This window comes from Neohoeflea coraliihabitans, assembly GCF_019334345.1.
Classification (GTDB): Bacteria; Pseudomonadota; Alphaproteobacteria; order Rhizobiales; family Rhizobiaceae; genus Pseudohoeflea; species Pseudohoeflea coraliihabitans.
The window spans coordinates 169365-225677 of the sequence record NZ_JAHWQX010000002.1; the positions used below are offsets into that span (position 1 = coordinate 169365).

A 56313-nucleotide genomic window follows, 5' to 3' on the forward strand; every position below is an offset into this window, starting at 1 on the left:
CAATCTGGCACTGCAGGGCGGGGGCGCACACGGCGCCTTCACCTGGGGGGTCCTCGACCGCCTGCTTGATGAGGAAAAACTGGCCTTCGAAGGCCTGTCGGGCACGAGCGCGGGCGCCGTCAACGCGGTCCTGCTGGCGCATGGCTGGCTGGAGGGCGGCCGCTCGGGGGCGCAGCGGGCGCTGGCCGATTTCTGGCAAAGCTCCAGCCAGGCCGGTACGGTGTGGTCGCCGCTGCCGACGCTGCCGCAAGCCCTGGTGCCGGGCGGCGAGATGATCGCGGCAGCGAGCTATCGCGCCTTCGATGCGCTGTCGCGCACCTTTTCGCCCTACGAGTTCAACTGGTTCAATCTCAATCCACTGCGCGACATCGTCGCGCAATGCGTCGACTTCGACCGCCTGTCCCGGCACGGCGAGATGAAACTGTTCATCAGCGCCACAAATGTGCGCAGCGGCCGCGTGCGGGTGTTCGATACCGAGGAACTCAGTCTCGACGTGGTGATGGCTTCGGCCTGTCTGCCGTTCCTGTTCAAGGCGGTGGAGATCGATGGCGAGCACTTCTGGGATGGCGGCTATATGGGCAATCCGTCGCTGTTTCCGTTTTTCTACCAGTGCGACAGCCGGGACGTGCTGATCGTGCACATCAATCCGATGGAGCGCGATGAAGTGCCGATGTCGGCGCCGGACATCATGAACCGCATCAACGAGATTTCCTTCAATTCCTCGCTGATCGCCGAATTGCGGTCGATCAATTTTGTCTCGCGGATGATCGAGGAAGGCTGGCTGAAGGACAGCCACAAGGACCGGCTGCGCAACGTGCTGGTGCACTCGGTCGGCGCCGATGACGTGCTGAGCGATCTGTCGGTGGCGACCAAATTCGACGTGTCGTGGAACTTCCTCACAGACCTCAGGGATCGTGGACGGCAGGCCGCCGATGACTGGCTGTCGGAGAATCGAGAGGCAATCGGCGTGCGTTCGACCGCCGACCTGGCGAACCGCTATCTGCGGCTGCCCGGGGCGCCCGGCACACCTGCCGTCGACGGCGACCGGATGCGGTAGATCATCGCCGGAGAATAGGCTTTCGCCGCACCGAAAGCTGCGTTAGGCTTGCCTGTTAACGTAACGCCGGGGGGTCACATGCAGCCTTTAATACGCAGATCGGTTCGTCTGCTTCTCAACGACGAGGCGGTCACGCTGGACCGGTTCCCGCCCGATCTGACCTTGCTCGACTGGCTGCGCAACGAGCGCCGGCTGACCGGAACCAAGGAAGGCTGCGCCGAAGGGGATTGCGGGGCCTGCACGGTGCTGGTCGGCCGGCTGATCGATGGCATGCTGGCCTATGAGAGCGTCAATGCCTGCATCTGTTTCGTCGGCGCGCTCGATGCGACGCACGTGGTGACGGTCGAGCATCTGAGCCAACCGGACGGACAGCTCAGCCCGGTGCAGCAGGCCATGGTCGACCATCATGGGTCGCAATGCGGTTTCTGCACACCGGGCTTTGTCGCCTCGATGCATGCCTTGTGGCTGAATGACCCGGCGCCGGATGGCGACGATGTCGATCGCGCGCTGCAGGGCAATCTGTGCCGCTGTACGGGCTACGAGCCGATCGTCAAGGCCGCGCTCGCAGCGGCGAAGGTCGAACCGAGCGAAGCCAATGACCGCCTGACCGCCGAAGTCGGAACGACAACGGCGCGGCTTTCAGCGCTGGTCGACGGGGCGCGCATCGAGATCAACCATTCGGAGGGCATGAGCTTCGTGCCGGCCGATGTCGACGATCTGGCGCAGATTTACGCCGAGCATCCAGAGGCGACGCTGGTCGCCGGTGCCACCGATGTCGGCCTGTGGGTGACGAAGCAAATGCGAAGCATTGCGCCGTGCATCCACATCTCTCACCTTCCCGACCTGAAGTCGATCGAGAGCGAGGATGGCGGATTGCGCATCGGGGCCGGTGCCAGCTACACCGCGACGCGCGCTGCGCTGGCGCAACTGGCGGCGCCGCTCGGCGAATTGTGGGATCGCATCGGTGGTGCGCAGGTGCGCAATATGGGCACCGTGGGCGGCAACATCGCCAATGGCTCGCCGATCGGCGACACGCCGCCGCCGCTGATCGCGCTTGGCGCGGTGGTGACCCTGCGCATGGGGGAGGAGCGGCGAACGCTGCCGCTCGAGGCTTTTTACATCGAGTATGGCAAGCAGGACCGCCGGCCCGGTGAATTCGTCGAAAGCGTGTTCGTCCCGGCCCCGCCCGAGGGCGCGCATTTTGCCGTCTACAAGATCTCCAAGCGGCGCGACGAGGATATCTCGGCGCTGTGCGGGGCTTTCCTGATCACGCTCGACGGCGCGAACCGGGTCAGTGCGGCACGCATTGCCTTCGGCGGCATGGCCGGCACACCGAAACGGGCGGCGAAGACGGAGGAGAGCCTGATCGGCCAGAATTGGTCGTGGTCGAGCATCCAGGCAGCGCAGGGGGCGATGGAGGCCGATTATCAGCCGCTTTCGGACTGGCGGGCATCGAGCGCCTACCGGATGCGCGCGGCGCAGAACCTTCTGACCCGGCTGTTTCTGGAGACCAGCGGCGCGCCGGCACGGCTTGTATCCGACGGAGAAAGAATGGTGCTGGAGGCAGGCGAATGAACAAGTCATTTCAACCCGACAGCACGGCAGAGAAGATTATCGGCGGGGCGCATACGAATCGCGAGCATGATTCGGCCAGCAAGCACGTTACCGGCGCAGCGATCTATATCGATGACATGCCGGAGGCTGCCGGCACGCTGCACGGCTATCTCGGGCTCAGCGCCCGGGCGCATGCGAGGATCACGGCCCTTGAGCTGTCGCGGGTGCGCGATGCGCCGGGTGTCGTCGCGGTGCTGACGGCCGATGATGTTCCGGGCGTCAATGATATCTCGCCGGCCGGGCTGAATGACGAGCCGATCCTGGCGTCGGGCGAGGTGAAGTTCTACGGCCAGCCGGTGTTTGCGGTGATCGCCAAGACCCGCAACGCGGCACGGCGGGCGGCGCAACTGGCCGATATCAGCTATGAGGACCTGCCCTTTGCCACCGATGTCAAAGCGGCGATGGAGGCCGGGCATCCCGATGTGTGCCCGCCGCTCACCCTGCAGCGCGGCGATGTCGAGGCCGGACTTGAGAAGGCGCCGCGGCGGCTGAGCGGCGAGATGCATATCGGCGGCCAGGATCATTTCTATCTCGAGGGCCAGATCGCCATGGCGGTGCCCGGCGAGGATGATGAGATCACCGTGTGGTCGTCGACGCAGCATCCGAGCGAGATCCAGCACATGGTCGGGCATGCGCTCGGCGTTCCGTCAAACGCGGTGACGGTGCAGGTGCGGCGCATGGGCGGCGGGTTCGGTGGCAAGGAAACCCAGGCCAATCAGTTTGCCTGCCTGGCGGCGATCGCCGCCAAGCGCACCGGCTTTCCGGTGAAAATCCGCCCGGACCGCGACGACGACATGACGATCACCGGCAAGCGGCATGATTTCCACGTCGCCTACGATGTCGGCTATGATGACGACGGGCGCATCGGGGCGGTCGATGCGACATTCTCGGCGCGCTGCGGCTACTCGTCGGACCTTTCGGGCCCGGTGACTGACCGGGCGCTGTTTCATGCCGACAATTGCTATTTCTACGAGGATGTGCGGCTGCGCTCGCGGCCGTTGATGACGCACACGGTTTCGAATACCGCGTTTCGCGGCTTTGGCGGTCCGCAAGGCCTGCTTGGCGCCGAGCGGATCATCGAAGAGATCGCCTATCAGCTGGGCCGCGATCCGCTGGATATTCGCAAGGCCAATTTCTACGGTGAGGCCGGACGCAACGTCACGCCCTATCACCAGACGGTCGAAGACAACATCATCGAGCGGATCATTTCCGAGCTGGAGGAGAGTTCGGACTACCAGGCGCGGCGCAAGGCGATCATCGCCTTCAACAAGAACAGCCCGGTTATCCGCAAGGGCATCGCGCTGACGCCGGTGAAATTCGGCATTTCCTTCACGGCGACCTGGTACAATCAGGCCGGAGCGCTGGTGCATGTCTACCGCGATGGCTCGATCCATCTGAACCACGGCGGCACGGAAATGGGCCAGGGGCTGAACACCAAGGTGGCGCAGGCGCTGGCGGAGGAATTCCAGGTCGATTTCGCGACCATCAAGATCACCGCCACATCGACCGGCAAGGTGCCGAACACCTCGGCGACAGCGGCCTCGTCGGGCACCGATCTGAACGCCATGGCTGCGGCCGACGCGGCCAACCAGATCAAGGACCGGCTGATCGACTTCGCCGCAGAGAAATATTCGGTGGCCAAGGACATGGTCGTGTTCGAGCCGAACCGGGTGCGGATCGGCAACCAGACCTTTACGTTCGCCGAGTTCATCGAGCAGGCCTATATCGGCCGCGTGCAGCTGTCGGCGGCGGGTTTCTACAAGACGCCGGAGATCCACTGGGACAGGCAAACCGGCCGCGGTCAACCGTTCTATTATTTCGCCTATGGCGCCGCGGTGTCGGAAGTGTCGATCGACACGCTGACCGGCGAATATCGCGTTGACCGCGTCGACGTGCTCCACGATGTCGGCCGCTCGCTCAACCCGGCGATCGACAAGGGCCAGATCGAGGGTGCCTTCATTCAGGGCATGGGCTGGCTGACCACCGAGGAACTCTGGTGGGATGACAAGGGGCGGCTGCGCACGCACGCGCCATCGACCTACAAGATTCCGCTCGCCTCGGACCGCCCGCGCATCTTCAATGTCAAGCTTGCCGAGTGGTCGGAAAACAGGAAACGCGCCATCCGCCGTTCGAAGGCGGTTGGCGAGCCGCCCTTCATGCTGCCGGTCTCGGTGCTTGAAGCGCTGTCGATGGCGGTGGCGTCGATCGGCGACTACCGAGTATGCCCGCGGCTGGACGCGCCGGCCACCCCGGAGCGCGTCCTGATGGCGGTCGAGCGGCTGAAAGCGGGCGGTTGAGAGCATGAGCCCGCGGCTTGCGGCATTTCGCGCCTTTGCGGAAACAGCGGGGGATGCAGGCCTGATCGTCGTCAAGGTCGAGACGGCCGAGGGCTCGACGCCGCGCGAGGCCGGGGCCTTCATGGCCGTGTCGCAGGATGCCTTTTTCGGGACGATCGGTGGTGGCCGGCTGGAGATGGAGGCGATCGCGCGGGCGCGCGCCCTGCTGAAGGGAGAAGCGACGGAGACCAATATGACGCTGCCGCTCGGACCGGAAATCGGTCAGTGTTGCGGCGGCCGGGTGGCCCTGTCCTTCCGCCATCACCGCAGCGATCTGGCAGCGGTGGAACGGCTGGTGGCAGACGAGGCGGCGCGCGATCCGCAAGTGTGGATCTTCGGCGGCGGGCATGTTGGCCGGGCGCTGGTGGCCACTCTTTCGCTGCTGCCGGTGCAGCCGCATCTGGTGGAAACCCGCAGCGACGAACTGGCCCTGGCCCCCGAGGGCGCCGAACGTCATCTGGTGGCGATGCCCGAAAGCCTCGTGCCGGCGATCGCGCCGGGCGGCGCGGTGATCGTTCTGACACATGATCATGCCCTGGATTTCCTGATCGTCGAAGCCGCATTGGCGCGGCCTGATCTCGCCTATGTCGGGATGATCGGCTCGAAGACCAAGCGGGCGACATTTGCCAGCCAGTACCGGCGCGCCGGACATGATGCGGCGGGGCTCGCGCGGCTGACATGCCCGATCGGCAGCAAGATCGAGGACAAGCGGCCGGAAGTCATCGCCGTGACGGTGGCCGCCGAACTGATGGCGCTTCTGAGCGCCCCCGGCTGAGCATTGCCGCCTGAGCATTGCAGGTTCGGGCGCGTCGGGCGTCAGTGTTGCGGGTGTCTCTTTCCATTCGCAGCGCGCTCAAGCATTATGCGTCGCGCGGCGGGACGGCCGTTCTTGAGGGGGATCTGAGATATGTATGAATACGCGATCGCGTGGGAATGGATGGCCTTCGGGGTGCGATGGCTACACGTCATCACGGCTATCGCCTGGATTGGCTCTTCGTTCTATTTCATCGCGCTGGACCTGGGGCTGACGCAGCGTCCGGGACTGCCGGAAGGCGCCTTCGGCGAGGAATGGCAGGTGCATGGCGGCGGCTTCTACCACATCCAGAAATATCTCGTGGCGCCGAAACAGATGCCCGAGCATCTGACCTGGTTCAAATGGGAATCCTACATGACCTGGATTTCCGGCTTTGCGCTGTTGTGGGTCGTCTACTACGCCGGCGCCGATCTGTATCTGATCGACCCGGAAAAGCTGGACATGCCGGTGTGGATGGCGGTGGCGATCTCGATCGCCTCGATCGTCGGCGGCTGGATCATCTACGATCTCTTGTGCAAGTCGCCACTCGGTAACCACGCCACCGGGCTGATGGTGCTGTTGTTCGGCGTGCTTGTGGCGATGTCCTATTTCTACGTGCAGGTGTTCACCGGCCGCGCGGCGCTTTTGCATCTCGGCGCTTTCACGGCGACGATCATGACCGCCAATGTGGCGCATATCATCATTCCCAATCAGCGCATCGTCGTTGCCGACCTGATCGCCGGGCGCACACCGGACCCGAAATACGGCAAGATCGCCAAGCAGCGCTCGACCCACAACAATTACCTGACGCTGCCGGTGATCTTCCTGATGCTGTCGAACCACTATCCGCTGGCGTTCGCCTCGCAGTACAACTGGATCATCGCCTCGCTGGTCTTTCTGATGGGGGTGACCATCCGGCACTGGTTCAACACCCGGCATGCGCGCGCCGGCAAACCGCTCTGGACCTGGCCGGCGACGGCCATCCTCTTCATCGTCATCATGTGGCTGTCGACGGTGCCGCGCCCGGTTGCCGACGATGCCGGCGCCGCCCTGCCCGAGCGCTTTCAGCGCTTTGCCGAGAACGCGCATTTCGAGGCGGTGAGCGAAACGGTGACCGGGCGCTGCTCGATGTGTCATGCGGCGGAACCGGTGTGGGAAGGGATTGCCCGGGCGCCGAAGGGTGTGCGGCTTGAAACCGCTGACGAGATCGCCCTGCAGGCGCGCGACATCTATCTGCAGGCGGGGCGCAGCCACGCCATGCCGCCCGGCAACATCACCGCTATCAGCCCGGAGGAACGCGGCCTGATCGTCTCCTGGTACGAGACGTCTGTCGCAGGCACGGGACAATGATCGCGACCATCCTGCGCGGGCGCACGCTGACATTCACGGCCCGTCCGCAGGGGCGTGACGATGCCGGCAGCTATCGCTACGAGGAACAGGGCGCCATTCTGATCGTCGATGGACGGATCGCGGCAAGCGGCCGCCATGACCAGGTCAGCGAAAAGGCGCCCGCCGATGCGCGCGTCATCGACCATGGCGACAAGCTGCTGCTGCCCGGATTCATCGACCCGCATATTCACTTTCCGCAGGTTGGCATTGTCGCATCCTACGCCGCCAATCTTCTGGAATGGCTGAATACGTTCACCTTTGTCGAGGAACAGCGGTTCAGCGATGCGGCATATGGAGCGCGGATTGCCGAACAGTTCTTCGACCATCTGTTGCGGCATGGCACCACAACCGCCAGTGCCTTCTGCTCGGTGCATCCGGCCTCGGTCGACGCCTATTTCACGGAAGCGGCAAAGCGCAACCTGTTGATGATCGGCGGCAAGGTGATGATGGATCGCAATGCGCCGGAGGCTCTCACCGATACGCCTGAAAAGGCCTATTCGGAAACGCGCGATGCGATCGAACGCTGGCACGGCAAGGGGCGTGCGCTGGTGGCGATCACGCCGCGGTTCGCAATCACCTCGACGCCTCAGCAGATGGAAGTGGCCGGCACGCTGGCGCGCGAATATCCCGATCTGCACATCCAGACGCATCTGTCGGAGAATGATGCCGAGATCGCGCTGACGATGGATCTTTATCCGGAAGCGCGTGACTACACGGATGTCTATGGCCGCTATGGTCTGCTCGGGCCAAAAACCCTTCTCGGGCACGCCATTCATCTGTCAGATCGCGAGATCGGCGCGATTGTCGAGGCAGGCGCGATCGCCGTGCATTGCCCGACATCCAATCTCTTTCTCGGCTCGGGCCTGTTTGATCTCGCCCGGCTCGACCGGCAACAGGTGCGTGTGGCCATCGCCACGGATATTGGCGGTGGCACCAGCTATTCCATGCTGCGCACGCTCGATGAAGCCTACAAGATCCAGCAGTTGCAGAAGAACCGCCTGTCGCCGATCGAAAGTTTCTGGTGGGCGACGCGCGGCAATGCCGAGGCGCTCGGTCTGGTCGAGCGGATCGGGACGCTCGAGCCGGGCTCGGATGCGGATATCATCGTCCTCGACCGCAGTGCCACGCCGGCCATGGCTTCCCGCGACCGGGATGATCTGTCGCTCGAGGAGGAACTGTTTCTGCTGCAGACCATGGGCGATGACCGCGCCGTGGCGGAGGTTTATGTTGCCGGCGAGGCAAGCCATCCGGACCGCGCGCCATAGGCCTCACCGTCACATCACTGTCTTAACTTGTTGTTAACCATTCGGGCGCAAGCTGTTTAACAGCAACGGCCTTTGAGCCGTGAAGGTCGCGTGAGCACGGATGTACTGCCACGCGGCTTTTTGCTTTTTTTAAGGCATGCTTCAGCTGCCGCGATAGGTTGAATAGCCGTAGGGCGAGAGCAGCAGCGGCACATGATAATGGCTGTTGCGATCCGCGATCCCGAAGCGGATCGGGATGACATCGAGAAAGGCCGGGTCCGGCAAATCATCGCCATTGTCGCGCAGGTAGTCGCCGGCATGGAACACCAGCCGATAGGTGCCGATGCGCATTTCCGTCCCCAAAAGCAGGGCGCCGTCGACCCGCCCATCATAATTGGTCGTGACGGTGCGTATCGAGACCCACTCGCCATCTTCCAGACGAAACAACTCGATCTGGATACCGGCGGCCGGGCAGCCGCGTGCGGTATCAAGCACATGCGTCGTCAGACGCCCCTCGCTCTGCTTTTCGTTGCTCATGGTCAGATCCCCTCCCGGCGCATCACGGCGCCAATCTAATGCTCCTCGAGCGAGGAGGCCGGCAGCCGGAATGGCTCGGCATAAGTCGCCTCTTCGAGATTGTCGCCCGGACCTTCGCGATCGACAACCAGAAAATCGCTGGCCGCGCCGACCGCGATCAGCGGATGATGCCAGACATTGCGGCCATATTGCAGGCCAGTTGCGCCAGACACGTAAAAAGCCCGCGGGGCGCCGGGACGGCCATCGCGATCGGGCGCCACGACAGCAATCCACGGCCGAGGCGACAGGGGCACGAACGCCTGGCTGCCGAGAGGGTGACGCTCCATCATCGTGACCGCATAGGGAAATTGCCGCGGCTGGCCGCGGAAAATCGACAAGATCGTGCGCCCGCCCTGCATCTCGGTGTCGGCCATGGCCAGCGCATGGAAGCGCTCGGTGGTGCCGTTGTTGATCAGCCGCCGCTCGGCGCCCTCAACGCTGATCACCGTGCCGAAAGGCGCAAAGGCGTCGGCGGTCAGCGGCTCGAGCACAAGGTCGCTCATCCGCTTGCTCCCTGTCCGGCCAGCAGATCGAAGATGCGAAAACCGGCGATTTTCTCGACCTCACCACAGGCCACCGCAAACTCCGTGTCGACAGGGTTGGTGATGCGGCGTTCAAATTCCGCCAGGATGGAGTGCTTGTCATGCCCCTTGACGGCGATGATGAAGGGAAAGCCGAACTCCGTCACATAGCGTTCATTGAGCTCCGTGAAGCGGGCATGTTCGCTGGCGGTGAGACGGTCGAGCCCCGCTCCCGCCTGCTCGGATTTCGATTCCTCGGTCAGGCCACCGGCCATGGCCAGACGTCCGGCGAGATCGGGGTGGGCGCGCAGCACCTTCAGGCGTTGCTCGGCATCGGCATCGCGAAACACGGCGCAGAGTGCCTTGTGGACCGCCTCGGCCTGCAGGGGCTGATCGATCAAACCCTGATCCCAGGCCCGCTCGGCGATGAAGGGGGAATGTTCGAACACACCGCCGAAACGGCGGATGAAATCATCTCGGGTCATCAGGCGGCATCCTTTGTCGGCGGGTGGCGGCGGCGCCAATGCTCGGCGATGTCGATGCGGCGGGTGACCCAGGCCTTGTCGTGAGAGGCGACATAATCGAGAAAGCGCGCCAGGGCCTGTGCCCGCCCCGGTCGGCCGACAATCCGGCAATGCAGGCCGATCGACATCATTTTCGGACTGCCGGCGGCGCCCTCGGCCATCAGGCAGTCAAAACTGTCCTTGAGATAGGTGAAGAACTGATCGCCGGTATTGAAGCCTTGCGGCGTGGCAAAACGCATGTCGTTGGCATCGAGGGTGTAAGGCACGATCAGATGCGGGCCGTTCGGGCCGGACAGCCAATAGGGCAGATCATCGGCGTAGGAATCAGCGGAATAGGTGAAGCCGCCCTCCTCCATGATCAGGTCCAGGGTGTTTTCCGAGGGCTTGCCCTGGTAGATCCCGAGGGGCCGCGAGCCGGTGATCTCGGTGTGGATGCGGACGCAGTCGGCAATATGCTGACGCTCGATCTCCCTGGGAAAATCCTTGTATTCAAGCCAGCGCAAACCGTGGCTGGCGATTTCCCAGTCGGCCTCCTTCATCGCCGCGACGGCTTCCGGGTTGCGCGCCAGGGCCAGGGCGACGCCGTAGACGGTCAGCGGCATCTTGCGTTCGGTGAACAGGCGCCACAGGCGCCAGAAACCGGCGCGGGCGCCATATTCATACAGCGATTCCATATTGAGATTGCGCTGGCCCGGCCAGGGCTGGGCGCCGACGATCTCGGAGAGCAGGCTTTCGGACGCCGGATCGCCGTCAAGAATGCAGCTTTCGCCCCCCTCCTCGTAATTGAGCACGAATTGCACGGCGAGATGCGCGCCATCCGGCCAATCGGCATCGGGCAGGCGGCGGCCGTAGCCGACGAGGTCGCGCGGATAGTGTGGCTCGCTCATGAAACGCTCCGGAACAGGATGGCGAAAAGCCTAGCAGCGGAAAAACGATTGTCGAGTGCCCTCGCCATGTTTGCACTTGTTTGGACGGCCGTCGCGGCGGGAGCGAAGCCCGCCCTGCGGGCTGCTCAGCCGCCCAGACGGCTGCGCGCCTTTTCGTAATGCGCGACCGGCAGAAAGGAGGACGGGATATCCGGTCCGTCGGCAACGCCGATCGCGGCCAGCACGGCATCGGCCATGCGATGGGCGATGCCGAATGTGATCTTGTAGCCCCCGGCACACATCAAGAGCCGTTCGGTTCCGGGCAGCGGTCCGAGCATCGGATCGCGCCCTGCGGGACGCGGCCGGACGCCGGCCCAGCGCGCGAGGATCTCCGCGCCGCGCAGTGGCGGACACAATTCGGCAGCGCTGGCGAGCACCAGCTCAAGCTTCTCGTCTGTCCGGTCGGGATGCGCAAAGGCGGTTTCGGAGGTGGAACCGACCGCCAGCGTGCCGTCGGCATGCGCGATGACATAGATCCCGTCGCGATACAGAAGCGGCAAAGTGCAGGCCGAGGCCGGAAGCGCTGTCGGGCGCAGCAGGGCGGCCTGGCCCTTGACCCCTCCCCCCATCGCGCCAAGCGGCAAGCCGAGGACGCGGGCGGCAAGAGGAAACGCGTCGATGCCGTTGGCGCAAACCAGGTGCGAGGCGGACAGATGCGTACCGTCGGCTAGCTCAACTGTGGCTTGCGCGCTCTGAGCGATCCTGAGCCCTTCGGCGCGCACCAGGCTGAACCGGGGATGCGCGGCAAGGGCGGCAGCCAGCGCCGAAAGCAGGCGGGACGGCATCAGGCGGGCGGACAGATCATCAAAGGCCAGACCTTCAGGCGCTGCAGCCGGGTCGAGCCAGCCGGCGTGGTCTTCGGCATCGCGGATGCGGTAGGAGAAGGCCCAGCCCCACGAGGTTTCCGCCGCCTGGCTCCGCGCCCTGGCGGCTTCCCGCTGGCGCGGCGTTGCCAGCGGCACCAGCCGGCCGGTCCGGGCATAACCGGTGCCCTTGCCGGTGCGCGCCGAAAGGCTATCGGTTTCTTCGGACAGAGCTGCAAGCGCTGCGAACTGGAAAGCCTTCTTATCATCCCAGCGTTCGGGCATATGCGGCATCAACGCCCCGAGAAATCCGCCGGACGCCCCGGCGCCGATCGCATCGCGCTCGACCATCGTGACCGAGAGACCGGCATCGAGCGCCTTGAGCGCGACCCAGCAGCCGGCGACGCCGCCGCCGAGGATGATCAGGTCGGCGGTCAGTTGACCGGCAGAGCCAAGCTGGTTAACGGCTGTCGGCATGAGTGTTGACAGCACCGACAGGGACAAAAGCGCAAAGCGCGAGGGCGAAGACGGCGATCACGCTGCGCCGGGGATCATCTGGCATTCGGGTGATATGCCCTATTCGCCGCAGTTTGGCGATCATTTTTACGCTCGCGCCGATGGCCGGGCTGAGTGCGAACATGTGTTCATCAACGGCAATGACCTGCCGCAGCGCTGGGGCGATCCGGCGCGCGACGGCCAGCGCTTCACCGTCGCCGAGACCGGCTTCGGCACCGGATTGAACTTCATCGAGACCTGGCGGCACTGGCGCGGCGTCGCCCCGGGCGGAGCGCAGCTGCAGTTCGTCAGCTTCGAGCAATATCCCTTGCGGGGTGACGAGATCGTCCGGGCGCTGTCGGCGTGGCCGGAGCTGACCGAAGATGCCAGGACCTTGGTACAGCACTGGGACGACCGGGTGGCGGGCGACGTGGCGCTGACATTCGGGCCGGTGCGGCTCGAGGTGAAGATCGGCGCCGCGCTGGAGCGGCTGGCCGGCTGGGAGGGGATGGCGGATGCCTGGTATCTCGACGGGTTCGCACCGGCGCGCAATCCCGAGATGTGGTCGCTGCCGCTGATGCAGCAGGTGGCGCAGCATACGCAACCGGGCGGCAGCTTTGCCACCTACACGGCGGCTGGCTGGGTGCGGCGCAATCTCCAGGAAGCCGGCTTTAGCGTCGAGAAGCGACCGGGCTTTGGCAGCAAGCGCGATATGAGTGCCGGCCGGCTGATCGCCTGAAGCGCTATCCGGCAGTACCATTGCCGTGTGCGGTCTCGTGCAGCGTCCCGGAAGGCAGCCATTCGGCGATCTTTTCCTCCAGTTTCTCCGGGCTGATCGGCTTGGGCAGATAATCATCCATACCGGCGGCGATGCAGCGTTCGCGGTCGCCGTCCAGCGCATGGGCCGTCACGCCGATGATCGGCGTGCGTCGGGCGACGTTATTTTCCGCCTCGATCTCGCGGATGGCCGCGGTGGCTTCGTGCCCGTTCATCACCGGCATGGAGACGTCCATCAAAATCATCTGCGGGTTATCCTCGCGCCAGCAGGCGATGGCCTCCCGGCCATTCGCCACGATGCGGAACGGGATGTTCATTTCCTCCAGGATGCGGCTGAAGACGATCTGATTGACCTCATTGTCCTCGGCTACAAGAATGGTCAGCGCACCGTTCTGCCGGGATGCGTTGGCGAATTGCGGATCGCCGGGCCGCGGGGTTGCCGGCTCCGTGGCGCGCATCTGCGCCATCTCGTCGCCCTCTGGCATTGCTGCCGGCTCAACGGATTCCGGGCGGGCATGATCGTTTTCGGACTTCGAAATCTGGCGGAGGGGAGCGCCGGCGCGAAAACGCACGGAGTTCTGCAGGACGTTGACAACCGTTTCACGCAGCAACGACGACCGCGCCGGCTTCATCAGCGTCGCCTGGATCGACAGGCGCGCAAAATCGGGCTCGACCGTCTTTGGATCCATCGATGTCAGCATGATGACCGGCAGATCATCGGCTCCATCGAATTGCCTGATCCCCCGCACCACATCAGCACCATTGAGCTGTGGCATGTGATAATCAACGATTACCGCATCGACGGTAATGCCGCGCTGCGCCGCCGCATCGATGACCCGCGCGCCTTCGTCGCCGGAACTGGCGGCGCAGGCATCAAAACCCCAGGCGTAGAGTTGTTCCGACAGGATCTGCCTGTTGACCGCATTGTCGTCGATCACCAGGATTCTTGCCCCTTTGACATCAACGGGCAGCGGCTTGGGTAAGGGTTGAGCCGGATCGACCGGCAAGTCGAGGCAAATCGTGAAGGTCGAGCCTTCGCCAGGACTGCTCTCCACTTCAATCGAGCCGCCCATCATGGCGACGAGGCGCGAGGTGATCGCAAGGCCGAGGCCGGTTCCCTCGTGGCGCCGCGTCGAGGTGCCGTCAACCTGCGAAAACTTTTCAAAGATCGTGGCGAGTTTGGACTTCGGGATGCCGATCCCGGTATCGCGAACAGCCAGCCTGACCGCCAGGTGGTCGCCGGTTCTCTCACCGGTCATTTCGATCACCACATGGCCAACCTCGGTGAACTTGACGGCGTTTCCGACAAGGTTGGTGAGAATCTGGTGCAGGCGACCCTGATCGCCGACGACCAGGCAATCGAGACCCGGATGGATGCTGACGATCAGTTCGACGTCCTTCTCGGCAGCGCGCGCCGCGGTCATGGCAGCGACATCCTCGATGGCCTCGCGCAGGTCGAAGCTTTGATTTTCCAGCACCAGCTGACCGGCTTCGATGCGCGAGAAATCGAGAATGTCATTGATGATGGCAAGCAACGTCGCACCGGATTTGACAATGACATTCGTGAATGTCTTCTGGCGCTGGTCCAGCGGCGTGCGGGACAGAAGTTCCGCCATTCCGATGACTCCGTTCATCGGTGTTCTGATCTCATGGCTCATCGTGGCAAGAAATTCCGACTTCGCCCGATCGGCCGCTTCGGCTTTCTCGAGCAACCGGTTGAGTTCGCGCTGTCGCTCCATGTGGTCCGTGATGTCGGTGTAGGTCAGGATCATCGTGTCATTGCCGGCCGGCTGGGCATCGATCCGCAGCCACTGTCCATCAGCCGTCTGACGCTCGAGCGTGTAGCTGCTGCCCTCCTCGACGCTGGCGACGATCTGGCGGACCGTTTCCTCGCCGACGGCGCCCTGGAAGTCGCCGCGCTCAACGCAGTGGTCAAGAAAATCGCGCCAGCTGCGGCCGGACATCATCAGCTCCGGCGGCACATTCAGCAGATCGAGAAATTTCTGGTTGACCAGCTGCGTCTTGCCAGCGGCGATGACAAACAGGCCCTGAGCCATGGCATCGGCCGCTCCTGCGAGGATCGCATTGGCATTTTCGCCTGCCTCGCGCGCCAGCATCAGTTCCTGCTCGCGCTCGCGCAGCCGGGTGATGTCCATCGTCGAGCCGACGAGGAAGGTGCGTCCATCGGGGGTGCGGCAGCGGCTCTTGTGACCAGTGAAAGCCAGCGTCCCGCCTTCCGGCGCATTGATCTCGAACTCGATCGAGCTCGGCTTGCCGGTCTGCATCACGCGGCGGTCGGATTGGCGGATGGATTCGGCCGGTCCGCCAAACAGCTCGAAGTCGTCCTTGCCGATCAATTCGTCGGCGTCGTAACCGACCAAGGTGCAGAAGGCGTTGTTGCCGAACAAGTAGCGGAAGTTCTCGTCCTTGATCAGGGTCGGGGTCGGAAGCGCTTCAAGCACGGCGCGGAGCAGGTTGTTGGCCAGGGGATCACTCTTGCCCAGGGGAGAACTGTCCTGTCGTTCGGGCGAAATGTCGACCGTCTCGTCGGTGACCAGTGCCGGCACATCGGTCGCTTCAACACTATCGGCTGACAGGGAGGCTTGATCGAACGTGCGATGCAGGGCCGCGAGAGGCCTAAATTCCCCGGCGATATAGGGTTGACCATCGTTGGAGCAGTGGCGGCGGATTGCGATGCGAAAACGCTGGTCTTTCAAAGGATGCGCGAAGAAGGCGACCTGATCCATGCGAAAGACGAGGCAGCGCCGCTCCTTCTCATCGCGGTCATTGTGTTCCACGGCTTCAAAATGGTGGTGACTCTGGGTTCCGACCAGCGTGTCCGGCGTCAGATCCCACAGGGCCGCATAGCTGTCATTGACGGCGATGTAGCGCAGCTCGGAATCCTTGACATAGGCCGGCTGCGAGCTGGCATGGACCGCGGCGCAGACCGCCTCAAGTTCTTCAGGCTTGGAAATTTTGTGCACGTTGCATCCACCGGATTGTAAAGTCGAAGCCCCATCAAACTAGCCAGCAGATTTCAAAAAAGTGTTAACCATAAGTGGTAATCCGGCGAGATGCGTCACCAAGGTTGCCGAGCACTGAAATGTGGGGTCGCAAGCAGGCAGACCGAGCGCGCCATGCGCTGCCTTCATGCCCGCAACGGGGGACGCCGATTGGTCAGCCAGACGCCGAACACGACGATCACCGTCCCGGCCAGCATTGGCGGGGTCAGCGGGTCACCGAAATACAGCCAGCTTTGCACGGCGACAGCCGGAGGAACGAGATAGACGAGCGAAGCGGCGCGCGAGACCTGGCCGCGCCGGATCAGGTAAAGCAGAAGCGCAACTGACACCAGGGACAGGCCCAGCACCGACCAGAGCAGCGCCAGGATCGACTGGATGTTGACATCAAAGCGCATGTCCTCGAGCCAGAAGGCAATCGGCAAGGTGACGGCGAGCGCCCCGACATATTGCAGGAGCGCGATGGAGCGCAGATCACCCTGTTGCAGATGCCGCTTCTGGTAAATCGTGCCGGCCGTCACCGCCATCATGCCGAGTATGTTAACGAGCAACGGCACGAGCTGGCCGCGCAGGGCGACCGGATCCAGCGCCAGCAAGCCGGGCAGGATGGCCAGTGCGAGACCCAGAAAGCCGAGGACCACGCCAGCGGTCTGCGAGGGGCGCAGCCGTTCGCCGACGATGAACGGCGCAATGGCGGCGGTCAGAAGGGGTTGTAGCGCGGCAATCAGGCCGGAAATGGACGCCGGCACGCCCTCGGCGATCGCCCACCACACGCCGCCGAGATACAGGCCGTGCAGAAAAACGCCTGAGAAAATGGCATGTTTCCAGGCAAGGCGCGGTTGCGGCTGCGGCTGCCGCTGCCTGAGCCGCACGATGGCAATGACGATGGCGAAGGCGACGATGGCGGCAGCATAGCGCGCCGAGAGGAAGGTCAGGGGGTCGGCGTGCGGAGCGGCAAATTTCGCGACGACCCAGCCGGTCGACCACAGAAGAACAAAGATGGCCGGTGTCAGTGGATCGATCTTCATGAAAACTTTCAGCGGGACGGAACGCGGGCTGCGCGCTTGTCGTTAGTCTCTTGCGTCTGGCAAGGCAAGCCGCGGCAATTTGCGGGAGTTGCGTTGTGTACCGCTGGACACTTGCATTCTCGGCAATGCTGCGTTCAAATGCTTTTTAATCAGGGGATTGCCATTGCCGTTCGATGAAATGCTCACTGCGGAGAATGAGCCGCGCCAGCCCTACAAGAACTACCACGACTGGTATTCCAATCAGAAAATATCGGATCTTTTCCGCAAATCCCGGGAAGCCGAAAGCGTGTTCCGCAAGACGGGCATCACCTTTGCTGTCTATGGCAAGGAGGACGCGTCGGAACGGCTGATCCCGTTCGACATCGTGCCGCGCATCATCTCGGGACCGGAATGGCGGCGGTTGTCGCAGGGGATCGAGCAGCGGGTGGCAGCGCTCAATGCGTTTCTCGACGACATCTATCACAAGCAGGAAATCATCAAGGCCGGCCGTGTGCCGCGCCAGCTGATCGAAAAGAATGACGCCTTCCTGCCGCAAATGATCGGAGTGCGCCCGCCCGGCGGCGTTTACACGCACATCATCGGCACCGACATCGTCCGGACCGGCGAGAACCAGTTCTATGTTCTCGAAGACAATGCACGCACACCATCGGGCGTGTCCTACATGCTCGAGAACCGCGAAACGATGATGCAGATGTTTCCCGAGCTGTTTTACCAGAACAAGGTGCGGCCGGTGGAAAACTATCCGAAGCTGCTGCGCCGCTCGTTGTCGGGCGTGGCGCCGCCCGGATGCATGGGCAAACCGCGTGTCGCGGTGCTGACACCGGGCAGCTACAATTCGGCCTATTACGAGCATGCCTATCTCGCCGACCAGATGGGTGTGGAGCTGGTCGAGGGCTCCGATCTCAGGGTGATCGATGGCAAGGTGGCGATGCGGACAACGCAGGGCTATGAGGCGATCGATGTTCTGTATCGGCGCGTCGATGACGACTATCTTGATCCCCTGACCTTCAATCCCGATTCGGCGCTCGGCGTCGCCGGTATCATGGATGTGTACCGGGCCGGCAACATCACCATTGCCAATGCGCCCGGCACGGGCATCGCCGATGACAAGGCGATCTATTCCTACATGCCGGATATCGTCGAGTTCTATACGGGGCGCAAAGCCATACTCGAGAACGTGCCGACCTGGCGCTGTTCCGAGGCCGACAGTCTCACCTATGTGCTCGATAACCTGCCCGATCTTGTCGTCAAGGAAGTGCATGGCTCGGGCGGCTACGGCATGCTGGTCGGGCCCACGGCGAGCAAGCGGGAATGCGCCGAATTCGCGAAAAAGCTGCGCGCCAAGCCGGACAACTACATTGCACAGCCGACGCTGTCGCTGTCGACGGTGCCGATCCTGGTCAAGAAAGGGATCGCCCCTCGCCACGTGGATCTGCGACCGTTCGTGCTGGTGTCATCGAAGGAAATCCACATCATTCCCGGCGGCTTGACGCGGGTGGCGCTGAAAGAAGGATCTCTGGTGGTCAATTCGAGCCAGGGAGGCGGCACCAAGGACACCTGGGTGCTGGAGGACTGACACAGTGTTGCTGGGCAGAACCGCAAATGGACTCTACTGGATGTTCCGCTTCATCGAGCGGGCCGAGAACACCGCACGCCTGATCGATGCCGGCTCGCGGATGTCGCTGACCAGCATGCAGGGCAGTGATGAGGAATGGGCATCCGTCTTGCAAAGTGCGGGCGTTCACGCCGCCTATATGGCCGCACATGATCAGGTCACCGCTGCCGAAGCGGTCAACTATCTGTTGCGCGACAAGAGCAATCCCTCGAGTGTCGCCTCGGCCATCGAACTGGCGCGCAGCAATGGCCGCATGGTGCGCACGGCTCTCACCCGCGAAGCCTGGGAAGCGACCAATGAGTGCTATCTCAGCGCCAAGGCGCTGTTGAAGCGGCAAGTGGCCCCGGCCAGCCTTCCGCAGGTTCTCGATCAGATCAAACGCCAGTGCAGCCTGATCCGCGGCACCTTTCACGGCACGATGCTGCGCAACGAGGTCTACAATTTCGCCCGCATCGGCACGTTCATCGAGCGGGCCGACAGCACGGCGCGCATTCTTGACGTGAAGTATTACGTGCTGCTGCCGGCCTCCTCCTATATCGGCACGACGATCGACAATGTGCAGTGGGAATCCATTCTGCGTTCGGTTTCGGCGCATCGGTCCTACACCTGGGCCTACGATCCCGACTACAACCCGGTGAATATCGCCGATTTCCTGATCCTGAATGACTGCATGCCGCGTTCACTGGCTTACTGCCATGACAAGATCGTCAACAATCTCGCCATTCTCGAACGGCTTTACGGGCAGCGGCACCCGGCCCACGACACGGCAGAGGCGATCAAGGCGATGCTGGAAGAGGGAGATATCCAGCAGATCGTCAGCTCCGGGCTGCATGAGTTTCTCGAGGATTTCCTGGGCCAGAACAACCGGCTGGGGCACGAGATTTCGCAAGCCTACCAGTTCTACCCGGGTTGACGCGGATGCTGCTCAAGATCTCGCACATGACCGAATATACCTATACCAGCCCGGTCAATTACGCCCTGCAGCGGTTGCGGCTGACACCCGCTGACGGGGCGACGCAGAAGGTGGTCAATTGGAGTTCGCAGGTGATCGGCGCCACGATCGAGGCGCGCTATAGCGATCACTTCGGCAATGTGGTGGAACTGGCCAGCATCGCCGACGCGCAGGACAAGATCCGCATCATGGCCATGGGGACGGTTGAGACCTTCGACACTGCCGGCATTACCGGGCGGCATACGGCCTATATGCCGCTGTGGCTCTACCAGCGTGAGACCGCGTTGACACGGCCGGGACCGGCGATCCGCGCGCTAACCCGATCCATTGCGGGAGACACGGATCTCGACCGGCTGCATGGCCTGAAATCGGCCCTGAACGAAGCCATTCATTTTGAAACCGGCCAGACCCATGCGGGAACGAGTGCCGAGGATGCTCTGACGGCCGGCCATGGCGTCTGCCAGGATCACGCGCACACCTTCATCGCCGCGGCACGGCTGATGGGACTTCCGGCCCGTTACGTATCGGGCTACCTGCACATGCCGGGGACCGAGCAGCAGGTGGCGAGCCATGCCTGGGCGGAGGCGCATGTCGAAGGCCTCGGCTGGGTCGGGTTCGATGCGGCCAACGATCAATCGCCCGACGAAAACTATGTGGTGGTGGCGCACGGGTTCGACTACCACGACGCGGCGCCGGTGTCCGGCGTGCAGGCCGGCGCCAGCAACGAGATGCTGTCGGTGACGATCACGGTCGAACAGTGAACAATTTGCGTGGGTAGCACCGGCCGGTCGCATTTTTCACTAGCACATTGCAGCGAAATCGTTAGAGCATTCGCGATCTGACCATCCAGACCCGCGCAATCTTCGCGCCCTAGACTGGTCACATAGCGAAGTGCGCGGCGGCGTGTGCCGCAGCGATGCAAGGAACTGCGGCCATGACCTATTGCGTCGGTCTCAAGCTCGATCGCGGTCTGATGTTCATGTCGGACACGCGCACCAATGCAGGCGTCGACAATGTGTCGAGCGTGCGCAAGATGTACTCCTGGGAGAAGCCGGGTGACCGGCTGATTACGCTGCTTTCGGCGGGCAATCTGGCGACGACACAGACCGTGGTGAGCATTCTCGAAGAACACATGAAGCCGGTTGATGATCGCAGCCCGTCGATCATGGACACGCCATCGATGTTCGCAACGGCGCAGCTGGTTGGTGAAACCGTACGGGAGGTGATCAAGACGGCAAGCGACGGTGGGTTGCAGAGCGAGGCGGCTTTCTCGGCGACCTTCATTCTCGGCGGCCAGGTGGCCGGCGGCGACACCCGCATGTTCCTGATCTATCCGGAAGGAAACTTCATCGAGGCCACCCAGGACAATCCCTTTTTCCAGATCGGCGAGCACAAATACGGAAAGCCGATCCTGGTGCGCGCCTTCCACAAGGATATGAGCTTTGAGGAAGCAACGAAACTGCTGCTCGTCTCCTTCGATTCGACCCTGACATCAAACCTTTCGGTCGGCTTTCCCCTCGACATGCAGGTCTATCGCCGCGATGCACTGGCACGCGGTTTTGAAAAACGCTTCCTGCCCGACGACAGCTATTACCGCCGCATCTCCGAGGGCTGGTCGGATGCGCTACGGGTGGCGTTCGAAACTCTTCCCGACTTCGAGATGAACTGAAACGGGCTCGCGACCGCGACACCCCGGCCCTCCTCCTGGCCGTCGCGCAAGACCACCATCCCCGCCGGGCACCCCTGTCCCACCGCGGCGTTAAACAAATCTCAAGAATTTTCATCGTCCGCCTGCAACATGGTGTAATTTGGGACGGGAATGATAACCTATTGGGGTATAACAATGCTTTCGTCAGGAAAAATTAACTATATTCCCGAGGATATACTTGTACGCCTTCCGGCCGCCGCGGGCGCCGTTGTGATCGTGCTGGGCACCGCGCTCTATTCCTATTGGGGGTATGGGTACGGCTTTCTTTTCAAGCCGTTTGAACTCGATCTGTCGCTATTCGGAATGGTGCGTATCGCGTTGTCGTGCGTGGCCGCCCTTCTCCTGTTTCGAGCACTGCGCCCCTCCTTGAAGGATGTGCCCGATAGGTCTTCGGGATACGCAGCGGACACTCTGATGGCGGGCGCGATGGCTATCGCTGCCGGCCTGCTGGTGCTTGTCAGCCTGGTGATGGTGTTCTCGCCGGAAATCCTCGGTCCGATGATCGAGGAAACCCAGCCCATCGCCGCGGTGACGGATTTCCTTCTCGCGGGCGCGGTGCTGACATTGCTTGCAACCGCCTGGCGTCTGAGGGCGAGCGGACATTTCATGCTGTTCGGCCGCATTCCCGGCTTCGGGGTGCTGATCGGACTGGCACTGGTGACGTTCGTGTTGCTGATGGAGGAGATGTCCTACGGGCAGCACTGGCTTGGTTTCGGCACGCCCGAGGAGCTGTTTGCCGGAAACATCCAGAACGAAACGAACCTGCACAATTTCTACACGCATCGGTTTGAGGCCGTGTACTACACGATTGCCGTCGGCTGTTTCGTGGTTCTGCCCTGGATGTGGCCGCTGTTGGCACGCGTTCCGCTGCTGCGCGACCACGCCGACTATGCGCCGCCGCTGTGGATGGCGATCCTGGCCATGCCGGTCTGCACGCTGATCTTCGAAGCGTGGCATATTCTCATCTTCCAGGTGTATTTCTTCCTCGGTCTGTTCATCTGCCTGCACATTGCGCGGCAGCAGAATTGGAAAATCCGCTTCGGGCTTTATCTGCTGGCCCTCATTTACGCGAGCTCCCAGGTGATCTTCCTTGCGGAGGGGTCGGAGCTTCTCAGAGGGTACGAACTCTCGGAGATCCGCGAGCTTTACATCGGGTTTTCCCTGCTCGCCTACAGCCTGGTGCTGTACCAGCGCGCGGTAGCAGTCAGGGCTCAGCCGGCGAATGCCGACTTCAAGTCAAACACCGCCAGCGTGTAATGCGCCGCAGTGAGCGCCATGACCGAGCCGGAGGGATGGATGGCGAGGCCTTTCGGCCCGCCCTCTGCCGGGTTGTCGCGCCCGCGCTGGAAGGTGTGATCGTCCATCACGCGGATGACCTTATCGGGCGCATAGGAGCCGTGCCATGTTGCGGTGTCGTCGCGGAAGCGGGACACGCAGGGCGCACCGGCGCTCGCGACATAAAGACAGCGCGCATCAGGCGAGAAGGCCAGACCGTGCGGGTGGTTGACGCCGCCAAGTTGGGCTGCCGGCGGCGTCGTGGGGTTCAAGCCGCGTGCGCGTTCGTAGATGGCAACGTTGTGCGTATTGTGATTGCTGACCGCGATCCAGCGCCCGTCCGAACTCACAGCAAGTCCGTCCGGCAGATCGAGGCCATTGGCGAGCAGTATCTGGCCATCCGGCAATGAAAACGGCCACCGGCGGCGCGGCGCCGGGACCGGATGCAGTGTGATACGATCCTTGGCATTGTCGCAGATCAGCACCTGCCGACGCTCATTTCCGGTGAGTGATGCCGATGAAAAACGCGCAGACGGCGGCAGGACGGCGACCGAGCCGGGCTGGCCGAGGCGATGCGTGTAACCGACCCGACTGATAGAGGGCATGTGGCGCGGGACGATCTTTCCTGTCTCCGGCAAGGTCCCTTGCACATCGATCACCTGCACGCAGCCGCCGCGATTGCCCACGAGGATGCACTCGCTGGTGATGAAATCAACTCCGTGCGGGCGTTGCAGCGCGTCCGCCTCGATCATGGCGCCGCGGCGCAGATGCAGTGTCTGGAGACCATGGCCGGCGCTGACAAGCTCGATATCGAAGACGGCAATCCGGTTCTTGATGAACCCTGCAATAGCAATCCGCCGCCCATCCGGCGAAAATGCCAGGTCTTCGGAGCGACCGAGATCGCGCAGCAGGCTGAATGTACCCGGTCCGTATTCGACCTTCATCTGTTGCGATATCGCCGGCGGACAGAACGGCTGCGAACCAGCTGCAGCGGCAGCTTCCGGGTTGGCCCGGTCCTTCGCGGTGTGCCCCATTTCGACGCCAGGTCTCCGTGAATTTCAAACGACAAATTGCGCTGGAATGATCAATAGCTGCGATACAGTAGCCTGGGAAGCGGGAGCGCCAGGGCAGGCTCGCGGACGCACAATAAAAACCCCCGCCAATCGGCGGGGGTGGTACTTACGGCCGGTTTTCGGCGATCAGGCAGCCTGAGACTGCGCGCTCTTGAGATGGTCGAGGATGTTTTGCGGGGAGGACTGGCCATAGGGATCCGTCTCGCAATTGTCGGAAAAGCCCTCTTCCTCGAACATCTTTTCGATCTTGCCGTCATTGATGATCGCCGCATAGCGCCACGAGCGCATGCCAAAACCGAGATTGTCCTTGGCGACCAGCATGCCCATCTTGCGGGTGAACTCGCCCGAGCCATCGGGGATCAGCTTGACGTTTTCGAGATTCTGCGACTTGCCCCAGGCATTCATCACGAAGGCATCATTGACGGAAATGCAGTAGATCTCATCAATGCCCTGCGCCTGGAACTCCGCGTACAGCTTTTCAAAATCGGGAAGCTGGTAGGTCGAGCATGTGGGCGTGAACGCCCCCGGCAGCGAAAACAGAACGACACGCTTTCCGGCAAAGTAATCGGCGCTGGTCTTGTCTTCCCAACGGAACGGGTTCGGGCCGTCGATCGACTCGTCGCGGACACGCGTGCGGAACGTCACATCAGGCACTTTGTTGAGGGTCATGGATAAATATCTCCTTCGGATCGGTATTTGATCGCGCCGGCCGGCACGGCGCAGCAGGCCATACTTCGCCCGTCGCGGTCTGGGAGGAATTGCGACGAGGCGGCGCGACACGAATTTGCTGCATCGCACAAGTGAAGCCGTCAGGGGCAAATTTCAAGAGGGGTCGGGCGGGTTTCACCACTATCTTTGCGACAGGCAGATTATCGCTGCCGGGATGAAGCGAGGGGACGGCACCCCCCTGCCCCGCGGCCGCCATAAGGCGACCGGGGGCTGGTCCCGGTAGCGGCGGGACCGGCTTCAGGCTGCAGAGGCGAGGAGAAGTTTCTCGATCTTGTCGACCGGGTGATTGGTCAGATCCTTGTCGACCTCGGCAATCAGGCGGTCGGTGACCTCCTTATGCAGTTCCTTGCGCATTTCGCCGAGCACGTGCGGCGCAGCCACCAGCACCAGGTGGTCGAATTTCTGCTTGTGCGCCTGACGGTAGAGGATTTCCGCCAGTTCCTTGGCGAAGCGGTCCTCGGCGAGCTGATGCCAGTCGGTGTCGGCCACCGCCGAGCGATGGTGGCTGCCCGCATCGCCCATGCGTCCGGGCCGGTTGGCGCCCTGCTCCCGGCTTGGCGGATTGTCCTGTTCCTCCTCGCGAAAGACTTCCAGTTGCGGGTACATCTCGTCCCCGGAATTGCGTAGAAAAAGGGCCTTCGAACCATCGGCGACGACGACCCACCCATCATGTTTCAACCGGATGTCGGACATAAATCTCTCCTTTGCTGATACTGGGGGAGAACGCCAGACCGACCGGATCGTTGCAGTTGGGAGGATGTGAGCGAAGCGGACCTGACCTGGCGGGGCGAGGCCGCAAGCGGCAGCCATGACGGGGTGATGCAACGCCCCGATTTCGACGCTCGAACCAACCGGGCCCCTCTTTTTTGCAAGGGTAATGCAACTTTTTCAGCCGAAGCCCGTTTGAGAATGGACGGATACGAGCCGGAGAGGGAGTTCCGACATGTTGATTGCACTGGTGGCACTAACGATGAGTTTGGCGTTAATGGCGACAACACTTGTCATCCTTCACCATGAGGGTCAAACTCTGGAAACCGACCGGCGGAAATCCGCATATCGGGACTATACCTATTAAGCTGACCACCCCAAGGAGGGATTTATGACGCGTATCTTCACTTCAAGCCTTGCAGGGATTGCCCTTCTTGCAGCGGCCGGCTGCACCACCACCGAACAGCGCGCCGCAGGCGGCGCCGCCGTCGGCGCCGGAACCGGGGCCGTTGTGGCAGCAGCGACCGGCGCAAGCGGCAGCGGCATTGCCACTGGCGCCCTCATCGGCGGTGCCGCAGGCGCACTTATCGGCGCTGCAACGACGCCGGGTTACTGCCGCTACCGCGATTCCAGCGGCCGCGTTTACACGGCACGCTGCCCGTAAGCTGCGCGCAGACTTACCCTTATGGAAACGGCCGGATCCTCGCGACCCGGCCGTTTTTCGTTGCGCGCGCGCCGGGCAGTTTGTAGATCGCTCTGGATGAAGCCGCCATCGTGATGCGGCGCGGCGGCGGAAGGCCGCACGCCAAGCCCTTGCATCGTGTCTTAATCCGCCCTGCCCTGTCCCGGAGCACATTATCCTGCCGCAATCCCTGACCTACGATGTCGCGATCCTTGGAGCCGGTGCAGCCGGACTGATGTGTGCCATTGAAGCCGGGCGGCGCGGGCGTTCGGTGATCGTCATCGATCATGCCAGGGCGCCGGGGGAAAAAATCCGCATTTCCGGCGGCGGACGGTGCAATTTCACGAATATCCACAGCGGTCCGGAGCATTTTCTTTCCGACAATCCGCACTTCGCCAAGTCAGCGCTGAGCGCATACCGGCCGCGGGATTTCATCGCCAAGGTCGAGCAGCACGGCATTGCCTGGCACGAGAAGACTCTCGGACAATTGTTCTGTGACGGCTCTTCCAAGCAGATCATCGCAATGCTGACCGATGAACTCGCTGCGGCCGGTGGCCGGCTGTCTCTCGGTGATCCCATCCATGACATCGCGGCCGCGTCCGAGGGCGGCTTCGTCCTGCGCACGGGCAGCGGCCGCTACCAGGTGACGTCGCTGGTGGTGGCAACCGGTGGAAAATCAATCCCGAAGATGGGCGCGACGGGCCTTGGCTATGACATTGCCAGCCAGTTCGGCCATCAGCTGGTGGCGCCGCGCCCCGGACTGGTGCCGTTCACCTGGCCCTCGGACATGGCCGGGGACTGGGGAAAGCTGTCGGGCGTCGGTCTGCCGGTGCGCACGCGCGTCGGCAAGGTGCAGTTCGACGAGCAGATGCTCTTTACCCACCGTGGTCTGTCCGGGCCGGCCATTCTGCAGATTTCCTCGTACTGGCGCGATGGGGAAGCCATCGAAATCGATCTGCAACCGCAGCTCAACCTTGAACAAGAGCTGATCGCGGCGCGCCGGGAGGGGCCGAAAGCCAGCGTCGAGACCGTGCTGGCAAAGTGCGTGCCGCGTCGTCTGGCGGAGCAGCTTGCCGTCGATCTCGGCCTGTCGTCGCAACGTCTCGCCGATCTGTCCAACCGGCATTTCGCTGCCATTTCCGCAAGGGTGCACCGATGGGCCTTCCGGCCAGGCGGCAGCGAGGGGTTTCGCACGGCTGAAGTGACGCTCGGCGGGGTGGCGACCGATGGACTTTCGCAGAGCACGATGGAGAGCCGCACCGTTCGCGGGCTTTTCTTCATCGGCGAAGTCGTCGATGTCACCGGACATCTCGGCGGCCATAACTTTCATTGGGCCTGGGCCTCAGGATTTGCCGCCGGGCGCAGCGTCTAGACGCTGGCCCCGGCAAGCAGCTTATTTGATTTTCAGCGCGAACCAATTGGCCACCGACGAGTTAACCTTCCATCAAGAAGGAGAACCCAATGACCGCAGACACAAGCCAATTGAAATCCCTGGTGAAGACAACGATCGACAGCGCCGAAGGCTACCGCCAGGCGGCCGACAACGCGGAGTCGAATGCATTGAAGCAGGTGTTGAACGACGCCGCTGCGAAACGGCGCCAACTCGTCGATATGCTCAATGGTGAATTGCAGCGACTTGGCGAAGATCGCCAGGAGGACGGCAGCGTGGCCGGCTCGATTCACCATACCTGGGTCAGCATCACCAGCGCCTTCGCCGATAACGACGAAGCGGCCGTCGACCGTGTCGAGGAGGGCGAGGATTACCTGAAAGGCCAGTTCGAGGATGCCTTGAAGGATCAGGGCTGGCAGCCGGAGACGCGCAACGTGCTGCAGCGGGCCTATGGAGAAGTGAGCGAAGGCGAACGCCTCGCTGACCGGCTGAAGCAGGCCTACGACTGACACTTCGCGATTGAAAGCGAAACCCGCATGACCGGCGCCGGGAACCCTCCCGCGCCGGTTTTTTGCATTTGGCCGGGATTGCGCAGCAGGACCCGGCGAAAAACGCATCGTCGGACCTGCTTGCGGCTGTGAAGCGGATCGCGCCCCTTGGCCTTGTTTGACCTCTTCGCTGTTGCTAGTTTCGCGGCGGGGCACATGAACAGGGTGGGAATCTTGCGATCAGTGCTTCTCTGCGCGGCCGAGGCCGGGGTGGTCGACGCCATGGCGCGCAGCATCAGACGCGTCTGGAACGCCGATATCCGCATCGTCACCACGGACAGCCATCCTGCCAGCCTCGTGACCGCTTCGCTGCTCTCCGATCGCCATGTACAGGTGCCGGCGATCGATTCACCGGCATTCGCCGGCCATGTGCTGGAGATCATCCGGTCACAGGCGATCACTGATTATGCGCCGCTCAACGATCACGAAATTCTGGCCCTGGACAGCGCCTTGCGTCCCGGCGGGGATGTGGCCGTGTGGTCCTGCGCGCGGGCCGGCGAACTGACCCGCAACAAGAACGCGGCCTATGATTTCCTCATCGATCTCGGCATTCGCGTGCCGCGTCGTTTTGCTGTCGACGAATTGCCCGAGAGCGGGCCGGTGTTCGTCAAACCGTTGAAGGGCAACCGCAGCCGCGGCAGCCGGCTGATGCAGGCGGAGGACGTGCGGGATCTTTCCCCGGCGGTGCGCGACAGCCTGATCATTCAGGAGGTGTGTGAGAGCCCGGAAATCACGGTGGATTCCTTTCACGACCACGTGACGGGACACCACCGTTCGCTGGCCCGCGAGCGCCTGATCACAAAATCGGGGGTGTGCGTGGCGGCGCGGCTTTACGAGGATGACAAACTGTCAGACATCGCCTTCCGCATTGGCGAAGCACTGCATCAGCGCGGCACGATCTGCTTTCAGACGATGCGTTCGGAGACTGGCCCCGTGATCACCGATCTCAATCTGCGGCCGGGCGCCGGCACCAGCATGGACGCGGCGGCGGGACTTGATCTGCTGGCGGCAATGGTCGCCTGCCGCACGGGCGCCCCGGTCGCGCCGCTGATCGCCGCGCGAGTGCCGAAGGAGGGCATTCACATCACCCGCCAGTACCACGACCACGTCATGCCATGATCACCTTCATCGCCTGCTACCGGCATTTATATACGTTTCGCGCCCTGCGCGGGCGCGTCCTTGGGCCGATGATGCCGGCGACCCGCGCCATCAGCTATGAGCGCTTTTTCGCGAGCCGCGGCCTGCGGCCCGGCACCTACGTGTTCACCGACTTTGAACGCATGCACCCGGCCGAGGTCCGGCTAGCCTCGCATATCGAGCGCTTTTACCGCGACAGACCGGGCTTTCGTTTTCTCAATGTGCCGGCACGGGTGCGCATCCGGCTCGGTCTGTTGCGCAGCCTGAAGGAGCACGGCCTCAACAGTTTCGATGCCTATCCCGCCGAAAGCCATCCGCGGCCGCGGCGCTTCCCGGTGTTCATCCGGCTATCCGCCGACCATGCCGGACCGATCGGCGGTCTGATTGCCGACCAGGATGCACTTGAGCAGCGATTGGCGGAGCTGGAGAGGTCCGGCGTGCCGCTGACGGGTCTGCTTGTCGTTGAATATTGCGCCGATCGTCTGGACGACGGACTGTTCGAAAAATTCTCGGTGTATCGGATCGGCGATCGCTACACGCTGGCCGGACTGCTCGTCGGACAGGACTGGGATGTCAAATCGCCGGACATGGATTTCGTCGATGATGAGATCATGCAGCGGCATCTGACGATCATGCGCGAAGACCATGTCAGCACGGCGGTGCGCAAAGCCTTTGAGCTGGCCGGCATCGACTATGGCCGCGCCGATCTCGGCTATGGCGACGGCCAGGTGCAGGTCTATGAGATCAACACCAATCCTTCGATCAAGGCAGGCACGCGCTACATCTCCGAGGCGCATCGCGAAAGCCGTGAAATCTTCCGCAAGAGGTTCGCGGCGATGCTGCACGCGGTCGACCTGCCCGGGGGAGCGATGGTGCCGCTGAAGCTGGGGCGGCTCGACGGCCCGTCGCGCGACCGGCTGCGGCTGGCCACCGCCCGCCGGCCGCTGCCGGCACCGCTGGCGTGGGTGGCGCGCCTCAGGCGGCCGTTCTGATAGCAGCACCACCAAGCTCGCGCGGCTCAGGATTTCGCTGATCTGTCGATCAGGACCGCCTGCTGCCACTTGCCCGGCTTCTTGTCGGTGCGGTGAATGCAGCCGGCCCAGCAGCACGGGCGCTTGCGCCCGTCGAGAAGCTCTTCGATCGTGCGCTGAATGCGCCGCGCGCGGGTCTCCTGCCGTTTCGCATCTTCCACCCAGCAGAGGAACTCGTTGCGGCCGATCGCGGTCAGATCCTGCCACAGGGCGGTGATTTCCGCCGTGGCGGTCAGTGCCGCATGCATGTCGGGCGGCACTGCATGCACCAGCCCGGCCGGCAATTCCCGCTTGCTCTTTGCCATATTGTCTGTCTCCGGCCTGGCGCGGCGCCGCAGGCAAACAGTCGCTCTGCGGCGGCAGATAAAGGCAATGCGTCTTTCGTCCCGATGTCAACTAGAGCGCCGCAACGGCGCCTCCCGCCAGCTTCTCACCCGGTGGTGCGGCGCCGGATGCACAGCACCGTATCGTGGCCAGCCGAGAGCGAAAGGCGGTTCAGCTGGCGTTGACGGCCTTCTCGAGGCGGTCGCGCACCTGTGAGGCGACGGCATGAAGCTCGGAATTCTCAATGGCACTCATTGACGCGACCGGGTCGACAGCGCTGATCTCGACACCGTCCGGCGTCTGGCGCAGGATCACGTTGCAAGGCAGCATGGCGCCGACGCGCGGCTCCATCTGCAGGGCCTGATAGGCCATCTGCGGATTGCAGGCTCCAAGAATGCGGTAGGCCGGCATGTCCTTGTCCAGCTTCTTCTTCATGGTCTGTTGAACGTCGATCTCGGTGAGAACACCGAAACCCTCATCCTGCAGCGCGGCACGGACCCGCTCATCGACGTCCTCGAAGCTCGCATCGGCGATCACGCGGTTGATCGTGTATCCCATGTCCAAGTCCTCTCACTTTAAATTGCAGCCAAATGGTACCTGACCCAATCCGCCAGCGAAGATAGGGTTCCGTCGAGCAGGGATCGTGCATTGCGGCATTGCGCCTCAGGCAAGCGTCGCAAGGGCGTGCGATGTCGTGCAAGAAACTGTCTCCGCACCCCGGGCGTGAACAAATCGTTTGTCGGGATCTCGGCTCATGTTGCAGAGTAACGAAACACCGACGAGAACATCGTCTCCCGCAGCTTCAACTGAATCGATATCCATGCGCTACCGGCCCGAAATCGATGGTCTCCGGGCGATCGCGGTGCTTCCGGTCGTACTATTCCATGCCGACATTCCTGCCTTCTCCGGAGGCTATATCGGCGTGGACGTCTTCTTCGTGATCTCCGGCTATCTGATGTCGATTCTTATCCTTGAAGGCATGCGCGACGGCTCGTTCTCGCTCCTCGGATTTTACGAGCGACGAGCACGACGCATTCTCCCGGCGCTGTTTACCGTCATGATCTGCTGCATTCCGTTTGCCTGGCTGTGGATGCAGCCGTCGCAGCTCGAAGAATTCGCCAAAAGCCTGATCACCGTCAGCTTGTTCGCGTCGAACTTTCAGTTTTGGCAGGAATCCGGCTATTTCACAGCCGATGCCGAGCTCAAGCCGCTTCTCCACACCTGGAGTCTGGCCGTCGAAGAGCAGTATTATCTGGTCATACCGCTCGTCACACTCGCCTTTTGGCGCTTTGGCCAAACACGTTTTCTGGCGCTGCTCGTCACCGTGGCGGCAGGAAGCTTTCTGCTTTGCGAATGGGGGTGGCGCAACGCTCCGGACTTCAATTTCTATTTTACCGCGACGCGTGTCTGGGAGCTGCTGATCGGCGCAATTTGCGGTGTCATACTCACCAACCGGACGATCGCCCCGAACCAGGCGTTTGCAGCAGCAGGTCTGGCGTTGGTTGTGATTCCCGTGTTCTGGTTCGATTCCTCAACGCCGTTCCCGTCCCTGTACGCCCTGCTGCCGGTCATCGGCACCGGATGTGTGATCCTCTTTGCCGGGGAAAGGACGATGGCGGCGCAGGTGCTGTCGCACCGGTGGCTCGTTGGTATCGGGCTGATCAGCTACAGCATCTATCTCTGGCACCAGCCGCTTTTCGCCTTTACGCGTTTGCGCCTGTTCGACGAGCCTTCCACCGGATTGATGCTGCTCTTGTCATTGGCTTCCGTCATGCTGGCCTATGCAAGCTGGCGATGGGTCGAGCAGCCCTTTCGCCGCCACGATGCGCGCTTTTTCAGCTCCCGGAGAATGGCTCTCGGAGCATCCGTGATGACGATCGGCCTGTTGTCCGCCGTGGGGGCTATGGGCGTGCTGAATGACGGGGTCCCGGAGCGCGCCATGGTATCGGGAAGGACCTATGCCGAGATGGGCCTGAGCGAGAAGCTGGCTCTCAATTTCGGGCTGCATTCCGATTGCGAGTTCGCCTTCACCCTTTCGACCCATTGCCGCACGCATGAAAACCCGGAACTCGTCCTGTGGGGAGACAGCTATGCGATGCATTTGGCGCCCGCCCTCCTCGCTTCGCGACCGGACATCCGGATGGTTCAACACACGATGTCCGCATGCAGTCCCGTCGTAGGGGGCGCCCTGATCAACAAAAGCTATCCGATGGCCTCATCGAGGCGCTGCATTCAATTCAATGACCAGGTGTTCGATTGGATCAAAGGCAATCCCGGGATCGAGACTGTCGTCCTGTCTTCAGCTTTCGCCATCCTCAGCGCCGAAATCTATCATCGGGACGGGCGTGTCACTCACACCTTGCAACACGAATGGGTGCGTCAGGCACTCTCGCGAACCATCGACACGTTAAAGCAGCTTGGAAAGGAAGTCGTGCTGGTATCGCCGGCTCCGGCGAACGGCATTGATCTCGGCGCCTGTCTGGCGAAGGCGGCAATGCTTGGCCTTTCACAGACCCATTGCGACTTCAAGCGCTCCGATATCATCCCATTCGTGCGCACCCGGTTCGAATTTGCCACCGACATGGCAAGCCAGATCCCGGTTGTCATGCTCGCCGACTTGATCTGCGATGGTGGCCCATGCCGAACGCGCATCGGCGATATTTTCATCTATCGCGACAATGCACATTTATCAGCCGAGGGGTCGGCGTATCTCGGCGCAACGCATGATTTCTATCGCCTGGTGAAAGACGCGAAGGTTGGCGAGCAGTAGACGCCGCCCCTCGGGTCCATCGCTCGCCACGGAACTGTACCTGACACCCTTCGTAACCAGCGTGGTTGCAGCGGGATCTCAGACAGTGCTGTCCGGGCGCTCCTGCCGGATCGCCACCTCAATCTTGCGGGCGCATGCGGCGACGGCCTCGAACACATCGAGGCGGGCGGCAAGTTCGTCGAAGACTTCGACCTCGAGCACGATACTGACCGAGGCGATGACGACGCCCTTCATCCCTTTTGGTGTATTAGCCAAGTAGGCTGGTGCGTTCAGAAAGACTGCGCTTGCGGTTGCGGCGCCTTTTTGCCAGGCGCATCCCCGGCGCGCGGCCGACAGGGTTCGAAGCTGTGACGTGCCCCGCGAGATGATCGCGCGGATGGACGGCAATCCGCGGCAAACGAGGCCTTGAGGCGGCGGATGAGTTGGGCTAAGAGACGCGGGTGCTTCCCGCTTGCGCATCTTGCAGGCGGTGCGGCTGCACCCGTAGCTCAGCTGGATAGAGCGCTGCCCTCCGAAGGCAGAGGTCACAGGTTCGAATCCTGTCGGGTGCGCCATTTTCCATATATATCCGTGCATTATAATCGACGTCCCGCGGCGGACTGTTTATTGATGCGGCGTGGGACACATTTGGGACCCTCCTCGATGCCTCTGGCATTAGGTCCGATTCTCATCTGGGATCAGCCGTCGCAGCGCTGCCTAAAATGTCGGAGAAGCGCGCCGCGAGCTGACTTCGCCGACGGGAGCCCGGTAAAGCACGAACTACAGGGCAAAGGACCGCTTTTTTTGCACGGCGATCGGCTACCCTCGCAGGTATTTGACGAGCGCCGCGATCGCGAGCGCCAATACGACGAGCACGAGCAGCCAGATCAGGCCCATGCCCCACATCATGCCGCCGCCCATCATGTCGTTCATCATTCTTCCTACCTAAAGCATGTAGCCGATGTCCGACGCGCCGGTCGGATAGGCGAACATTGTCTGCTTGAGAGCTGTCGCGGTGAGATCGTGCCGGATCGCGAGCGCAAACAGGTTGATGACCTCATCGGCGTGCGGGCCGACCAGATGCGCCCCGAGAATCCGCTCGCTTCCTTCCTCGACCATCACTTTGAAGCCGTAGACCGGCTCCGCCGTCTGCCGGGCGGTGAACCAATCCGAGGCCTTCTGCGATTTCGTGCTGAATTTTAGCCCCTGCCTTTGCGCTTCCTCTTCGCTCAGGCCCACGGCCGCGATCGGCGGAAGCGTGAAGGCGACGCTCGGGACGCCGCGATAGTCCGGCTTTTGTGCGTTGCCCTCAAGGATGTTGCTGACAGCCGCCTTGGCGTCATGGCTCGATACCGGCGTAAGTGGCGGTCCCACCTGGGATGCGTCACCCGCAGTATAGACGGCAGGGTTCGAGACGCTTTGTAGATACTCATTGAGCTGCAAGCGGCCATTCTCCACCGCAACCCCGGCCGCGCCGAGATCGAGGCCGCCGATGTTCGGAACCCTCCCGGCGGCATGCACGACCAGATCGGCTTCAATCGTGATGTCCTGCCCGCGCGATGCGGCCGTGACGCGGTATCCGGTTCCGGCCTTCTGTATCGCCGTGACTTCAGTGCCGGTGCGCACCTCGATCCCGGCCGCCTCAAAACTCTCCATCAGCCACCCGACCAGCTCCGGCTCGAAATGCGTCAGCATTCGTTCGCCCCGTTGCAGGACCGTCACCTGCGCTCCGGCGCGCGCCGCGATATTGGAGAACTCTGCCGCAATATAGCCGCCGCCGACCATGACTATTCGTCCGGGCAGGGTTTCGAGGGCCAGAAACTCCTCGTTGTCGATCAGATATTCTTCGCCAACGATTCCGAGCGCCACCGGCTTTGCGCCCGTGGCGATCAGAATATGCGTGCCTTCGAGCACCGTTCCCTCGACGTCAACTCTGTTCGGCCCGATGAACCGCGCCTGTCCGTGGAAGGCGGCGATGCCCTTGTGCGCATAGCTGTCCTCGTGCTTCTCCGGCACGGGATCGGTGAAGCTTCGCTTGAAGGCGATGAGTTCGGGCCAGTCGATGCGAGGCATGCCCGCCACGCCCTTACCCTGCATGCGCTTGGCATGATCGATTGCGGCAGCCCCGCCGACCAGCATCTTCTTCGGATCACAGCCGCGCAGGGCGCAGGTGCCTCCAAAGGGCTTGCAGTCGATCACGGCGACGGAGCGCCCCGCCGACCGGCTGCGCATCGCGCCCACGCGCGCCGCCGTTCCCGTGCCAATAACGATCAAGTCGAATTTCTGCATGGTCATTCACCAACGAACGGCCCTGCGCAGCAGGTTCCGCTCTCCCTTCCGGCTTTTGCATCCTGGATCGGAGGACACGGGACGGAACCGTATGTGCAATAGACACAGCAGTCGCCCGGTTCGGGGCGCAGCAAGGCACCGCAGCCCCGGCAATCGTAATAAAACTGGCAGGCATCGGTCGGCATCATCTCCGTTTGACGATGCCTGCAGTGCGGACAGGTGATCGTGCTCTCCAGTTTTGTCATGTCGTCCTTTGCTTTCGCCAGATCGCATAGGCCGCGACCGCGATGAATCCAGCCAACTCAGGCAACGGCACGTAATCGAGCCAGCCGATTGGTACCGACAGGCCAACGATCACGAGCAGAATCACCAGAACCGGTGTAAAGCAGAACAGCGCCACAATTGCCGTTCCGATAACGCCCGTGCGCAGCAGGTTCTTCTCGATCAGCCGCCCGGCGTCTCGACCAGTTGTGACGGGAAACCGTTCCCCGTGGTTGCGGCCCTCAATGCTGCAATGTCGGCTGTCTCATCGTCGAAGGTGACCGTTGCCGTCTTAAGTTCAAACGAGACGTCGACTTGCCTGACGCCCGGAACCCCAGCGAGCGATTGCCGGACGATGTAGGGGCACGTCGCGCAGGTCATGTTCTCGACCGACAACTTTACGGTCCGCTCGCCGCCAAGTGCGGGAGCGGAGGCTATCAATGTTGCTGCGATCAGCGCTGCAAAGATGCGCGTCATATTCTTTCTCCTTCAGATTCCGAGAAGCGCCGGAGCGGCGTATGGGAAGACGAGCGCCGCCGCGATCAACATAGTCGCCGACCAGAGCGCGACTTTCACTGCTCGGTCGGGAAGCTGGCGGGCGCACGCGTCTCCTTCGGCGCACCGCCGGGGCTTCCAATAAACGAGGTAGTGCCCGTATCCGAGCAGCCCGAGCGTCACGACCGCAAAGACCGGCTGATAGGGTGCAAGAGCTGTGAGGTTACCAATCCACGCCCCACTGATACCCAGGCTGAAAAGGACGAGCGGCAGGATGCAGCAGGACGAAGCGACGATCGCGCCCAGCAGGCCGCCTGCCGCAAGCATGCCAGGCGCTGTCCGCGTTTCCGTCAGATCGGGCGCCTTCTCCATTGTGTCCTGCGTGTCCATGGCTCACTGCTTCGCTATTTGTTTTTCCGAACTCAGATTCAGTCTACAATCTGTAGCAACTACAGATTCAAGGAGAAATTTATGGGGACAAACAGCGACTTCAGCATTGGCGAACTCTCGCAAAGGACAACAGTCAACATCGAGACGATCCGCTACTACGAAAAGGTCGGACTGCTGCCGCCGCCGCCTCGCACGGAGGGAGGTCACCGTCTCTATTCCGACGCCCATCTGAAACGGCTCGTTTTCATTCGGCGCAGCCGCCAGCTCGGCTTCACACTTGACGAGATCAGGAACCTGCTTGGCCTTGTGGACGGCGGCCACACTTGCGGCGAGGTGAAAGATGCGGCCGTGCACCACATTCAAGCCATACGAAAAAGGATCTCCGACCTCCGCCGCATGGAGCGCACGCTGTCCGTCACCGCCGCGCGTTGCGAGGGGGGCGAAACTCCGGAATGTCCCATCCTCGACGCGCTTTTCGCTACCCGCTCCCGCGAGCAACGGGGCGCGTAGTGAATACTGTTCTGGTCTACGTCGCTGCCGCCATTGCCGAGATCGCCGGCTGATTTGCCTTCTGGGCGTGGTGGCGTCTGGACAAGTCCATTCTGTGGCGGCCCCACTCTGGTCTCCCTTAAAGGGCAAACGCATGGCTACTATCCGCATACGCAACGGTAAATGGCAGGCGCAGATCAGGCGTACCGGGCATCTGCCATCCGCCATCCGCCACGGATGAAGTCCTTCCCACTTCAATCCGACGCTCGCCGCCGCATGCAACGCACGGACCTCGAACTGGACCGCGCGGGATTGGCCTGCGCCCCGAACCGGCGGCGTTTCGATCTTTTTTTGATCGACATTCGTTTCTGGCAGCGCATGTCTTTTCGCGTTTGGCTCTGAAGGCAAACAAATGTCCTTTTGGAACCATTCGAACCGAGGCGGGTTACGGCCTTTCGGCCGGTCGCCGAGGCAGGCAGGCGGAATGGGGAATGCGTCATGTCGCGGTCTTGACCGTCACGGCATGAATTTCGAGCCACGAGCCATACCGGGCCTAACCGGAATGTCCCAGACACCTGACCTTAGAGGATCGTTACATGACTGTCGTGCTTGCCACCGTATGCCGGGATGGAGTCGTCCTCGGTTCGGACTCCCAGATCACAGACAAGGGGCGAGGCATGACATATCCGGCGGAAAAGCTTCACCCCCTGGGCGAGTTGGCGGCCTGGGGTGGCAGTGGCGCGCGATCGGTGCTGACCGATGTCGAACGCAGTTTCAATGCCAACAGCGCTGCGATCCTGGAGGCACCCGACATCGGACGAGCGCTACAGGAACAGGTCCTGCCGATCCTCCGCCATCACTACGACACGTTCATCCCCGACGTGCCTGGCGACGAAGGCGGCGGGACGCCGTCGGCCTACGTGATGGCGGCTGGATGGCGAGATGGCGAGCCGTGGATCTTGGAGATTACACCCTCCGGCATGATCGGGCACTACGCCGATATCGGGTTCCACGCCATTGGCAGTGGTGCGCCAATGGCGCAGCAGGCCAGTTCGCTGCTATCCCACTTTCACTTGGCCGAGCGGTCACTGCGCTTCGGCTGTGCCGCGGTCCTGCGAGTGTTGCGGGCCCTCGACCTTACTTCTCCCCATGTCGGTGAGCCGTTCAGCCTGTGCCGCATCGACGCAGAAGGTGCGCATCATCTCAGCGACGAGAAAATCGAAGAGGTAGGCGATGTCATACGTCGATGGGAGGAGGCCGAACAGGCCGCCATCGCCGACATATTCGAGTGAGCACCTCGTGGTTGCCGGATCAGCTATATCGCGCCCGGGCTGACGACCGGGCCGCTCAGGCAGCCAGGCGTATTCATGGCCCATCTGCCGGGGATCGTCTTTCAGAAGCAGCCGGCACCCGCATCCTCAAGGCCCGAGGCCGGACCGTCGCGTCATTGAACAACCTGGAAATTTGATGCAAATTCCCCTTAAAAATGGGGGGAAAATGTATCGTGAGGTTGGCAAAAATTCTTGCGCCGCTGTCGATGGCCACCGATATGTCGGCGGGCAATCCGCCAGGCACGTCCGTTGCGGCGTCGGTCATCGCGGTTCGCATCGGGCGCCGCATGGGGCTGAGCGAGGCCGATCTGTCCTCGCTGTATTATACCGGCTTTCTCAGATTCATCGGCTGCACGTCGACATCGTCCGAGACGGCGCAGATCGCGCTTGGCGACGAGCTGACGGGATACCTGGCCCTGACCCGTGCCGATCCCGCCGATCCGGACAGCGTCCGCGCTGAACTCGAGGCGATCTTCGCCCCGGACCGCCCGCTCGAAGAGCGGCGCGAACTCATCGAGATGTGCGTGGGAATGGGGCCCGAACTGATGGCGCTCGGCCAGCCGCATTGCCGGCAGGCGGTGGCGCTGGCGCGGCGATTGCCCGTGCCCGAGGATGTGATGCCGGCGCTGGCCCGGCTGGAATGCCGCTGGGATGACCAGCATCCCATCCATCCGCCCGGGCCCGAAGTGATGAAGCAGAGCCTGCTTGTGGAATTCGCCGCCGTTGCGGAACTGCACCGGCGCGCCGGCGGACTTGTCTCGATGGTCGAAGTGGCCAAGGCGCGGCGCGGCGGCCAGTTCGATCCGTTGGCTGTCGACATCTTCCTCGAAGACCCGAGGGGCATCACGCAGGGGCTTGAACAGGGCGGCGAGTGGGACGCATTTTTACGCGAGGAACCCGCTCCCCACGTCCTCACCAACGCGGGCGGGATGCGGGAAGTGGCCAAGGCTTTTGCCGATTTCACCGACCTCAAGTCGGTCTGGTTCACCGGCCATTCGCGCCAGGTGGCCGGGCTTGCCTTCCAGGGAGCGGTCGATTGCCTGGACGATGAGGCGGAATGCCAGGCGATCTTCGACAGCGGCCTGCTGCATGACATCGGCCGGAACGCCGTGCCGAATGGCATCTGGGACAAATGCGAAGCGCTGAACCCGATCGAGCAGGCGCAAGCCGACAGTGCCACGTTCCACACCGAACAGGTGCTGCGCACGACCGAGTTCTTCGCGACGCTCTGCGATACGGCTTGTTCGGTCAATGAGCGCGCCGATGGGTCCGGCACGCATCGGCGCACGCGGCTTTCGCACGGGGGTCCGGCGCTGCTGGCCGCGGCCAACCTGTTTCAAGAACTGACGCATGATCAGCCGACGCGCGGCGCACTCAGCAGCGGCGAGGCCGCGGAAATGCTCCTCGCCGAGGTGCATGCCGGGCGGCTTCCCCGCCGCGAGACCCGCCATGTCCTCGACGCCGCCGGGGAGACGCGCGAGGCGCAGAAGGTCTGGCCCGACGGCATCACCAACCGCGAGGCGGAGGTGTTGCGCCAAGTGTCCCTCGGCAAGGCGAACAAAGAGATCGCGCGCATTCTCGGCGTGTCTCCCAAGACGGTCGATAATCACCTGCAGAACCTTTATCCGAAAATCGGAGCGGACAGCCGGACCGCAGCGGCGCTGTACGCCATGGAGATGGGGTTGTTCGACTTCTAGGGAATCCTCCCTATTCCGGAAAAACGCCTCCCGGATTTTACTGAGCCGGCGTCAAACAGGCGCCTAACAGCAAAACCGAGGGCCACCCATGTCACTGGCAAAACTGAAAACATCCGCGGCCATTCTCGCGACCTTTTGCCTGGTTGCGGGCGCCGCCATTGCGGAGGAGAAAACCATGAAGATCGACAACGTCAATCCCTTTAGCTGGGGCGAGCAGTTCATGAACCAGGGGCGCGTCATCTCAGGCGAGACACGCACCTTGTTCACATCCGGACAGATCGCATGGCAGGACGATGCCAATTCTCCGGTCGGGATCAGCGAGTACGAACCGGGCAATTTCCGAGCGCAATTCGAACGGGCACTGTGGTCGCTGGATCAGGTCCTGACGGAAGCGGACATGAGCCGCGACGACATCCAGCACATCAAGTTCTATGTCACGGACATCGACGCGGCCATGGCGAACCTCGATGTGATGATGGACTATCTGGGGGACAACCGCCCGCCGCAGTCCCTGATCGGCGTTGCAGCGCTGGTCCTGCCCGGACTGATGATCGAGATCGAGGCTGTCGCCGTCAAATAGGCGGCATGCGCTAAACGACCGGGCCGCCCCAGCCACGGGCGGCCCGCGTTGATTGGCATTGCGGGAAAATCTGCAAAAGTCAGCTTTCATATCTGAAGCGGGCGGCACGAAGTGGTGGCGCATCTGTATGAAAGCACTGGCAGCCAGGGCAGTGGAGACCGCCAGAGGTCACGCGGCGTGATTACTCCGGCTTACCTTCACTCCGCAGGTTCAGCGCATAGCGCGTGTGGCGGCGCTCGCCGGTTCGCGTGAGCGCGCCTTTCCTGACCAGATCCTGCAGGTCACGCGTCGCGGTAGCGCGCGATGTTCGAGTGATGGCAATATAGTTTTCGGCGCTCAAGCCGCCCTTGAACGCGTCCGGGCCCTCGCGAAATATGCGTGCGATGAGCTTTTCCTGCCGCTCATTGAACTGCCCGCGATGGCGGTCGTAAAACCGCGCCTTGCCGATATAGAACTCGACACGGCCAAGAGTGGTCGCCTGCGCCTGAAGGATCGTTTCGGCAAAATAGAGCAGCCAGTCAGTGACCTCCAACGTCTTTTGATGCCGTTCGAGCTGGTTGTAATAGACTTTACGGCCGCGCTCGATCGTGAATGCCAGGGCGATCAGGCTGGGCTGCCCGATATTCTGCGCCAGAGATTTTTCTGCAATGGCACGGCCAATGCGGCCGTTGCCGTCTTCGAAAGGATGGATGCTTTCAAGATACAAATGGCTGAGACCGGCGCGCGTGAGCGCCGGAAGTGAGGCCGTGCCGTGCGGCGCGGTATCATTGAACCACCGGACATAGGCTTCCATTTCACCGGCCACACGGGACGATGGTGGCGCTTCAAAATGGATTGACGGCTCCCCGATGGGGCCGGAGATGATCTGCATCGGATCCGCATGATCACGATACCCCCCGATTACCTGGATCTGACAATCGCCCGACATCAGTATCCGGTGCCAGCGGAACATGGTGTCCTGATCGAGCGGAGCGGCGAAACTGGCATAAAGATCGAGCATCATTTCCGCGATGCCCTTCTCCTGGGGCTTAACAGAGCGATTGTCGGATTGCATGCCGAGTTGGCAACGCAGCGATGACTGGACGCTCAGGCGATCCAGTATTTCGCCTTCAATCTCGGATGTCTTGACGGCTTCGTCGCTGATCAGCTCGATCCGCAGCCTATCACTCTCATCGCCGCTGACATGCCTGACTGCGCCGATAACCTCGCCAGCCTCGAGCAGAAAGCGCTTTTCCAGCGGCGCCAACGCTGCTTCGTCAAAGGTAAAATGCGGCCAATCGGCCAGGGTCCAGTTCCATTCCATGAGTTATAGACCCTCTATTTATAACTCACTTTACTGCATGAATATGAGCGATAGCAAGAATTCTATGCCTCACACGATGCACCGGTCGGGATAGCGGCACTTGTCTTGGCCGGTCTTGCCTTGGCCGGTCTTGCCTTGGCCGGTCTTGCCATGGGCTTGCCACGGGCTTGCCACTGGCTTTCATGTGTGAAGCTGACAGGTTGCTGGCACTTGCCGGCTTGCGCCTGTTTCTTTCTCAGCCTGAACGGCGGCTCGCTCAGGCTGCCCAGGCATGTTCATGGCACAATTGCCGGGTTTCGTCTTCCTTAAGATCGACCTTGAGCAGCCGGCACCATCCGCCCTCGCCGTCGCTCTGATGATGCCGGCATGTATGGCACATCCCGAATGAGCGGCCACCACGCTCTGCCAGCGTATGCCGCAGCAACGATGCCAATTCCTGCGCCAGGGTTGAAGCTGCCTCCGGGTCCAACCGGCGCAGGACATCATCAAGCGCGCCCGGCGTTTGAGCGACGCGTTCGCCGCACTCGGTGAGTATGTAGGCGATCGAGCGGCGATCCGTCTCCGATCTGACTTCGCGCACGAGATCCTTGCGCGCCAACGCCTTCAGCGTCTGCGAGACCGTGCCGCGGGTGGCGCACAGATAGTCGGCGACATGCGAGGGGGCGCGTGAGAAGCGGTTGGCCCGCGCGAGATAGCTCAAGGCGGCGCGCTGGGTCGGGTTGAGATCGTCCGTCCAGCCTTCGGAAGCAATGATGCGCGCGAGGCGATCGAGAAGATCGCGCAGAAATACCGGCTCTTCGGTCATGCTCTTTCATAGCGACTCGCTAGCGACTTGACAATAGTATCGAGTCGCTATCAACTAGTAGTTCGCAACAATGGAGCAGCAATCATGAGCAGATTTCCTTTCCTCCTCGGCACCTCATTGGCCGTATCCCTCTCGCTGTCCGGCGCGCCGGCGCAGGCGGATGGCAAGCATGCGTCGCACGCCGTCAATCAGGATGGCGCGGTGTCCTCGCCCACCGATGCCGCGAAGGTGGCAGCGTTCGACATCGCCGCGGCGCATGTGCATCGCAAGGGCCGCATGGCGACCTTTCACATGACGGTGGCGGGCAAGGCCGGATCGCAGACGCCTAATGCCGCCGGGGCGCTGGGCGGTGCGCCGGTGCTGTCTTATGTCTGGCCGACCTCGCTCGATCCGGCCAGTGTCGGATTTCAGGAAAAGACGGGCATTCTGGCGCTGGCGGCCACCTCGCATCCGGATTTCGACGACACACCGCTCTATGACGAGGATGGCGATGGCGATGTGAGCAATGACGGCGGCAAGTGGCATTCGCACTGGGTCGTCCTGACGCCGACCGAAGGCTGCGGCGACGGGGCACTCGGCGTGCGTGACATCGCCGAAGGCGAGAGCCCGGCGCTGCCGGCGACCTGGCCCGGCCTGCCGATCTTCATCGACTCACCCGGCTTCACGCCGTTGTTCGATGGTCCCGAGATCACGATCAATGTCGGCTTTTCCGACGCAGCGGCGCTTGATGGCGCCACCTATGACGGCGTGACATCGGCGCTTGTGGTGAATGCCAATGTGCACGCGCCGCTGCTCTGCGTCAGCGATGTTTTCGACGTCGCATCGGGCGATCTGAGCCTACCGGGACAGGTGCAGTAGCCCCAGCATGCAGCGGCGGCTGCACGCGCCGCCGCTGCTTATCCACTCTTGCAATGGAGACGACCATGCGCACATCAGGGCGCTGGCTTGAAGATCTCATCACGCCCGACGCACAATCGGGCTATGAGCTGGCCGTCAAACTGGCACGCGTCGCCGTCAAGCTGACGCAGCCGGACTCGGATATCCGCACGCAACTGCGCAGCGCCTATGAACGCGACGCGGCAGCGCTGATCCAGGTCTCACATGTCGTGGCGGTGCATTTCGCCACGATCGCCCGCGCCAACCGCTACTGGACGGCGGCATGAGCGCTGCACTGGGGCGTTTGCTCGCTGAACCGCAGGTCAGCAGCTGGCTCAATGTCCACGCGCCGGTCACTCTGTCCGCTCTGCGCGGCCGGGTCGTGATGATCGTGACCTTCCAGATGCTGTGCCCGGGCTGCGTGGCGCATGCCCTGCCGCAGGCGCAGCGGGTGGCGCGCAGTTTTGCTGCAAGCGAGGTCGCGGTTGTTGGCCTGCACACGGTGTTCGAGCATCACGCGGCAATGCAGGAGGTCTCGCTGCGCGCCTTCCTGCACGAATATCGCATCGCTTTCCCGGTCGCTATCGACCAGCCCGGCAGCGGCGCCATCCCGTGCAGCATGCAAGCCTACGGCCTGCGCGGCACCCCGAGCCTCTTGCTGATCGATCGTGACGGCATTTTGCGCGCGCATCATTTCGGCGAGGTGCCCGATCTGGTGCTCGGGGCTGAAATTGCCGGTCTGATGGCGCAGAATGGCGTGCGGCGGACCTCCGAAGACAGCGCCATGTCAGCCAGCGGCCGTGAGGCATCCGCCTGCGTGCGGCCGCCTGCGGACTGACTGCGCAGCGCACAGGCGTGGCGACTGCGAACGGCTTTAAGCTGTTGGAAATTCGGCGGGAAATGTCATTGGTGGTCCGGTTGCCGCATCTTTCTAGAACGCTATCTCGAACCGCAACTCACCACCCAGCGTATTGCTTCCGGTAAACAGGCCGCCCGCGTTCACCTCCGCCGCCCAGGACGCACCACCGGGCCCGGCATAGGACGCCCCGATCGCCACATGGCCCTGCCACCCCTCGACCGCAGCCGCGTGGCTTCCCGCAGTCAGATGGGACGAGCTGTTCAGCGTATAGATCGCAGCGCCGTCGATATACGGCGTGGCCGTGCCGTTGGCAAAATCATGGCTTTGCGATAGGCGCGCACCCAGATTGGCGATACCCAAATCGACCTCGGTTTCGGCCACAGCGCCCAGCGTGGCAGAGGTGTAGGCCTCCGAGATTTCCCGATACCAGCCGATCTCAGCGCGGGGCGCGACCCGCGTGGCGCCAAGGTCTAACGCGCCGACCAGCGCAATCTGTGCCAGCATGCGCTCCGAGGTATAACTGTCGGTGCCGCCGCCACTGCGTGCAACGTCGGTTTCCACCTGGCCATAGGCCAATCGCCCGTCAAGATAAAGCGTATCGCTCAGCCGGTGGGTCACAAGCGGCCCGACCATCCAGCCCGCGCCGTCAAATTCGTCACTTGTGGCGCTATCGGTCATGCGCAGCATGTCAAACTGCAGGCCAAAACCGAGCAGCGTGTCGGGACCAATCTTTCCGTCGACGCCGACGTGCAGAATGCCAAAAAGGTGGTCGCTGCTGGCATCATCAAAAATGCCGGTGACCGCCGCCTCGGACCAGAAGTTCAGGCCACCGGCGGACTCGCTGCCCGAGACTGCCAGCGCATTGCGGCCGATATCGAGCTCGAAGGGTGTGTTTTTCAACAGCGGCATGCCGACAAAGCTAAGCGCGCGGGCAGCAGGTGTGGCGCCATTCAGCCGCGCGATGCGGTCGTGCCGGTCGGGGCCGTGCTGCAGGATCAATCCGCCGCGCGTGCTCGCAACAGTTTCCTGCTGGCCTTTGGCGTCCCATGTGGTCAGCAGGCCCTGCACCACAAAGGACTCCCCTGTCCCGCCGTCGAAACTCGTGAACGGGGCGGCGAATTCCCTGTTCGGCCGACCACAGGCAAAGGGATGGCCACCGCCTTGCACCGCTGCAGAGGCATTGAACGAAAGCGTGACCGTCCCGTCGGCAGCAGCCGCGGTGTAGACGGCATCACTGACGGTGATGGTCTCATTGAGAGTAGCAGAACAATCGGGTGGGCCGCCTTTCAGCCGTCCGACGTTTGTGCCGTCGACGAAGACATCAATGAACTCTTCAGCAATGTCCAGATCGCCCGCATAGGTAATGGACAGCGTTTGCTCCCCGGTGCCGCCCGGCGCAACTGCCAGGTTCACGGTGATTGTTCCGTTCGTTTGCGTCGAGGCAAGCGGGCCGAACGGGGTCTGCGCAAAGGCCGCAGACGCACCGAGTGTGGTCATGGCCGCCACCGCCCCTGCAAACAGTGCTTTCATCGCGATTTCCTACAGTCTGCCCCCCAACAGTCTGTCGAAAAACAATAGTGCACGCTGCAGAGCCTCGCCTCAACGCATTACGTAGCGCGAATTTATATTCGCCCCGTGATCGTTGCATTTCGGCTACACAGATGCCGGCGCCCTCAGGCGCAAGCCGCGAAACTAGGGTGGTGCACAGGCGCACAGCGCACTCGCACCGCATCACCCGCCCGAGAGCGTGGCGCCGGGTTTCTACAGGGTTTCGGTCACCTTGTTGAGATTGCGCGGCTTGTCGGGATCGAAGCCTTTTTGCCGGGTGACCGCTTCAATCAGGCGATAGGCGGGCAGCAGGGCCACCAGGGGATCGAGCAGGCCGCAGCCGGTCGAGGGCACGCTCAGGTGCAGCCCACTGACCGGTCTCGAGGACAGGGTGATCGTATGGGCGCCAAGCTCGGCGAGCCGGGCCATGGCGGCGGAACTGGTATCGAACGCCGCATCGTCCTGCACGAAGCCGAGCACCGGAAACCCGTCCTGCACAAGGCGCAGCGGGCCATGCATGACTTCCGCCGTCGAGAAGGCTTCGGCATGCAGCCCGGCGGTTTCCTTGCATTTCAGGGCCGCCTCCAGGGCGATGCCGAGGCCTGTGCCGCGGCTGCAGGCGTAAAGCGAGTGCGCGTCGGCGAGCCGCTGGCGGGCCGCGTCGAGATCAACCTCTGCAGTGGCGGCCAATGCGCCGGGGAGCGCGGTCAGCGCTCTCGCCAGCGCGCCATTGCCGGCGGCGCCGGTGATCGCCGCCAAGGCTACGGCCGAGGCGATGAAACTCTTGGTTGCCGCGACGCTCTTTTCCGGTCCGGCGCCGAGTGGAATGGTGATGTCCGCTTCGCGCGCCACCGGGCTGTCGGCGACGTTGACAATCGCCACGGTGCGGGCGCCGCCCGCCTTGGCCGCGGCCTGCAGGGCGACAATATCGGGGCTGGCGCCGGATTGTGAAATGGTAAAATGCACCGCCGAGGGCAGACGCAATGGCCGCTGATAGACCGAGGCAACCGACGGTCCGATCGAGGTCACAGGGATGCCGAGCTGCAGCTCCATGAGATATTTGAAGAAGGTCGCGGCATGATCGGACGAGCCACGGGCCGCCAGGGTCACGACGGCAGGCGGCGCATCGCGCAGCCAGGATCCGACCCTGGCGATAGATCCGGCCTCGCTCTGCAACAAGTGCTCAACCACTGCCGGGGCCTCGCCGGCTTCCGCCAGCATCAGGGATGTCTCAGTCACCTTGATCTCCTGTGGTCATTGCGGCGGCGATTGCCGCCACTTCGCCGATTCCCGTGCCGTCCGAAATCCGTCGCAGCACGATGCGGCGCAGCATAAAGTCAGTCGCGGTAGTCCGGCTCCTGGCGCTCGAGAATGCGGTGCATGCTTTCAAGATGCATGCGCGCCGATTGCTCGTCCTCGCCCTGCATCTGGGCGGCGGTCAGACGCGCCACTTCCGGCGAGACGGGAATGATCGGACGTCCGGTCGACATAGCAAGGCACTGCACCTCGCAGGCGCGTTCGAGATAGTACAGATCGTCCCAGGCTTCGGCGATCGAGCGGCCGAGCACCATGACGCCGTGATGACGCATGAAGACGATGTCGGCATCACCGACGGTGGCGGCGATGCGGTCGCCTTCATCGGTGTCGAGCGCCAGACCGTTGTAATCCTCGTCGAGCACCGTGCGCCCATAGAATTTCAGGGCCGTCTGCCCGGCGAACACCAACGGCTCACCCTCGGTCATGGTCAGTGCCGTGGCATAGGGCATGTGGGTATGCAGGGCGACCCGGGCGCGCGGCACGTTTTCATGCATGCGGGCGTGGATATAGAACGCGGTGGCCTCCGGCTCGCCCTCGCCATCGACGACATTGCCGTGAAAATCGCAGATCAACAGGCTCGAGGCGGTCACCTCGCTGAAGGCGTAGCCATAGGGATTGACGAGAAACAGATCATCATGGCCAGGCAGGACCGCGGAAAAGTGATTGCAGATGCCCTCGTGCATGCCAAGACGGGCGGCAAAGCGGAAGCAGGCGGCCAGGTCGCGGCGCGCCTGAAGCACGGCATCGCTGTCGAAAGCCGGCCGGTTGTGCCGCAAGCGGTCATCAGGCATTGATGCGCTCTGGCCCGTCGGCTTCAATGAGTGTGCCATGGCTGGTCTCCAATCCTATAGGGGCGAAATTCAGGGGAACCTAACCGAGGGCTTGGCATCGGCGGCGTCCTGCTCATCGGGGAAGCGCGTCAGATAGCTCAGGATGACATCGACGATATGTGCCTTGCGGCGCGCCAGATTCTCCGGGTCGATCAGCGAGCGATTGAACAGCATCGACAGCGTGTGCTGGTTGGACAGGTAGAAATAGCCCAGCCCGGACATGGAAATGTACAACTCGACGGGATCGACACCGCGCCGGAACACGCCCTGTTCCTCGCCATCCTTGAGAATGCCGCGCAGCACCTCGGAGAGCCGGTCATAAAGCGAGCGGATGATCGGCGATTTGGCAATGTGCTTGCCGCGATGCAGGTTCTCGGTGTTGAGCATGACGATGACGTCCGGTTCATCGACAAAGGTCTGGAAGGTGTTTTCGCACAACAGCGTCATGGCGCGGATCGGGTCGAGGCCGGCCAGGGGCACATCGCCCTGGCGGCGCCTTAGGATTTCGTAGGTGCGTTCGAGGACGCGGATATAGAGCTCTTCCTTGCTACGGAAGTGATGATACAGCAGGTTTTTCGAGATGCGGGCGCGCTGCACGATGGCGTCGACGCGGGCGCCGTCATACCCCTTGCGGGCAAACTCCATCTGCGCCGCCGCGAGGATCTTTTCCTGGGTGCGGATCCCGTCTCTCTTGGCCGGTTTGCCTGTCACGATGGTCCGTACTTTCCTGCCCTGTGCGCTTCCTGTCCGGTTATGCTCAGACCCTATGCGAACTTCAAGCCTTGTTTGCGGCACGGCCATTGCCGCGCGTGCCGAGATTGCGCCCTTGGCGTGCGCGCGCTGCAACTTCAGACCGGCCCGCCAGTCTGACGCGGCGCAACGAACGGTGCGCATCGCTCGATGGAGATGCGGGTGGTTTCCTCGCAATCGCGCTGCCACCAGTCACGCTTTGAGAATATCTCAATCTCTAAGGGGCCGTCATAGGCGATGTCATCGAGGATCTGCCGGTAACGGGCGATGTCGATGACTCCATCTCCAACCATGCCGCGATCCTGGTACAGGTCCCGGGTCGGAACCAGCCAGTCGCACAGGTGAAAGGAGAGAATGCGCTCCGGTCCGGCGCGGCGCAGGCCGGCTTCGAACTCGGGGTCCCACCAGCAGTGATAGACATCGGCAACCAGGCCCGTCCCCTCCCCGAGCGTTGCGCACAGGTCGAGGCACTGGGCAAAGGTGTTGAGGCAGGAGCGGTCGCCGGCATACATCGGATGCAGGGGCTCCAGACCGAGCGCCACGCCGGCCTGACGGGCATAGGGCAAAAGCGTGGCGAGAGCGTCCTCGACGCGGGCGCGGGCGCTTTCGAGATTCTTTTCGCCCGCCGCCAATCCACCGGGAACGACGACCAGGCATGGTGCGCCGATCGCCGCTGCAGCATCGATGCGGCGTCGATTTTCCGCAAGCGCGGTTTCATAGGCGCTCCTGTCGGCCAGGTTGACCCAGGCACTGGTGCACAGGCACGGCACGAACAGGCCGGCATCACGGATGTGGCGCGCTGCCGCTTTGGTGCCCACCGCATCGAGGTAGTCGATCCACACCCCGATACCGGCGACGCCATGGCGGGCATAGCCCTCGATCGCTTCGGGCAGGCTCCAGTTGCGCGTGGTGATCTGGTTGACTGCGAAGCGGCTCAGGTCGGTCACGGGGCAGCGCTCTCCGCGCCGCTGTCCGCCATCTCGGCACGGAGCGCTCCGGTTGCCGCCTCATCGATGCCCCGGCCATCAGTGATGACGCCGTAGAATTTGCGGGCATAGGCCGGGGTGATCTTGCCGTCACGCAGATCCTCGAGGATGGCATCGAGCGGACGCTCGAGCGGGGCGCCATAGCCGCCGCCGCCGGCCTGTTCATGGCGGATCACATCGCCCTTGTACACGGTGCGCGTGACCTTGCTGTCGAGCAATTCGAAATCGCCGCCATTGCTGGCCAGCAGGTTGCGCGAGGATGCGGCAGGCGCACCACCGAACAGCCCGTAGGGCGGCGTGTCATAGCGGTCAGCGCGCAATTGCAGCACCGCCTCATCGGCCATCAGGCGGTACTCGCGCACGACGCCGAGACCGCCACGCGTCCTGCCGGCGCCGGCCGAATCCGGCCGCAAACCATATTCCTCGATGCGCACCGGATAGGTCGCCTCCATGACCTCGACGGGCATGTTCGACATGTTCTGCGAGGGGTTGGTGATGGCATCGATGCCGTCGCGGGTGGCGCGGGCGCCAAGCGCGCCATTGATCATGTCGACCATGATGAACGGCTCGCGCGTGGTCTTGTCATAGCCCCCGAGGCAGACGACCGAGTTGCCGCCCTCGCCGGCCGCCGCGACCTTTTCCGGCACGATCTTCGACAGGGCGCCGAGCACCGTATCGGCGACGCGGTAGCCGGTCAGGGCCCGGGCAGCCACCGGCGCCGGAAATTCCGGGTTGAGCAGCGTGCCCTTGGGCGCGCTGACATCGATGCAGCGGTAGACGCCGGAATTGTTGGGCACCTCGCCATCGAGCACGCAGCGCACGGCGAGATAGGTGGCCGACTTGACGAAGGAGAGCGTCGAATTGATGGCGCCGCGCACCTGCGGCGCACTGCCGGTGAAGTCGACGTCAAGCTGGCTGTCCCTGACGGTGATGGTGACCTTGATGGGGATCGGTTCGAAGGTGAAGCCGTCCCCATCGATATAATCGGTGAAGGTATAGCTGCCGTCGGGCCAGGCGGCGATTTCATTGCGGGTCAGCCGCTCGCCATAATCGAGGAATTCGGCAAGGAAGGACTGGAAGGTGTCGACGCCATATTTGTCGACCAGCCGCAGCAATTCGCGCTCGCCAAGAGCGCAAGTTGCCAGTTGGGCCTCGAGGTCTCCGATGACGAGATCGGGAAGCCGGACATTCTTGCGGATGATGTCGAAGATCGCCTTGCTCGGCACGCCGCGCTCGAACAGTTTGAGCGGCGGAATGCGCAGTCCTTCCTGGAAAATCTCGGTGGAATCGCTGGCATTGGAGCCGGGAACCCGGCCGCCGACATCGCAATGGTGGCATATGACCACCGAAAAACCGACGTGCTGATCGTCGCGGAAGATCGGCTTGAACATGAAAATGTCCGGCAGATGCATGCCGCCGTCATAGGGATCGTTGAAGATGATCACATCGCCGGGCGCCAGATCATCGCCATAGTGGCGCAGCAACGCCTCCATGGCATCGGGCACGGCACCGAGATGCAGCGCGACGGTCTTGGCCTGTGCGAGGATGCGGCCCTTGGCGTCGCACATGGTCGTCGAATAGTCGAGCACATCGCGCACGATCGGCGAGCGGGCCGTACGCATGACGGTGTAGGCCATGTCATCGACGATCGATTCAACAGCGCTCTTGAGGACCGCGAAGGTGATCGGATCGAGATTGGATGCCATGAAATATCCTTCCTCGCTCAGGCGAGCTCGATGTGGAGATTGAGTTGCGGATCAAGCCGGGCCGTGGCGGCCGGCGGGATGACGACCGTGCTGTCGGCGGCTTCGAGGATAGCCGGCCCCTCCAAGCTGCGCGGCGCGGTGGGACGAGCATAGACGGGCGTTGAGACCCAGCCGCTGTCGCGGCCGAAATAGACGTCACGCCGGGATTTTGGCTCCGCCACCTCCGGCCGGTCAGCGCTGATCTTGCGGAAATCGAGCTTGCCGGGTAGCAGACCGCGGCCGGTCAGCCGGATGCTGACCGCCTCGATGCTGTCGGAGGAGGAATAGCTGTAGATCGACTGGTACATGTCGAGGAACTGCCCGCGCACGACCGCCGGGTCGAACGGCTCGTCGAACGGCACCGCCAGGGTCATTTCCTGGCCACGGAAGTGCAGGTTGATCTCGGTGATGCATTCGATGCAATCGTCGGCGATCCCCTCGGCGCGCAGTGTCTCGGTGGCCTGTTGGCGCAAGCGGCCCGTCAGTTCCCGGAGGGCGGTGGCGTCGAGTGTTTCAAGTTCTCCGGCGAACGGGGCGATGTAGTAGCGCTCGACGTCACCGGCGAGCATGCCCATGGCGGTGAAGACACCGGGCGAGGCGGGGATGAGCAGGCGCTTGATCGACAGCAGTTCGGCAATACTGGCGGCATGCACCGGCCCGGAGCCGCCAATGGCGGCAAGGGTGAAATCGCGCGGGTCGACGCCGCGCTCGACCGTGACGGCGCGGATGGCGCGCGCCATGTTGGCATTGGTCACTTCGCGCACTCCAAATGCCGCCTCGACGGCATCGAGCTGCAGCGCTTCGCCAAGCGTGCCGGCAATGGCCTCGCGAGCCTTGTCGACGGACAGCTGGCGGGCGCCGCCGGCGATCGAGGCCGGCAGGTAACCGAGCACCAGATTGGCATCCGTCACGGTCGGTCGCGTGCCGCCCATGTCATAGCAAACAGGCCCAGGATCGGCACCGGCGGATATCGGCCCGACCTTGATCAGGCCGGCGCTGTCGAGGTGGGCAATCGAGCCGGCGCCGCTGCCGACTTCCGCCACGTCGACGGTCGGCACGCTCATCATGTAGCCGCCGGCCTTGATGAAACGGCTTGGCGTGGAGATACCGGCGCGGAATTCGTATTCGCTGACCCGGCTGAGTTCGCCATTCTGAACCAGCGAGGCCGAGGCGGTGGTGCCGCCCATGTCGAAGACAACCAGATCCGGCAAGTCCAGCGCCTGACCCAGCCGGCCGCCTCCGACGACACCCGCGGCCCGGCCCGAGGAGATGAAGAAGACCGGCTTGCTCCGGGCCGTTTCGGACGACGCGAGAGCGCCATTGGAATTGCCGACCAGCAGCGGCGCATTGATGCCGAGTCCGGCAATGCCTTCTTCGAGCCGGGTGAGATACTTGCCGAGGACGGGCGCCACATAGGCATTGACGACCGTCGTGCTGGTGCGCTCGTACTCCTTGGCCTCAGGCAGCACGGAGACCGAGGTGGTGACGCGCAGATCCGGGAAGGCCTCGCTCAGCACCTGCCCGGCGCGCTGCTCATGCACCGGATTGCGGTAGCTGTTGAGGAAGCACAAAGCGATCGATTCGATGCCCTCGTCGACCAGGTCGCGGGTGACCGTGACAAGCTCGTCTTCATCGAGCGGCAGAATGATGCTGCCGTCAAAGGCGATGCGTTCGGTGACCTCGAGGCGGTGGCGCCGGGCGACCAGCGGCTCGGGCTTGGACCACTGCAGATCGAACATTCCGGGCGTGCGCAGGCGCCCGATCTCGAGCACGTCGCGAAAGCCCCTCGTGGTGATCAGTCCGGTGCGGGCCCCGACCTTCTGCAGCAACGTGTTCGAGCCGACCGTGGTGCCGTGCACGATCTCGTCGATGTCGGCGAAATCGAGATCCGTTTGCGCGATGATGGCACGGATTCCATCAAGCACGGCCTGTTCGGGCGCGGCCGGCGTCGAGGCGGTCTTGTTGTGAAACAGCCGGCCCTCGGCATCGATCAGCACCAGGTCGGTGAAGGTGCCGCCAATGTCAACACCAATACGATTGGATCGCCCTGCCCGCATGCTTCCATTCTCCATTTGAGTTGGACTAATTGGTTAGTCTAAACCGTTTGTTGCGTCAAGAAGCCCTGTAGCACAGTGCCTTTTTTGCAATTTTCATATTGTCTCTTGCAGGTGATTGTTGGACTATGTAGTCTGCTTTCGATAACAATCCAAAAGGGGAATGTGTTATGAAACTGCTTTCTAAAATCATTTCGGCCGCCTCGGCCGCGGCGCTGTTCGGCGCTGTCAGCGCCGCATCGGCCGAGCCGCTTTCCGTCCGGCTCGACTTTTCACCCTGGGGCGTTCACGCCGGCATGCATCTGGCCGCACAAAAGGGCTGGTTCGAGGAAGCCGGCCTTGATGTCGACGTGCAAGATGGTCGCGGTTCCGGCAACACATTGCAGCTGGTCAATTCCGGACAGGTCGATGTCGGCCAGATCCAGTTGGGCCTGCTCGGCTCGGCCCGCAAACAGGGCGCCGAGGTCAAATCCTTCGCAGGCTTTCTGCGCAAGACGGACCTGTGTGTCCTGGTCGATGAGGATTCCCCGATCGAAGAGGTTGCCGACCTTGAAGGCAAGAGCGTCGTTGTTTTCGCCGCCAGCCCCTGGGCACCGTTCATCGATGCGTTTCTGGCCGGTGGCGATCTGACGCAAAGCGATGTCGAGGTGCTGTTTGTCGACCCGTCGGCGCTGTGGGGCACCTATACGGCGAAGCGCGTTGACGGACTGATGTCGACGGTCAGTTCCGCCCTTCCTGTGGCGAAAGCCAACCGGCCGTCAAAGTGCCTGACACTCGACCAGGCCGATCTGTTTTTCCCGAGCTACGGACTGATCGCCACCGAGCAGACCATCGAGGAACGCGGCGATGAACTGGCCAAGCTGGTCGAGGTGCAGCAGCGCGCCTGGCAGGCGATCAAGGACGACATTGAACTCGGCGTCGACGCGATGATCGCGCAACGGCCGGATGCCAATCTCAATCGCGACGTGGTGCGCGAGCAGATCCAGCTGTCGATCGATTATTTCGACACCGCAGCGACCGAAGGCAAGCCGATCGGTTTTCAGGCCAAGTCCGACTGGGAAGATGCGCTGAAGGGCATGGAACGGGCCGGCATCATCGATAGCGGCTGGAACACTGAAGACTATTACACCAATGATCTCGTCAAGGAATGAGTTCGGCACAAGGGTGTAGCGCCGTGGCGTCAGCTTCAGCAATTCCGCACCTGGCGATCAACCGTGTGGGGAAGGTTTATCCTTCTCCGCACGGCGATGTGACAGCGCTGCAGGATATCAATCTCGACATTTCTCCGGGTGAGTTTGTCAGCATTGTCGGACCGAGCGGCTGCGGCAAGAGCACGCTTTTGAAATGTGTCGCCGGCCTTGAAGATATCACGTCTGGCGATATCGCGGTCAAAGGAACGCCGCATGATGGTCCGCCTGCCGCCCTCGGCGTGGTGTTCCAGCGCGATGTTCTGCTCGATTGGCGGACCATTCTCGACAATGTCCTGCTGCAGGCCGAATTTCTCGGCCTGAAGCGCGCCGACTATCGTCCGAAGGCACAGCAATTGCTCGAGCGTTTCGGACTGGCCGGATTCGAAGACCGGCACCCCTGGGAATTGTCGGGCGGCATGCGCCAACGCGCCTCGATCTGCCGCGCCTTGTTGTGCGAGCCGGAACTTCTCTTGATGGACGAGCCGTTCGGTGCCCTCGACGCGATGACCCGCGACGATCTCAATGTCGAGCTGGCGCGGATCTGGCAGGGCACCAACAAGACGGTGATGTTCATCACCCATTCCATCCAGGAGGCGGTCTTCCTCTCCGACCGCGTCGTCCTGATGTCGCGCAGTCCGGGACAGATCGTCGACATCATCGACATCGATCTGCCTCGTCCCCGCGCCCTGGCGGTGCGGGAATCAGCGGCATTTGGCGAATATACGCACCGCATCCGGCACCACTTCGCCGAACTGGGGATTGTCCAGGAATGATCAACTGGTTTTACAACAAGATGGTGCATGACACGCGGGCCCGCGATGTCATTCTCGTCCTCCTCGTCACGGTGGTCATCTGGGAAGCGGGCGTGTGGTTCTTCCAGCCGCCGGCCATCCTGCTTCCGGCGCCGACGGATATCTGGGCGAACTTCATGTCGACGCCCGAGACGTTCCTGCGCCACATGCTGTACACGCTGAGCACGACCGCCATGGCGTTCGCGATCTCGGTGGTGCTCGGCGTCATCCTGTCGATCGGCATTGTTCAATCAACGCTGCTCGAGCGAACCATCTACACGCTGCTGGTGGCTCTCAACTCGGTCCCGAAAGTGGCGCTGGCGCCGCTTTTCGTGATCTGGCTGGGCACCGGGCTGGAGCCAAAGCTGGCGGTCGCCGTGATGCTGGCGATCTTCCCGATCGTCATCGACACGGTGCTCGGACTGCGCTCGGTCGATCCGGACATGATCAATCTGGCGCGGGCCGGTCGCGCCTCGAATTTCCAGGTGCTCTACAAGATCCGGCTGCCGAACGCGCTGCCGAGCCTGTTTGCCGGAATGAAGGTGGCGATCTCGTTCGCGCTGGTCGGGGCCATCGTCGGGGAGTTCGTTGCCGGCGGCAACGGGCTGGGCTTTCTGGTGCTCGTCGCCCAGGGTCAGTTCGACACGACGCGCGTCTTCGTCTCGCTGGTGCTGCTGGGCCTGATGGGCACCGTGCTGTTCTA

Annotated in this window: 55 protein-coding genes and 1 tRNA gene (2 of these 56 running past the window's edge); 29 read left to right on the forward strand and 27 right to left on the reverse strand. The window is 62.7% G+C overall.

Annotated elements, in window-relative coordinates:
• The 6 genes from KY465_RS06850 to guaD form a co-directional block, all read left to right on the forward strand.
• A protein-coding gene (locus KY465_RS06850) for a patatin-like phospholipase family protein (RefSeq protein ID WP_219200945.1) crosses the window boundary here: on the forward strand, positions 1-1057 show its 3' portion. The gene continues 17 nt to the left of window position 1, outside the view; the window shows 1057 of its 1074 coding nt (coding positions 18-1074); its start codon lies off the left edge, out of view; its stop codon occupies positions 1055-1057.
• A gap of 78 nt (positions 1058-1135) precedes the next feature.
• Positions 1136-2632 (forward strand): xanthine dehydrogenase small subunit, encoded by a 1497-nt coding sequence (gene xdhA, locus KY465_RS06855; RefSeq protein ID WP_255561513.1) that lies wholly within the window; start codon positions 1136-1138, stop codon positions 2630-2632.
• Entirely contained in the window at positions 2629-4968 is a 2340-nt protein-coding gene (xdhB, locus tag KY465_RS06860) for a xanthine dehydrogenase molybdopterin binding subunit (protein WP_219200946.1), read from the forward strand. Before xdhA ends, xdhB begins: the two co-directional genes overlap by 4 nt.
• A gap of 4 nt (positions 4969-4972) precedes the next feature.
• Positions 4973-5782, forward strand: a complete 810-nt coding sequence (gene xdhC, locus KY465_RS06865) for a xanthine dehydrogenase accessory protein XdhC (RefSeq protein ID WP_219200947.1) — start codon at positions 4973-4975, stop codon at positions 5780-5782.
• 132 nt (positions 5783-5914) lie between these two features.
• Positions 5915-7150 carry a urate hydroxylase PuuD gene (locus KY465_RS06870; RefSeq protein ID WP_219200948.1) on the forward strand — a complete coding sequence of 412 codons (1236 nt, stop codon included), beginning with the start codon at positions 5915-5917 and terminating at the stop codon, positions 7148-7150.
• Complete coding sequence (guaD, locus tag KY465_RS06875) at positions 7147-8454, forward strand: guanine deaminase (protein ID WP_219200949.1); 1308 nt, start codon at positions 7147-7149, stop codon at positions 8452-8454. The genes KY465_RS06870 and guaD overlap by 4 nt, the downstream gene beginning before the upstream one ends.
• Before the next feature lie 141 nt (positions 8455-8595).
• Here the strand turns inward: guaD and uraH are convergent, their stop codons facing one another.
• The 5 genes from uraH to KY465_RS06900 all read right to left on the reverse strand — a co-directional run bounded on the left by uraH (position 8596) and on the right by KY465_RS06900 (position 12260).
• The gene (uraH, locus tag KY465_RS06880; protein ID WP_219200950.1) at positions 8596-8970 is read right to left on the reverse strand and encodes a hydroxyisourate hydrolase; all 375 of its coding nucleotides are present in this window, start codon (positions 8968-8970) and stop codon (positions 8596-8598) included.
• Positions 8971-9005: 35 nt separating this feature from the next.
• A complete protein-coding gene (locus KY465_RS06885) occupies positions 9006-9512 on the reverse strand; it encodes an ureidoglycolate lyase (protein WP_219200951.1) in 507 nt (168 codons plus the stop codon).
• Positions 9509-10018: a 2-oxo-4-hydroxy-4-carboxy-5-ureidoimidazoline decarboxylase gene (uraD, locus tag KY465_RS06890; protein ID WP_219201708.1), complete on the reverse strand. Its 510-nt coding sequence runs from the start codon at positions 10016-10018 to the stop codon at positions 9509-9511. Before uraD ends, KY465_RS06885 begins: the two co-directional genes overlap by 4 nt.
• Positions 10015-10941, reverse strand: coding sequence for an allantoinase PuuE (gene puuE, locus KY465_RS06895; protein WP_219200952.1), 927 nt, complete (start codon positions 10939-10941; stop codon positions 10015-10017). Before puuE ends, uraD begins: the two co-directional genes overlap by 4 nt.
• Positions 10942-11066: 125 nt before the next feature.
• On the reverse strand, positions 11067-12260 hold the full coding sequence (locus KY465_RS06900; protein ID WP_219200953.1) for an NAD(P)/FAD-dependent oxidoreductase: 1194 nt from the start codon (positions 12258-12260) through the stop codon (positions 11067-11069).
• Here KY465_RS06900 and mnmC2 point away from each other — a divergent pair.
• The gene (gene mnmC2, locus KY465_RS06905) at positions 12259-13017 is read left to right on the forward strand and encodes a tRNA (5-methylaminomethyl-2-thiouridine)(34)-methyltransferase MnmC2 (protein ID WP_219200954.1); all 759 of its coding nucleotides are present in this window, start codon (positions 12259-12261) and stop codon (positions 13015-13017) included. The two genes, KY465_RS06900 and mnmC2, sit on opposite strands and share 2 nt — an antisense overlap.
• 4 nt (positions 13018-13021) lie before the next feature.
• Here mnmC2 and KY465_RS06910 read toward each other — a convergent pair whose 3' ends face one another.
• Both KY465_RS06910 and KY465_RS06915 read right to left on the reverse strand, forming a co-directional pair.
• Positions 13022-16039 carry a PAS domain-containing hybrid sensor histidine kinase/response regulator gene (locus KY465_RS06910; RefSeq protein WP_219200955.1) on the reverse strand — a complete coding sequence of 1006 codons (3018 nt, stop codon included), beginning with the start codon at positions 16037-16039 and terminating at the stop codon, positions 13022-13024.
• 164 nt (positions 16040-16203) lie between these two features.
• Positions 16204-17103, reverse strand: a complete 900-nt coding sequence (locus KY465_RS06915; RefSeq protein ID WP_219200956.1) for a DMT family transporter — start codon at positions 17101-17103, stop codon at positions 16204-16206.
• A 178-nt stretch (positions 17104-17281) separates the two neighbouring features.
• Here KY465_RS06915 and KY465_RS06920 point away from each other — a divergent pair, with 178 nt between their 5' ends.
• The 5 genes from KY465_RS06920 to KY465_RS06940 all read left to right on the forward strand — a co-directional run bounded on the left by KY465_RS06920 (position 17282) and on the right by KY465_RS06940 (position 22635).
• A complete protein-coding gene (locus KY465_RS06920; RefSeq protein WP_219201709.1) occupies positions 17282-18679 on the forward strand; it encodes a circularly permuted type 2 ATP-grasp protein in 1398 nt (465 codons plus the stop codon).
• Between the two features lie 7 nt (positions 18680-18686).
• Positions 18687-19631, forward strand: coding sequence for an alpha-E domain-containing protein (locus tag KY465_RS06925; RefSeq protein WP_219201710.1), 945 nt, complete (start codon positions 18687-18689; stop codon positions 19629-19631).
• A gap of 5 nt (positions 19632-19636) precedes the next feature.
• Complete coding sequence (locus tag KY465_RS06930; RefSeq protein WP_219200957.1) at positions 19637-20431, forward strand: transglutaminase family protein; 795 nt, start codon at positions 19637-19639, stop codon at positions 20429-20431.
• A 173-nt stretch (positions 20432-20604) separates the two neighbouring features.
• On the forward strand, positions 20605-21339 hold the full coding sequence (locus KY465_RS06935) for a proteasome-type protease (RefSeq protein WP_219200958.1): 735 nt from the start codon (positions 20605-20607) through the stop codon (positions 21337-21339).
• Positions 21340-21513: 174 nt separating this feature from the next.
• Positions 21514-22635, forward strand: coding sequence for a hypothetical protein (locus KY465_RS06940; RefSeq protein WP_219200959.1), 1122 nt, complete (start codon positions 21514-21516; stop codon positions 22633-22635).
• Here the strand turns inward: KY465_RS06940 and KY465_RS06945 are convergent.
• From KY465_RS06945 to KY465_RS06955, 3 genes are all read right to left on the reverse strand, one after another.
• Entirely contained in the window at positions 22590-23687 is a 1098-nt protein-coding gene (locus tag KY465_RS06945) for a YncE family protein (RefSeq protein WP_219200960.1), read from the reverse strand. The genes KY465_RS06940 and KY465_RS06945 overlap by 46 nt on opposite strands.
• A 165-nt stretch (positions 23688-23852) precedes the next feature.
• The gene (locus tag KY465_RS06950; RefSeq protein ID WP_219200961.1) at positions 23853-24395 is read right to left on the reverse strand and encodes a peroxiredoxin; all 543 of its coding nucleotides are present in this window, start codon (positions 24393-24395) and stop codon (positions 23853-23855) included.
• A gap of 297 nt (positions 24396-24692) precedes the next feature.
• A complete protein-coding gene (locus KY465_RS06955) occupies positions 24693-25148 on the reverse strand; it encodes a host attachment family protein (RefSeq protein WP_219200962.1) in 456 nt (151 codons plus the stop codon).
• A 406-nt stretch (positions 25149-25554) separates the two neighbouring features.
• Here KY465_RS06955 and KY465_RS06960 point away from each other — a divergent pair, with 406 nt between their 5' ends.
• The 5 genes from KY465_RS06960 (at position 25555) to KY465_RS06980 (ending at position 29912) form a co-directional block, all read left to right on the forward strand.
• The gene (locus KY465_RS06960; protein WP_219200963.1) at positions 25555-25827 is read left to right on the forward strand and encodes a YMGG-like glycine zipper-containing protein; all 273 of its coding nucleotides are present in this window, start codon (positions 25555-25557) and stop codon (positions 25825-25827) included.
• A gap of 196 nt (positions 25828-26023) precedes the next feature.
• Entirely contained in the window at positions 26024-27217 is a 1194-nt protein-coding gene (locus KY465_RS06965; RefSeq protein WP_428982983.1) for a BaiN/RdsA family NAD(P)/FAD-dependent oxidoreductase, read from the forward strand.
• An 89-nt stretch (positions 27218-27306) separates the two neighbouring features.
• The gene (locus KY465_RS06970; RefSeq protein ID WP_219200965.1) at positions 27307-27744 is read left to right on the forward strand and encodes a ferritin-like domain-containing protein; all 438 of its coding nucleotides are present in this window, start codon (positions 27307-27309) and stop codon (positions 27742-27744) included.
• A 222-nt stretch (positions 27745-27966) separates the two neighbouring features.
• Positions 27967-28902: an ATP-grasp domain-containing protein gene (locus tag KY465_RS18770; protein WP_219200966.1), complete on the forward strand. Its 936-nt coding sequence runs from the start codon at positions 27967-27969 to the stop codon at positions 28900-28902.
• The gene (locus KY465_RS06980; RefSeq protein ID WP_219200967.1) at positions 28899-29912 is read left to right on the forward strand and encodes a hypothetical protein; all 1014 of its coding nucleotides are present in this window, start codon (positions 28899-28901) and stop codon (positions 29910-29912) included. Before KY465_RS18770 ends, KY465_RS06980 begins: the two co-directional genes overlap by 4 nt.
• 26 nt (positions 29913-29938) lie before the next feature.
• On the opposite strand, the gene KY465_RS06985 is transcribed toward KY465_RS06980, so the two are convergent.
• Positions 29939-30256, reverse strand: a complete 318-nt coding sequence (locus tag KY465_RS06985; RefSeq protein WP_219200968.1) for a YdeI/OmpD-associated family protein — start codon at positions 30254-30256, stop codon at positions 29939-29941.
• Positions 30257-30446: 190 nt separating this feature from the next.
• Positions 30447-30833: a DUF302 domain-containing protein gene (locus KY465_RS06990; protein WP_219200969.1), complete on the reverse strand. Its 387-nt coding sequence runs from the start codon at positions 30831-30833 to the stop codon at positions 30447-30449.
• 262 nt (positions 30834-31095) lie between these two features.
• Between KY465_RS06990 and KY465_RS06995 the strand changes: the two genes are divergently transcribed.
• Positions 31096-33045, forward strand: coding sequence for an acyltransferase family protein (locus KY465_RS06995; protein ID WP_219200970.1), 1950 nt, complete (start codon positions 31096-31098; stop codon positions 33043-33045).
• Between the two features lie 78 nt (positions 33046-33123).
• Here KY465_RS06995 and KY465_RS07000 read toward each other — a convergent pair whose 3' ends face one another.
• Positions 33124-33279 (reverse strand): hypothetical protein, encoded by a 156-nt coding sequence (locus KY465_RS07000; RefSeq protein ID WP_219200971.1) that lies wholly within the window; start codon positions 33277-33279, stop codon positions 33124-33126.
• Positions 33280-33522: 243 nt separating this feature from the next.
• On the opposite strand from KY465_RS07000, the gene KY465_RS07005 reads away from it, so the two are divergent.
• A tRNA-Arg gene (locus tag KY465_RS07005) sits at positions 33523-33599 on the forward strand.
• A 370-nt stretch (positions 33600-33969) separates the two neighbouring features.
• Here KY465_RS07005 and KY465_RS07010 read toward each other — a convergent pair.
• The 5 genes from KY465_RS07010 to KY465_RS07025 are packed head-to-tail and all read right to left on the reverse strand — an operon-like array spanning position 33970 to position 36459.
• A complete protein-coding gene (locus KY465_RS07010) occupies positions 33970-35313 on the reverse strand; it encodes a dihydrolipoyl dehydrogenase family protein (RefSeq protein ID WP_428982955.1) in 1344 nt (447 codons plus the stop codon).
• Between the two features lie 2 nt (positions 35314-35315).
• Positions 35316-35558, reverse strand: coding sequence for a GDCCVxC domain-containing (seleno)protein (locus KY465_RS18620; protein ID WP_255561514.1), 243 nt, complete (start codon positions 35556-35558; stop codon positions 35316-35318).
• Entirely contained in the window at positions 35555-35821 is a 267-nt protein-coding gene (gene merF, locus KY465_RS18775; RefSeq protein ID WP_346432625.1) for a mercury resistance system transport protein MerF, read from the reverse strand. The genes KY465_RS18620 and merF overlap by 4 nt, the downstream gene beginning before the upstream one ends.
• The gene (locus KY465_RS07020) at positions 35758-36051 is read right to left on the reverse strand and encodes a cation transporter (RefSeq protein WP_219200973.1); all 294 of its coding nucleotides are present in this window, start codon (positions 36049-36051) and stop codon (positions 35758-35760) included. The genes merF and KY465_RS07020 overlap by 64 nt, the downstream gene beginning before the upstream one ends.
• Positions 36052-36063: 12 nt before the next feature.
• On the reverse strand, positions 36064-36459 hold the full coding sequence (locus KY465_RS07025; protein ID WP_219200974.1) for a mercuric transporter MerT family protein: 396 nt from the start codon (positions 36457-36459) through the stop codon (positions 36064-36066).
• An 81-nt stretch (positions 36460-36540) separates the two neighbouring features.
• On the opposite strand from KY465_RS07025, the gene KY465_RS07030 reads away from it, so the two are divergent.
• The 4 genes from KY465_RS07030 (at position 36541) to KY465_RS07045 (ending at position 40556) form a co-directional block, all read left to right on the forward strand.
• A complete protein-coding gene (locus tag KY465_RS07030; RefSeq protein WP_219200975.1) occupies positions 36541-36969 on the forward strand; it encodes a MerR family transcriptional regulator in 429 nt (142 codons plus the stop codon).
• Between the two features lie 575 nt (positions 36970-37544).
• Complete coding sequence (locus tag KY465_RS07035; RefSeq protein ID WP_219200976.1) at positions 37545-38240, forward strand: Ntn hydrolase family protein; 696 nt, start codon at positions 37545-37547, stop codon at positions 38238-38240.
• A gap of 212 nt (positions 38241-38452) precedes the next feature.
• Positions 38453-39976, forward strand: coding sequence for a LuxR C-terminal-related transcriptional regulator (locus tag KY465_RS07040; RefSeq protein ID WP_219200977.1), 1524 nt, complete (start codon positions 38453-38455; stop codon positions 39974-39976).
• 175 nt (positions 39977-40151) lie between these two features.
• Positions 40152-40556, forward strand: a complete 405-nt coding sequence (locus KY465_RS07045; RefSeq protein WP_219200978.1) for a RidA family protein — start codon at positions 40152-40154, stop codon at positions 40554-40556.
• A 181-nt stretch (positions 40557-40737) separates the two neighbouring features.
• Here KY465_RS07045 and KY465_RS07050 read toward each other — a convergent pair whose 3' ends face one another.
• The gene (locus tag KY465_RS07050; protein ID WP_219200979.1) at positions 40738-41859 is read right to left on the reverse strand and encodes a Fic family protein; all 1122 of its coding nucleotides are present in this window, start codon (positions 41857-41859) and stop codon (positions 40738-40740) included.
• A 256-nt stretch (positions 41860-42115) separates the two neighbouring features.
• Positions 42116-42664, reverse strand: a complete 549-nt coding sequence (locus KY465_RS07055; protein ID WP_219200980.1) for a MarR family winged helix-turn-helix transcriptional regulator — start codon at positions 42662-42664, stop codon at positions 42116-42118.
• 84 nt (positions 42665-42748) lie between these two features.
• Between KY465_RS07055 and KY465_RS07060 the strand changes: the two genes are divergently transcribed.
• From KY465_RS07060 to KY465_RS07070, 3 genes are all read left to right on the forward strand, one after another.
• The gene (locus KY465_RS07060) at positions 42749-43522 is read left to right on the forward strand and encodes a hypothetical protein (protein WP_219200981.1); all 774 of its coding nucleotides are present in this window, start codon (positions 42749-42751) and stop codon (positions 43520-43522) included.
• Between the two features lie 65 nt (positions 43523-43587).
• The gene (locus KY465_RS07065) at positions 43588-43827 is read left to right on the forward strand and encodes a hexameric tyrosine-coordinated heme protein (protein WP_219200982.1); all 240 of its coding nucleotides are present in this window, start codon (positions 43588-43590) and stop codon (positions 43825-43827) included.
• The gene (locus tag KY465_RS07070) at positions 43824-44378 is read left to right on the forward strand and encodes a peroxiredoxin family protein (RefSeq protein ID WP_219200983.1); all 555 of its coding nucleotides are present in this window, start codon (positions 43824-43826) and stop codon (positions 44376-44378) included. The genes KY465_RS07065 and KY465_RS07070 overlap by 4 nt, the downstream gene beginning before the upstream one ends.
• A gap of 93 nt (positions 44379-44471) precedes the next feature.
• Here KY465_RS07070 and KY465_RS07075 read toward each other — a convergent pair whose 3' ends face one another.
• From KY465_RS07075 to KY465_RS07105, 7 genes are all read right to left on the reverse strand, one after another.
• Positions 44472-45929 carry an autotransporter outer membrane beta-barrel domain-containing protein gene (locus KY465_RS07075; RefSeq protein ID WP_219200984.1) on the reverse strand — a complete coding sequence of 486 codons (1458 nt, stop codon included), beginning with the start codon at positions 45927-45929 and terminating at the stop codon, positions 44472-44474.
• A 231-nt stretch (positions 45930-46160) separates the two neighbouring features.
• Positions 46161-47168, reverse strand: a complete 1008-nt coding sequence (locus KY465_RS07080; protein ID WP_219201712.1) for an SIS domain-containing protein — start codon at positions 47166-47168, stop codon at positions 46161-46163.
• A gap of 116 nt (positions 47169-47284) precedes the next feature.
• The gene (locus tag KY465_RS07085; RefSeq protein WP_219200985.1) at positions 47285-48094 is read right to left on the reverse strand and encodes an aldolase; all 810 of its coding nucleotides are present in this window, start codon (positions 48092-48094) and stop codon (positions 47285-47287) included.
• Between the two features lie 30 nt (positions 48095-48124).
• Positions 48125-48805 carry a TetR/AcrR family transcriptional regulator gene (locus KY465_RS07090; protein WP_346432607.1) on the reverse strand — a complete coding sequence of 227 codons (681 nt, stop codon included), beginning with the start codon at positions 48803-48805 and terminating at the stop codon, positions 48125-48127.
• Between the two features lie 137 nt (positions 48806-48942).
• Positions 48943-49791 (reverse strand): sugar phosphate isomerase/epimerase family protein, encoded by an 849-nt coding sequence (locus KY465_RS07095; RefSeq protein WP_219200987.1) that lies wholly within the window; start codon positions 49789-49791, stop codon positions 48943-48945.
• Complete coding sequence (locus KY465_RS07100) at positions 49788-51536, reverse strand: hydantoinase B/oxoprolinase family protein (protein ID WP_219200988.1); 1749 nt, start codon at positions 51534-51536, stop codon at positions 49788-49790. Before KY465_RS07100 ends, KY465_RS07095 begins: the two co-directional genes overlap by 4 nt.
• A gap of 17 nt (positions 51537-51553) precedes the next feature.
• The gene (locus KY465_RS07105; RefSeq protein WP_219200989.1) at positions 51554-53632 is read right to left on the reverse strand and encodes a hydantoinase/oxoprolinase family protein; all 2079 of its coding nucleotides are present in this window, start codon (positions 53630-53632) and stop codon (positions 51554-51556) included.
• Between the two features lie 167 nt (positions 53633-53799).
• Here KY465_RS07105 and KY465_RS07110 point away from each other — a divergent pair, with 167 nt between their 5' ends.
• The 3 genes in view from KY465_RS07110 to KY465_RS07120 are tightly spaced (at most 23 nt apart) and all read left to right on the forward strand, a layout consistent with a single transcriptional unit that may run on beyond the window.
• The gene (locus tag KY465_RS07110) at positions 53800-54780 is read left to right on the forward strand and encodes an ABC transporter substrate-binding protein (RefSeq protein WP_219200990.1); all 981 of its coding nucleotides are present in this window, start codon (positions 53800-53802) and stop codon (positions 54778-54780) included.
• Positions 54781-54803: 23 nt separating this feature from the next.
• Positions 54804-55592: an ABC transporter ATP-binding protein gene (locus tag KY465_RS07115; RefSeq protein WP_346432608.1), complete on the forward strand. Its 789-nt coding sequence runs from the start codon at positions 54804-54806 to the stop codon at positions 55590-55592.
• Positions 55589-56313, forward strand: the 5' portion of a protein-coding gene (locus KY465_RS07120; RefSeq protein ID WP_219200992.1) for an ABC transporter permease. Its footprint extends 55 nt past the window's final position; only the first 725 of its 780 coding nucleotides appear in the window; its start codon is at positions 55589-55591; its stop codon lies off the right edge, out of view. The genes KY465_RS07115 and KY465_RS07120 overlap by 4 nt, the downstream gene beginning before the upstream one ends.

Coding starts and splice junctions, on each gene's coding strand:
- xdhA (WP_255561513.1), top strand. CDS start 1,136: ATGCAGCCTTTAATACGCAGATCGGTTCGTCTGCTTCTCAACGACGAG.
- xdhB (WP_219200946.1), top strand. CDS start 2,629: ATGAACAAGTCATTTCAACCCGACAGCACGGCAGAGAAGATTATCGGC.
- xdhC (WP_219200947.1), top strand. CDS start 4,973: ATGAGCCCGCGGCTTGCGGCATTTCGCGCCTTTGCGGAAACAGCGGGG.
- KY465_RS06870 (WP_219200948.1), top strand. CDS start 5,915: ATGTATGAATACGCGATCGCGTGGGAATGGATGGCCTTCGGGGTGCGA.
- guaD (WP_219200949.1), top strand. CDS start 7,147: ATGATCGCGACCATCCTGCGCGGGCGCACGCTGACATTCACGGCCCGT.
- uraH (WP_219200950.1), bottom strand. CDS start 8,970: ATGAGCAACGAAAAGCAGAGCGAGGGGCGTCTGACGACGCATGTGCTT.
- KY465_RS06885 (WP_219200951.1), bottom strand. CDS start 9,512: ATGAGCGACCTTGTGCTCGAGCCGCTGACCGCCGACGCCTTTGCGCCT.
- puuE (WP_219200952.1), bottom strand. CDS start 10,941: ATGAGCGAGCCACACTATCCGCGCGACCTCGTCGGCTACGGCCGCCGC.
- mnmC2 (WP_219200954.1), top strand. CDS start 12,259: ATGAGTGTTGACAGCACCGACAGGGACAAAAGCGCAAAGCGCGAGGGC.
- KY465_RS06900 (WP_219200953.1), bottom strand. CDS start 12,260: ATGCCGACAGCCGTTAACCAGCTTGGCTCTGCCGGTCAACTGACCGCC.
- KY465_RS06915 (WP_219200956.1), bottom strand. CDS start 17,103: ATGAAGATCGATCCACTGACACCGGCCATCTTTGTTCTTCTGTGGTCG.
- KY465_RS06920 (WP_219201709.1), top strand. CDS start 17,282: ATGCTCACTGCGGAGAATGAGCCGCGCCAGCCCTACAAGAACTACCAC.
- KY465_RS06930 (WP_219200957.1), top strand. CDS start 19,637: ATGCTGCTCAAGATCTCGCACATGACCGAATATACCTATACCAGCCCG.
- KY465_RS06935 (WP_219200958.1), top strand. CDS start 20,605: ATGACCTATTGCGTCGGTCTCAAGCTCGATCGCGGTCTGATGTTCATG.
- KY465_RS06940 (WP_219200959.1), top strand. CDS start 21,514: ATGCTTTCGTCAGGAAAAATTAACTATATTCCCGAGGATATACTTGTA.
- KY465_RS06945 (WP_219200960.1), bottom strand. CDS start 23,687: ATGGGGCACACCGCGAAGGACCGGGCCAACCCGGAAGCTGCCGCTGCA.
- KY465_RS06950 (WP_219200961.1), bottom strand. CDS start 24,395: ATGACCCTCAACAAAGTGCCTGATGTGACGTTCCGCACGCGTGTCCGC.
- KY465_RS06955 (WP_219200962.1), bottom strand. CDS start 25,148: ATGTCCGACATCCGGTTGAAACATGATGGGTGGGTCGTCGTCGCCGAT.
- KY465_RS06960 (WP_219200963.1), top strand. CDS start 25,555: ATGACGCGTATCTTCACTTCAAGCCTTGCAGGGATTGCCCTTCTTGCA.
- KY465_RS06970 (WP_219200965.1), top strand. CDS start 27,307: ATGACCGCAGACACAAGCCAATTGAAATCCCTGGTGAAGACAACGATC.
- KY465_RS06980 (WP_219200967.1), top strand. CDS start 28,899: ATGATCACCTTCATCGCCTGCTACCGGCATTTATATACGTTTCGCGCC.
- KY465_RS06985 (WP_219200968.1), bottom strand. CDS start 30,256: ATGGCAAAGAGCAAGCGGGAATTGCCGGCCGGGCTGGTGCATGCAGTG.
- KY465_RS06990 (WP_219200969.1), bottom strand. CDS start 30,833: ATGGGATACACGATCAACCGCGTGATCGCCGATGCGAGCTTCGAGGAC.
- KY465_RS06995 (WP_219200970.1), top strand. CDS start 31,096: ATGCGCTACCGGCCCGAAATCGATGGTCTCCGGGCGATCGCGGTGCTT.
- KY465_RS07000 (WP_219200971.1), bottom strand. CDS start 33,279: ATGAAGGGCGTCGTCATCGCCTCGGTCAGTATCGTGCTCGAGGTCGAA.
- KY465_RS07010 (WP_428982955.1), bottom strand. CDS start 35,313: ATGCAGAAATTCGACTTGATCGTTATTGGCACGGGAACGGCGGCGCGC.
- KY465_RS18620 (WP_255561514.1), bottom strand. CDS start 35,558: ATGACAAAACTGGAGAGCACGATCACCTGTCCGCACTGCAGGCATCGT.
- KY465_RS07020 (WP_219200973.1), bottom strand. CDS start 36,051: ATGACGCGCATCTTTGCAGCGCTGATCGCAGCAACATTGATAGCCTCC.
- KY465_RS07025 (WP_219200974.1), bottom strand. CDS start 36,459: ATGGACACGCAGGACACAATGGAGAAGGCGCCCGATCTGACGGAAACG.
- KY465_RS07030 (WP_219200975.1), top strand. CDS start 36,541: ATGGGGACAAACAGCGACTTCAGCATTGGCGAACTCTCGCAAAGGACA.
- KY465_RS07035 (WP_219200976.1), top strand. CDS start 37,545: ATGACTGTCGTGCTTGCCACCGTATGCCGGGATGGAGTCGTCCTCGGT.
- KY465_RS07045 (WP_219200978.1), top strand. CDS start 40,152: ATGAAGATCGACAACGTCAATCCCTTTAGCTGGGGCGAGCAGTTCATG.
- KY465_RS07050 (WP_219200979.1), bottom strand. CDS start 41,859: ATGGAATGGAACTGGACCCTGGCCGATTGGCCGCATTTTACCTTTGAC.
- KY465_RS07055 (WP_219200980.1), bottom strand. CDS start 42,664: ATGACCGAAGAGCCGGTATTTCTGCGCGATCTTCTCGATCGCCTCGCG.
- KY465_RS07060 (WP_219200981.1), top strand. CDS start 42,749: ATGAGCAGATTTCCTTTCCTCCTCGGCACCTCATTGGCCGTATCCCTC.
- KY465_RS07065 (WP_219200982.1), top strand. CDS start 43,588: ATGCGCACATCAGGGCGCTGGCTTGAAGATCTCATCACGCCCGACGCA.
- KY465_RS07070 (WP_219200983.1), top strand. CDS start 43,824: ATGAGCGCTGCACTGGGGCGTTTGCTCGCTGAACCGCAGGTCAGCAGC.
- KY465_RS07075 (WP_219200984.1), bottom strand. CDS start 45,929: ATGAAAGCACTGTTTGCAGGGGCGGTGGCGGCCATGACCACACTCGGT.
- KY465_RS07080 (WP_219201712.1), bottom strand. CDS start 47,168: ATGCTGGCGGAAGCCGGCGAGGCCCCGGCAGTGGTTGAGCACTTGTTG.
- KY465_RS07085 (WP_219200985.1), bottom strand. CDS start 48,094: ATGGCACACTCATTGAAGCCGACGGGCCAGAGCGCATCAATGCCTGAT.
- KY465_RS07100 (WP_219200988.1), bottom strand. CDS start 51,536: ATGGCATCCAATCTCGATCCGATCACCTTCGCGGTCCTCAAGAGCGCT.
- KY465_RS07105 (WP_219200989.1), bottom strand. CDS start 53,632: ATGCGGGCAGGGCGATCCAATCGTATTGGTGTTGACATTGGCGGCACC.
- KY465_RS07110 (WP_219200990.1), top strand. CDS start 53,800: ATGAAACTGCTTTCTAAAATCATTTCGGCCGCCTCGGCCGCGGCGCTG.